This is a genomic window from Streptomyces sp. ISL-99, from assembly GCF_018614005.1.
Lineage (GTDB): Bacteria > Actinomycetota > Actinomycetes > Streptomycetales > Streptomycetaceae > Streptomyces > Streptomyces flavidovirens.
The window spans coordinates 1-54560 of the sequence record NZ_JAGGPC010000004.1 but is presented as its reverse complement, the minus strand read 5'-3'; the positions used below and the strand labels follow the sequence as shown (position 1 = coordinate 54560).

Here is a 54560-nt window from a genome sequence, read left to right as displayed (position 1 = left end):
CATGCGGCGGCGCCTGGCGACGCTGGCGTAGACCGCGACCCCGATGATCCCGACGAGCATCATGATGACCCCGACGAGGGTGAGGTTGACGCTCTCCATCTCCCAGTCGGTGGCGAAGGCGAGTATCGCTCCGCCGGCGATGAGGAGAATGAATCCTCCCAGTCCCATGAGTTCCGCCTCCCTGTCGGCCCGGCAGTTCCGGGCCGGTGTACGTCCTTCGCGTACCCGGCCCTTCAACGGACAAGCCTCCGGACGGGATTCGGGATTCGGGATTCGGGAGTCAGCCTTCCAGGAACGCCGTCATCGCGTTCGCCAGCAGGTACGGGTCGTCCGCCCCGCACAGCTCACGCGCACTGTGCATCGACAGGATCGCGACGCCGATGTCGACGGTCTGGATGCCGTGCCGGGCCGAGGTGATCGGGCCGATCGTCGTGCCGCACGGCATCGAGTTGTTCGACACGAAGACCTGCCACGGCACGCCCGCCTTCTCGCACGCCGCCGCGAACACCGCCTGGCCGCTGCCGTCCGTCGCGTACCGCATGTTGACGTTGACCTTGAGGATCGGTCCGCCGTTGGCGCGCGGGTGGTGCGTCGGGTCGTGGCGCTCGCTGTAGTTGGGGTGCACGGCGTGCCCCGTGTCGGACGACAGGCAGATCGTGCCGGCGAAGGCGCGCGCCTTGTCGTCGTAACTGCCGCCGCGCGCGAAGACCGAGCGCTCCAGTACGTTGCCGAGCAGCGGACCGTCGGCTCCCGTGTCGGACTGCGACCCGTTCTCCTCGTGGTCGAAGCCGGCGAGCACCGGAATGTACGGAAGGGGCCCCTCCGGCCCGTCCGACGCCGCGCTGACGGCCGCCAGCGCCGCGACCCCCGCGTGCACGGAGATCAGGTTGTCCATGCGCGGCCCGGCCACCAGCTCGCGGTCGCGGCCGAGGTAGGACGGCGGGTCGATGCTGTGCGCCATCAGGTCCCAGCCGGCGACCTCACCCTCGGCCAGGCCCTCTTCCTCCTCCAGGAACCGGATCAGGTCCCCTTCGTGTACGTCGCCGAGGCCCCAGATGGGCTGCATGTGCCGCTGCTTGTCGAGCCTGAGGCCCTCGGTGTTGACGGAGCGGTCCAGGTGCACGGCCAGCTGGGGCACGCGCAGCAGTGCCCGGTCGATGTTGACCAGGCGGTGCGATCCGTCGCGCAGCGTCAGCCGGCCCGCGATGCCCAGGTCGCGGTCGAGCCAGGTGTTGAGGAGCGTCCCGCCGTAGATCTCGATGGCGATCTGGCGCCAGCCCTCGGCGCCCATGTCGGGCAGCGGCTTCACATGCAGGTGCGGGGAGTCGGTGTGCCCGCCGATGATCCGGAACGGAGTGCTTGCCTCCGCGCCCTCCGGTACGTACCAGGCAATGATCGCTCCGCCGCGCAGCACGTACTTGCCGCCCGTCGACGCGTCCCACGCATCGGTCTCCGCCACCTGCCGGAACCCGGCCTTGTCCAGTCGCTCGGCGGCGTTCGCCACCGCGTGGTACGGCGACGGGCTGTCCGCCAGGAAGGACATCAGGTCGTCTGTGTGGCCGCGGTCGAAGCGGAGGGGTGCGCGCATGGGGTTCACCATAACGAGGGTTAACCGCCGGTACGCAGCGCCCGCCTCAGCGCCCCAGCGCCCGCCTCAGCGCCCCGGCGCAGCCCCAGCGCCCGCCTCAGAGCCCCGGAGGCCGCTCGAACCGCCGCTGTATCGTCCGGCGCTCCCCGCGGCGCACCTGCGGCAGCATCCGCGGGGCGCCGGGCGGCCGCTGCTGCTGCCGACGGCGGCCCACACAGAACAGGCAGCCCTCGCCGGGCGGCGCGGTCGGGTCGATGGGCGAGCCGGGGTGCTCGGCGCAGCCCGACGCGTTGCGCGGCCGGGACAGCTCGCGCGCCACGATGAAGGCGCGGTGCAGGGTGTCCGCAAGCTCCACGAACTCCTCACCGGGTGAGGAGACGGTGACGGCGAAGGCACGGTCGTTGACCCGCTGGACGTACCCCTTGAGCACGTCCAGCGTGTACGGCGGGTCCGGCACGGGGTAACCGAGGCGGCGCTGCTCGGCCGGGGCGGGGACGCTGCGCTCGCCGCGGCGGCGGCGTTCGTTGCACAGGAGGCAGCGGCCCCAGCCGGTGGGGGCCTCGGGGTCGATGGCGCCGTTCGGGTGCAGCTCGCAGCCGGTGTAGCTCTTGACGGGGGCGAGGTCCGCAGCTGTCTTGAAGGCGACGTACAGCGTGTCGGCGACCGGCTCGTACTCCAGCGGATGGGAGCCGTCGTACAGGTCACTGATCTGGTCGCCCACAGAGCCGAGCTTTCCGCGCAGCTCACTGAGCGCGTACGGCCGGCCGGCCGGGACGGAATAGCCACCCCTGCGGGGTTCCATGGAACTCATGCCCACCAGAGTCGCACGGGCCACTGACAACGGGCCGGGTCCGTCCCCGCAGGGAAGGTCCCGGCCCGATGCCAGAGGGTTTTCCAGTGGTGGACTAGAAGGCCGCCTCGTCCAGCTCCATCAGGGACTGGTCGACGGACTCGGCCAGGGCGCGCTCGACACCGACGCCCGGCAGGACGTTCGCGGCGAAGAACTTCGCCGCCGCGATCTTGCCCGTGTAGAACGGGACGTCCTTCGGGGAGGCGGTCGGCAGCTTCTCGGCGGCCACGGCAGCGCCCCGGAGCAGCAGGTAGCCGACGACGACGTCACCGGAGGCCATCAGCAGGCGGGTGGTGTTCAGGCCGACCTTGTAGATGGACTTGACGTCCTTCTCGGTGCCCGCGAGGTCCGTCAGCATGGCGCCGACGATGGCCTCCAGGTCCACGGCCGCCTTGGCGAGCTGGTCGCGGGCCGCGGCGAGCTCCTCGCCGCCGGTGCCGACCGCGAGGAACTTCTTGATGCCCTCGGCCAGCGAGTTCAGCGCCGCGCCCTGGTTGCGGACGATCTTCCGGAAGAAGAAGTCCTGGCCCTGGATCGCGGTCGTGCCCTCGTACAGGGTGTCGATCTTCGCGTCGCGGATGTACTGCTCGATCGGGTACTCCTGGAGGTACCCGGAGCCGCCGAACGTCTGGAGCGACTGCGCCAGCTGCTCGTACGACTTCTCGGAGCCGTAACCCTTGACGATCGGCAGGAGCAGGTCGTTCATGGCGACGAGCGCGGAGGTGTCCTCGCCCGCGGCCTCCTTGGCGGTGATCTCGTCCTGGACGGACGCGGTGTGCAGGACCAGGGCGCGCATGCCCTCGGCGTACGCCTTCTGCGTCATGAGCGAGCGGCGGACGTCGGGGTGGTGCGTGATGGTGACCTTGGGCGCGGTCTTGTCCATGAAGTTGGCGAGGTCGGGACCCTGGACGCGCTCCTTGGCGTACTCCAGCGCGTTGAGGTAGCCCGTCGACAGCGTCGCGATGGCCTTCGTGCCGACCATCATCCGCGCGAACTCGATGATCATGAACATCTGGCGGATGCCGTCGTGCTTGTCGCCGATCAGCCAGCCCTTGGCGGGGTGCTGGTCACCGAAGGTCATCTCGCACGTGTTGGACGCCTTGAGGCCCATCTTGTGCTCGACGTTCGTGGCGTACACGCCGTTGCGCTCGCCCAGCTCGCCGGTCTCCCAGTCGAAGTGGAACTTCGGGACGAGGAAGAGGGACAGGCCCTTGGTGCCGGGGCCGTGGCCCTCGGGGCGCGCGAGCACGTAGTGAAGGATGTTCTCCGACATGTCGTGCTCACCGGACGTGATGAAGCGCTTCACGCCCTCGATGTGCCAGGAACCGTCGGGCTGCTCGACAGCCTTCGTCCGGCCCGCGCCGACGTCCGAGCCGGCGTCCGGCTCGGTGAGCACCATGGTGGAGCCCCACTGCTTGTCGACGGCGATCTGCGCGATCTTCTTCTGTACGTCGTTGCCCTCCTCGAAGAGGACGCCGGCGAAGGCGGGGCCGGAGGAGTACATCCAGACCGCCGGGTTCGCGCCGAGCAGCAGTTCCGCGTACGCCCAGATCAGGGAGCGGGGGGAGGTGGTGCCGCCGATCTCCTCGGGCAGGCCCAGACGCCAGTACTCGGAGTCCATGAAGGCCTGGTAGCTCTTCTTGAACGCCGCCGGTACGGGAGCGGTGTTCGTCGCGGGGTCGAAGACCGGCGGGTTGCGGTCGGCGTCCTCGAAGGAGGCGGCGAGGTCGTTCTCCGCGAGGCGGGCGATCTCGTCGAGGATGCTCTTGGCGGTCTCGACGTCCATCTCCGCGAATGGGCCGGTGCCGTACAGCTTGTCGCGGCCGAGTACCTCGAAGAGGTTGAACTCGATGTCGCGGAGATTCGACTTGTAGTGCCCCATGGCGACGGCCCTCTCGTACACATACCAGCAAGTAACTACGATGATGCTACCCGCCGGTAATAAGGGCAACCCCAATCACGTCATTTGTGACGCGTCTCTAACCGAGGGCAGCTCGCACCAGACCGTCTTGCTGCCCGGCCCCTGGCTCACGCCCCAGCGCAGCGACACGGCGGCGAGTATCGCGAGGCCCCGGCCGGACTCGTCGCGGTCGGTCGCCTGGCGCAGTACGGGCCACACGCGCGGGTCGGGGTCGGTGACCTCGACGCGGGTGCGGGCGTTGTCGGCGGTGCGGGTGATGTGGACGGTGACGGGGGTTCCCTCGCCGAGGTGCGCGATCACGTTGCTGAGCAGCTCGCTCACGCAGAGCTGGAGGTCGGGGCACGGTTGCCCGCCGAGGTGCTCGCGCACGGCGTGGCGGAGCATCGGGACCGCCTTCGGGGTGGCGAGGAGGCCGGCGGTGAACGGCGTCACCGGTCCGTCGCCTTGCGGAGGACGGCGGTCAGCGCGCGGGCGGTGGCGAGGTTGCAGTTGCCGAGGATGACGAGCGGCGGCGTGCCGAAGTCTCTGCCGAGGGAGGGGAGGGTGATGCCGTGCGCGGTGAGCGCGGCGCGGAGTTCTTCGACGGTGGTCTGGGCTTCGAGGTCCAGGTCCATGGGGGTGCATCCTTCTGTTGCGGGCTGTGACGAACTGGTCACACGCTGACGTGTCGCGGCGTACCGTGGAAGGGTTTCGGCGCCACAGTGCGCGGTGTGGAAGGCGGTCAACGGTGGCGGCACGCAAGGACATCGACGGCTCGGAGAGCGTCGCCTCCTTTTATGGCAAGGAATTGCGCTGGCGCCGGGAGGAAGCCGGGCTGACACTCCAGCAGACGGTGGAGGGCAGCTTCTACGCGGCGACGTACTTGAGCGAGATCGAGCGTGGCACGCGGCGGATGCCGCTGGATCTGGCACGGCACGTGGACGGCGTGCTCAAGACGGACGGCTTTTTCGAGCGGCGCTGCGAGGATGTCCGGAAGGCGAAGCAGGGGGCCCACGCCTCGTACTTCGCACCTATCGCGGAGGCGGAGACCCGGGCGCGCGTGATCGAGCACTGGGCGAACGCACTGATTCCTGGCCTGCTCCAGACGAAGGCGTACGCCGAGGTGGCGAACAACGCCACGCACCCGCTTGACCCGCCGGACGAGGCCGAGGCGAAGGTTCGGGCTCGCTTGGCGCGCGCCAAGCTTTTCGATGGGCCCAGGAGGCCGGAGTACTGGGCGATCCTGCACGAGTCACTGATCCGCCACCCGCTACTGCCACCTGCTGAGATGGCCGAACAACTGGACCACATCGTGGCGTTGGCGAAGCGCCGGTGCCTGGTGCCACAGGTCCTGCCGTGGAACGCGGCGACGCAGCCGCTGATGAAACTGTCGCTGGTGTTCCTGGACTTCGATGACGAACCGGCGGTCGTCTATACGGAGGGCACGTATCACGGGCAGATCGTGGACGATCCGGCCCTCGTGAAGCAGTACCACAAGGCATACGATCGGCTCAGGGCCGCCGCGCTCCCACCGGAGGCGTCCCTCGACATGATCGAACAAGCGGCTGAGGACTACCGAGATGGCATGCAACCAGGACGGGTTGACCGGCGCCCGCTGGCGTAAGAGCAGCTACAGCAGTGGCGGCGGTGAGTGCGTCGAGGTCGCCGACGACCTCCCCGGCGTCGTCCCCGTCCGGGACTCCAAGCTCCCGCACGGCCCCGCCCTCGTCCTCCCCGCCACCGCCTGGGCCCCCTTCGTCGCCGCGCTCAAGACCGGTCGGCTGGACGGCTGAGCGCGGGGGCTCCTTACTCAGTACTCTTACGCGCATGTACGGCTACGACCAGAACCAGGGTGGGCAGCAGCAGTACGCGCCGCCGCAGCCCCCGCCCCAGGGCGGCTACGGCGAGCAGCCGCTCTACCCGGAGCCGTCGCCGCCCTCGCTCGCCGACGGGGTGCGAGCGTTCACGACCGGATCGCTGTCCGCCGAGGACTTCCAGCAGATCTTCGCGACCTCGAAGGTCTACTGCCCGCGCGGTGACAACCCGGGCTTCCTCGCGCTGCACAACACCCAGCAGCCGGTGATCCCGATGTTCACCTCGCTCAAGGAGCTGCGGAAGTACGCCGGCAAGGAGTCGAAGTACTTCGTGATCACGGGCGCGGAGGTCATCGACCTGCTGCCGACCGGGTACGGCTTCGTCCTCGACATGGAGGGCGAGCACCGCATGGTCTTCGACGCGAAGGCCGTGGAGCAGATGGTCGACTTCGCGATGCGCCGGATGTACGGCTGAGCGAGACCGCCATTCCCGTACGCTGGGCCCCCTGGGGGGATGTCGGTGTCATGCCATAGCGTGCTCACGTCAATAGGACGTAACACTCACGGGGGACTCCCGCATGACCTACCCGCCGCAGCAAGGCCCCGGCCCGTACAGCCAGCCCTACCCGCAGGGGCAGCAGCCGCCGCCGCAGGGATACCCGCAGCAGCAGCCGCCGCAGGGATACCCGCCCCAGCCGGGATACGGGTACCCGCAGCAACAGCAGCAGCCGTATCCGCCCCAGCAGCAGCAGTGGGCGGGGCCGCCGCCGGCGCCCACCGGGCCGTCCAGGCGGGGTGGGCTGGGCGCGAAGACGATCCTGAAGATCATCGGCGGCGTGATCGTCGCCATCATGTGCGTGGTGGGCTACATCGCGAGCAAGGACGACGCCGACAAGGCGGAGGCCGGCGACTGCCTCAAGAACAACGGCTCCACGGTGACCCCCGACCTTCAGGTGGTGGAGTGCGGAGGAGTCGACGCCAAGTTCAAGGTGGTCGAGGTCATCCCCGACACGCTGGAGACCTCCAGGTGCGAGGGCAAGTCGGACATCGGCTACCGGGAGCAGACCGGCGGCCGGCGCAGCTCGGGCAAGCAGTTCGTGCTCTGCATCAACGAGATCAAGGAGTAGCAGCCGACGAAGGCGAAGGCGCCCCCTCGAACGGGGGCAGCCTGGTCGCCGCACAGCGGCCGTACCACTCGCGCCCGGGGGGAATTCCTCCCGGGCGTTTGTCGTTGTGGGTGGCAGGAAGTTCTACGTTCAACTAAAGTGACGTACAAGGAGGCCCGTCATGCCCGCAGTAACCGTCGAGAACCCGCTGACCCTGCCGAGGGTTGCCGCACCGGCCGACGCCGTAGCGCGTCCCGTGCTGGCCGTCACGACCGCTCCGGGCGGTTTCGAGGGTGAGGGCTTCCCGGTACGCCGTGCCTTCGCCGGCATCAACTACACGTACCTCGACCCGTTCATCATGATGGACCAGATGGGCGAGGTGGAGTATCAGCCTGGGGAGCCGAAAGGCACCCCCTGGCACCCGCACCGCGGCTTCGAGACGGTCACGTACCTGATCGACGGCACCTTCGTCCACCAGGACAGCAACGGTGGCGGCGGCAGCATCCGCAACGGCGACACCCAGTGGATGACCGCCGGAGCCGGCATCCTCCACATCGAGGCGCCGCCGGAGTCGCTGGTCATGTCCGGCGGCCTCTTCCACGGCCTCCAGCTGTGGGTCAACCTGCCTGCCTCCGACAAGATGATGGCCCCCCGCTACCAGGACATCCGCGGCGGCCAGGTGCAGCTCCTGACGTCCCCCGACGGCGGCGCGCTGCTCCGCGTCATCGCGGGCGAGCTGGACGGACACGAGGGCCCCGGCATCACCCACACCCCGATCACCATGATCCACGCCACGCTGCGCCCCGGTGCGGAGATCACGCTGCCCTGGCGCGCGGACTTCAACGGCCTGGCGTACGTCCTGGCCGGGCGCGGCGCCGTCGGTACGGACCGCCGCCCCGTCCGCAAGGGCCAGACCGCGGTCTTCGGCGACGGCGGATCGCTGACCGTAAGGGCGGACGAGCGCCAGGACTCCAACTCCCCCGACCTGGAGGTCGTCCTCCTCGGCGGGCAGCCGATCCGGGAGCCGATGGCGCACTACGGGCCGTTCGTGATGAACACGCAGGAAGAGCTGAAGCAGGCCTTCGAGGACTTCCAGCGCGGCGCCCTCGGCACCATCCCGGCCGTCCACGGCATGGGCGAGTAAACAAGCCCGTGGCGCCCGCCCGGCTGACGGTCTGTCACCCGGGCGGGTCTCTCCGGCGGGCCGTCCCGCGCCCTCCGTGATCGGCTGGGGCGGTGCAGACGACTGAGCCGCTCCTTCCCGACTTCGCACGCCGGGTCGCCGCCTGGTGTGTCGTCGCGCTGCTCGTCACCGGGGTCGTCGCGGTCGGGGTCTGGCTGTGCGTCACCTTCAAGACCGCCGTCACGCCCGTCCTGCTCGCCATCCTCGGCACCGCGCTGCTCGGGCCGCTGCACCGGCGGCTCATCAAGATGCGGCTGCACCGGTCGCTCGCCGCCCTGCTCACCTGTGTCGCGGTGGTCGCCGTCGTCGGCGGCGCCTCGTACATCGTCGTCAGCGCGCTCATCGAGAACGGCGACCAGATCCTCGACTCTCTCCGGCGTGCCGCCAAGGACCTGACCCAGCACCTCGGGGCGGCCGGCACCTCGCTGGACGACGTGGCCACGAACGCCAAGGAGCTGCTCGGGAAGTTCGGCGGGACGGCGGCGTCCGGGGTGATCACCGGGCTCAGCGTCGTCGGGGAGATGGCCGCGGTCGCCATCCTGGCGCTGCTGCTGATCTTCTTCTTCCTCCGGGACTCGGACAAGGCCGCCGACACCCTCAAGTCGCTCGCGCCCGGCTCGACCGGCGACACCGTCGAGGCGATGGGCCGCCGCGCCTTCGAGGCCGTCGAGGGCTTCATGCGCGGTACGACGTTCATCGCGCTCATCGACGCCATCCTCATCACCATCGGGCTGCTGATCCTGCGGGTGCCCGGCGCGGTCGGCCTCGGCGCGCTGGTGTTCGTCGGCGCGTACATCCCGTACCTCGGCGCGTTCATCTCCGGCGCGGTCGCGGTGCTCGTCGCGCTCGCCGACCGGGGGGTCGTGATCGCGCTGTGGGCGCTCGGGGTCGTACTGGCCGTACAGGTGCTGGAGGGGCACGTCCTCCAGCCGGTGATCCAGAGCCGGACCGTCCAGATGCATCCGGCCGTGGTGATGCTCGCGATCACCGCCGGGGCGTCCGTCGCCGGCATCCTCGGGATGCTCCTCGCCGTGCCGCTGACGGCAGCGGTCTTCGGGGTGATCGGGGAGATGCGCCGGGGGGAGTACGAGCGGCCCTCGCCCGGTGGCGGCGGCGGTGGGGGTGGTGGGGGCGGTGTGACGCGGTAACCCCGGCCGTAGCGCGTCCTGTCACATGGCCTGCGGCGGGACGGCGCCGTCGGGGCCCGGCTCGAAGGTCGCGAGCATCTGTTCGAGGGCTTGCTGGTCGGGACCTACGAAGGGGGCGGTGCCGCGCCGGGGCGTCTCCTCGGGCGTCGAACGTTCGGGTAGGTGCTGGTTCGTTCGCGGGGGTTGCGTTCAACGCCCTGCGGGGAGCGCCCCGGCACGTCCCCTCACCGGCGGCGTGGCAGGTGAGCCGGGGCCGGGCGTGCCCGTCGGCGGTTTCCGCAACGCGGCAGTTTCAGCCCCTCCGGCGTTTGAGGAGCGGGGTCTGGGGCGGAGTCCCAGTGCACCCCTGGCCGACTCCAGCCCGTCCGGCGTTTGAGGACACGCCCGTAGGGCGTCCGGGGTCTGGGGCAGCGCCCCTCGCGCGGCGGAGCCGCAAAATGTCACAGCGGGAAGGGGCGGGTCGGGGAATGCCCCGCGCAGCGGAGAGGCGCCCCGCGCGTCCGGCCCAAGGTCTAAAGGTCGCGCGACTCGGCGTCCTCGTACAGCTCGAACCAGATCGACTTGCCCTCGCCCTTCGGGTCCACCCCCCACGTGTGCGCGAGCATCTCCATCAGGATCAGGCCGCGCCCGCTGGACGCCATCTCCCCCGGGCGCCGCTTGTGCGGCAGCTCGTCGCTGGAGTCCGTCACCTCGACCCTCAGGCGTCGTACGCCCGGTTCGCCCTTCGCCTCGGCGATCAGCAGCGCGTCGCCGTCCGTGTGCACCAGGACGTTGGTGACCATCTCCGAGACCATCAGCACGGCCGCGTCGAGCTGCTCCGCGTCCGACCAGTCGTGCAGCAGGTCCCGCAGCTGCTGCCGGGCGGCGGCGATGCGTTCGGGCTCGGCCTGGGCCACGGTCAGCGCCGTACGCCGGACGGGGGCCAGCGTCACCGTCGTACCGGGCCCGCAGCCGCAGCCGGTGCCCTCGCGGCACAGCAGCAGGACCGCGATGTCGTCCTCGCGGCGGTCCACGAGCGGGCCGGTCGTGTGGTGCGAGGAGGGGCCGTGCACGCCCGAGACGAGGGCGTCGGCGAGCTTCTCCAGGCTGTCGCCGGTGTGCTCCTCCATGATGCTGCGGAGCCTGGCCCAGCCGGTGTCCAGGTCGTGGCCGCCGGTCTCGATCAGGCCGTCCGTACAGATCATGATCGTCTCGCCCGGTTCGAGGACGAGGCGGGTCGTGGGGTAGTCCGTGTCCGGGACGATGCCCAGCGGCAGGCCGCCGGCCGTCGGCCGGACCAGTACTGTGCCGTCGCTGAGGCGCACCGCCGGTTCGGGGTGGCCCGCGCGGGCGATGTCGAGGTGGCCGGTGGCCGGGTCGGCCTCGATGTAGAGGCAGGTGGCGAAGCGGGGGCTGGAGTAGTCGGCGGGGCCGTAGGTGTCAGTGATGCCGTGCAGGAAGCGGGACGCGCGGGAGAGGACCGCGTCCGGGCGGTGGCCCTCGGAGGCGTACGCGCGCAGGGCGATGCGGAGCTGGCCCATCAGGCCGGCCGCCCGTACGTCGTGCCCTTGTACGTCGCCGATGACCAGGGCTATTCGTCCGCTGGGCAGCGGAATCATGTCGTACCAGTCGCCGCCGACCTGGAGCCCGCCGCCGGTCGGCACGTACCGCGCGGCCACCGTCATGCCGGGGATCTCCGGTCCCAGCGTCGGCATCATCGAGCGCTGGAGGCCCAGCGAGAGCTCGCGTTCGTTCTCGGCGACCGAGGCCCGCTCCAGGGCCTGCGCGAGCATCCTGGCGACCGTCGTCAGCACGGAGCGCTCGTCGGGGGTGAAGGCCACGGGGTGCGCGAAGCCGGCCATCCAGGCGCCCATGGTGCGCCCGGCCACCGTCAGCGGCACGAAGGCCCAGGAGCGGCGCTCGGGGTTGCGGGCGAGGGGACGGCCGGCGGGGTAGCGGCGGCTGTACTCCTCCGGGGAGGAGAGATAGATGGCCCGGCCGGTCCGTACGACCTCCGAGGCCGGATGGTCGGTGTCCCGCAGCATGTCCGTGAAGGGCAGATCATCCTCCGGCCCGTACCCGTGGTGCCCCAGGACCGTGATGCGGCCGCCCGACGAGCCGAAGACGGCGAGGCTGTCCGGCGAGAACCCGGGCATGGAGAGCGAGGCGGCCACCCGCAGCACCTCGGCCGTGGAGCGCGCCTTCGCGAGCGCCCGCCCCGCGTCCAGCAGGAACGCCTCGCGGGAGCGGCGCCAGTCGCCGGTGACGGGGGTGTGGGCGGCGTCGCCCGGCCGCGGCTCGGCGACTTCCTGGAGGGTGCCGAAGAGCTGGTAGTCGCTGCCTTCGATCACCGGCTTGGAGCGGCTTCGTACGGTCCTGAGCAGCCGTCCTTCCGTATCCATGATCCGGAGCCGGGCCTCGGCGAGGGTGCCTTCGGCGACCGCGAGGTTCACGACCCCGTTGATCTCGTTCCAGTCGACCGGGTGGAAACGGGAGCGTACGGCGGCCTCGGGGAGCGCCACGGGCTCGGCGGGCAGCCCGAGCAGCCGGGCGGCCTCCGCGTCGAGCGTGACGACCCCGGATGCGTTGTCCCAGCGCCACAGGCCGGTCGCGATGGCGGCCAGGATGTCCTCGGTACGCATTGCTTCATCTTTACAGGTCGCGGCCGGACCGGCTGGGTGAGTCCCCTGCGGACCGGTCCCGTACGGCAAATAAAAAGGCAAATTTAAGGGGACGCGCCGGGCGGTAACCTTGAGTGCTCCGACTACCCCGAATCCCGAAGGCTGGATGAACGACGATGCATCGGTACAGGTCCCACACCTGCGGCGAGCTCCGCGCCTCTGACGTCGACACCGACGTCCGGCTGAGCGGCTGGCTGCACAATCGTCGAGACCTGGGCGGCATCCTCTTCATCGATCTGCGCGATCACTACGGCATCACGCAGCTCGTCGCCCGCCCCGGCACCCCGGCGTACGAGGCCCTCGACAAGCTCAACAAGGAGTCGGTCGTCCGCGTCGACGGCCGGGTCGTCTCGCGCGGCGCCGAGAACGTCAACCCGGACCTGCCGACCGGCGAGATCGAGGTAGAGGTCGCGGAGGTCGAGCTGCTGGGCGCGTCGCAGCAGCTGCCGTTCCAGATCAACACGGACGACGGGGTGGGCGAGGAGCGCCGCCTCGAGTACCGCTTCCTCGACCTGCGCCGCGAGCGCATGCACCGCAACATCATGCTGCGTACGGCCGTCATCTCGGCCATCCGGCACAAGATGACGGCGCTCGGCTTCAACGAGATGGCGACGCCGATCCTGGCGGCGACCTCGCCGGAGGGCGCGAGGGACTTCGTCGTCCCGTCGCGTCTGAACCCCGGCAAGTTCTACGCGCTGCCGCAGGCGCCGCAGCAGTTCAAGCAGCTGCTGATGATCTCGGGCTTCGACCGGTACTTCCAGATCGCGCCGTGCTTCCGCGACGAGGACGCCCGCGCGGACCGCTCGCCGGGCGAGTTCTACCAGCTCGACGTGGAGATGAGCTTCGTCGAGCAGGAGGACGTCTTCCAGCCGATCGAGAAGCTGATGACCGAGCTCTTCGAGGAGTTCGGAGGCGGCCGCCACGTCACGTCGCCGTTCCCGCGGATCCCGTTCCGCGAGGCGATGCTGAAGTACGGCAACGACAAGCCCGACCTGCGGGCCAAGCTGGAGCTCGTCGACATCTCCGACGTCTTCGCCGGCTCGGAGTTCAAGGCCTTCGCGGGCAAGCACGTGCGCGCGCTGCCGGTGCCGGACACGGCGGGTCAGTCCCGCAAGTTCTTCGACGGGCTCGGTGACTACGCCGTCGAGCACGGCGCGAAGGGCCTTGCCTGGGTGCGGGTCGGCGAGGACGGTTCGCTGAGCGGCCCGATCGCGAAGTTCCTCACCGAGGAGAACGTCAAGGTCCTCACCGAGCGCCTGTCGCTGGCCCCCGGCCACGCGGTCTTCTTCGGCGCGGGCGAGTTCGACGAGGTCTCGAAGATCATGTCGGCCGTACGGGTCGAAGCGGCGAAGCGCGCCGGGCACTTCGAAGAGGGCGTCTTCCGCTTCTGCTGGATCGTCGACTTCCCGATGTACGAGAAGGACGAGCTCACCGGGAAGATCGACTTCTCGCACAACCCCTTCTCGATGCCGCAGGGCGGCCTCGATGCCCTGGAGACCCAGGACCCGCTGGACATCCTGGGCTGGCAGTACGACATCGTCTGCAACGGCGTCGAGCTGTCCTCCGGCGCGATCCGGAACCACGAGCCCGAGATCATGTTCAAGGCGTTCGAGATCGCGGGCTACGACAAGGAGACCGTCGAGCGCGAGTTCGCCGGCATGCTCCGCGCCTTCGAGTTCGGCGCCCCGCCGCACGGCGGCATCGCCCCGGGCATCGACCGCATCGTGATGCTGCTGGCCGACGAGCCGAACATCCGCGAGACGATCGCCTTCCCGCTGAACGGCAACGCGCAGGACCTGATGATGGGCGCGCCGACGACGCTGGACGAGGCGCGGCTGCGGGAGCTCAACATTCAGCTCCGGAAGCCGGTTTCGGAGAAGTAGCAGGGTAAAGCCGCCGAGAAGGGGCCCGGAACCGACTGGTTCCGGGCCCCTTCTTTCGGGTTGCGGGCAACCCGATCCGTTCCTCGGCGCGTTGAACGGTCGTGAAGGACCGACGAACATGCCCAGGTGGCACCGGCGGCCGGAGCCGCGACACACCTGCAAGCTCTCTTACGTTCGGCAGCAAGAAGAAGGGGACGAAATGAAGCGCCGGAACCGAACGATGGCTCCGCTGACCGCGCTGCTGACGGCCGCCGCACTCCTGGCAACGGGCTGCGGCACCACGATCACCCCCCGCGCCTCGGACGCCGTCGCGGACCCCGGCGCTCCCGCCCCCGGACCGTCCGGGGGCAAGGCCGGTAAGGCCGGCAAAGCCGCACCGGAACCCCGGAGGTCACCCCGCCCGCTCCTCAGCCTGCCGGGCCTGGGCCCCAAGACGCTCAGCCAGGTCCCGGACGACACCCGCCAGGCGCTGGTCGTCACCGGCGAGGGCCGCGACGAGAACCGGGGCACGGCGGTCCTGTACGAGCGCGAACGCCCCGGCGCGGCCTGGCGGCCGGGCAACCCCTGGCCCACCCACAACGCCGTACGCGGCTGGACCGACAGGCACGTCCAGGGGGACCTGCGCTCCCCTGTCGGCGTCTTCACCCTCACCGACGCGGGCGGCCTGCTCCCCGACCCCGGCACGAAGCTGACGTACGACACGGGCTCCGCCTTCACCGCCCGCGGCACGGGCTCCGAGGGGGAGCCCCTGGCGGGCGCCTTCGACTACGTCATCGCCATCAACTACAACCGCAGGCCCGGCACGACCCCGCTGGACTGGACCCGGCCCCTGGGCGCGTCCAGGGGCGGCGGGATCTGGCTGCATGTCGACCACGACGGGCCGACGCAGGGCTGTGTGTCGTTCGGCCGGCCGGTGATGAAGCAGCTGCTGCGCACGCTGGACCCGGCGAAGAAGCCGGTGGTGGTGATGGGCGACAAGTCGTCGCTGAGCAGGTGAGGGCGGGCGGCCCCGGCCGCCCGCCCCCACCGGTGTCCGGCCCTACGCGTTGGCCGGCTCCGACGAGCCGCCCGCGCCGGGCGCCGGCTCCGCCGGGGTGTCCTGGCCGGGCCCGCGCTGACTCGGGATCACCGACATGAGATTGGCCGTCATGAGGGCGCGACGTTCGTCGGCCTCGGCGCACAGGGCGAGGGCGGCCGCGTTGAAGCGGACCAGGGAGGGCGGGTCGGAGGGGCCGAGGAGGTGCGCCTTCAGCTCCGCGCGGGCCTCCTTGTGGAGGTCCTTCTCCGGGTGGCGTACGGACTCCAGGAGTTCCGGGACGCCGGACGCGTCGGGGGTGAGGACGGTGGCGGCGCGCACGGTCGGGAAGCTCGCCCGGAAGTCCGCCTCCGTCATGCCGCTGGTGTTGGCCACGGCGTACGGCTTCTCGCTGTGCAGGTAGTCCGACACGACGCTCGACACATCGCTGATCAGCAGGTGGGACTGATTGAAGCAGCTGTAGATGCCGAGCTGCGGTGTGACGACGATCTGGTGCTCCCACTCGGGGAACGACGCCCAGTACGCCTCCTCCCAGGCCTCCGTGGCCGCCGCGACGAGCGCCGCGCGGCCCTCTTCGGGCCTGCCCTGGAGCATCATCCGCTCCAGCTCGTCGGCCCCGGCCCGGAAGTCGCTGCTGGTGAGCCGGTCGAGTTCGGCCCTGCGGCGGGCGGCTTCGGCCACCGCCTCCAGGTCGGGGCGGGGACCGGAGCGCCTGGCGGCGGCCTCGGTGATCATCGCCCGGATGCGCCGGTCCGCCGCGCCGGCGGCCGGGTCGACGGAGCCGGTCATCGGGTGCGGCTTGTAGAGCAGCCGTACGCCCTCGTCGTCCAGGAGCGCGCGGACGAGGTTCTCGCCGGCCAGGACGACCGAGGTGTTGCCGGGGTTGCCGTCCCAGCCCTCCCAGGTCGGTGCGTACAGCACCGTCGTGTACGTGCTCTCGGGCGCGCCCGTCCAGGGCTGGATCGGGGCAAGCTGCGGGCGGCCCACCTCCACCACGTCCTTGTCGTCGACGCCTATCTCGGCGAGCCGGTAGCGCTCACGGGCCGCCGGGCCCGCCACCCACACCTCGTCGTACGCCTTGGCGTACGGGTTGCAGCTGGACAGCTTGTCGCTCTCGCCGTGGTTGGTGAAGGCGTGCTTGATGGAGGGGATGCGCAGCACCTGCGAGGTCTTACCGGAGTTCGCCGGGTGCAGCATCATCGCCAGCGTCGAGTTCTCCAGGGCGAACAGGTGCGAGACCCGTGGGATGCAGAGGATCGGCACGTCCGTGGCCTGGATCTTCTGCACCATGAAGCGTTCGCGCAGCACGATCAGCGGCTTGCCGTCCAGTGCGGAGAGGGTGGAGAGCCACATGTTCGCCTGGTACGCCGACGAGGTGCCGCCGGAGAAGTACATCGCCACGGTCGGCCGGTACTCCGCGAGCCAGGTGTCCAGCCACTCCAGGGTCTGCTCGGTGTTCGCGGGGCGCTTGCCCGGCAGCAGCCACGTGGCCAGGTGGACGGTTCCGGCCGCCATCAGCACGAGGGAGACACCGATGCCGGCGGCGCCGCCGTGCAGGTCCCCGGTCACGGCGGTGACGAGCAGTCCCGTCGTGGCGGGCACCGAGAACGTCAGCAGCCGGTGACCCGGGCGGCGGGCCAGGAGGCGCGGCGGAGCGGCGCAGGGCCGCAGCGCCGAGGCGTCGATGTTGCGGGTGACGACGGGCAGTGTGCGGGTGCGCCGGACCAGCACCGCGACCGCCTGGCAGACGAAGTGCAGGGCGTAGACGAAGAGCAGCGCGACGGTCAGGGGAGCCTGCTCGCGCAGCGGATCGATGCCGTCGATGCGCAGCAGGCCGAGCAGGATCAGCATGTCGCGCAGCAGCTGCCGGACGGTGACGTCGAAGCGGATTCTGCTGAGCATCGAGAGCAGCGCGGGCTGCCGGTGCCGCAGGTACAGATCGAGGGCGAGGCCGGCGGCGGCAGCGGTGACGAACACCGGCACCTGGGCCAGCAGAGCGCCGAGCAGCTGCGCGCAGAACGCGGCTGCCATCGCGAGCAGCGCGGCGAGCTGCTTGACGCGGCGGGGGGACGATCCGGCGGAGGGCATGGTGAGTGGACTCCTGGCGGGGAGAGGTGATCGGCCGGGGAAGCCGTTCCGGGGAGCCGGCGTCGGCCGTCCGCGTGGGGGTGGGCGGCAGCGGCGGTGGGGGGCCGGCGGGTGACCGTATGCCGTGCTCGGGCGTCGTCACAACGCGCCGGGGACAGCCATCACCGCAGACACGGCAGATGCCAGTGGCATGGGAACCGCATCCGGGCGCCCTGCCCACCCTGTCCGCGCGCATGTGCGGACAACGCGGCGGGGCCGGTCCGGGAGAGTGTCCCAGACCGGCCCCGCTGCGCGGAAGCTCCGGTTCCGATTACATCTTCTTCGGGTCCTCAAGGCGGGGGAACAGCACCGCGCCCTTCGTCACCGTCACGCCCTGCGGGAGCCGGCCCCAGTCGGCCGCCTCCTGGAGCGGCTGGTCCGCGAGGGCGCCCAGTACGGGCTCCGCGCCGAGGGAGTCCCACAGCTTCTGGGACGTCTCCGGCATGACCGGGTTCAGCAGGACCGCGACCCCGCGCAGGGACTCGGCGGCGGTGTAGAGGATCGTCGCGAGACGAGCCCGGCCCTCCTCCGAAGTGTCCTTGGCGACCTTCCAGGGCTCCTGCTCCGTGATGTAGCCGTTGACCTGCTTCACGAAGTCGAAGATCGCCAGGATGCCGCCCTGGAAGTCCAGCTCCTCGCCGATCTTCCGGTCCGCCTCGGCGACCGCCTTGCTCAGGCCGTCCTGGACGGCCTTCTCGGCGTCACCCGGGGCCGTGGCCGCCGGCAGGGCGCCCTCGAAGTACTTGCCGACCATGGCCGCGACGCGCGAGGCCAGGTTGCCGTAGTCGTTGGCCAGCTCGGAGGTGTAGCGGGCGGTGAAGTCCTCCCACGAGAAGGAGCCGTCGCTGCCGAACGCGATCGCCCGCAGGAAGTACCAGCGGTAGGCGTCCACACCGAAGTGGGAGGTCAGGTCCTGCGGCTTGATGCCGGTCAGGTTCGACTTCGACATCTTCTCGCCGCCGACCATCAGCCAGCCGTTGGCCGCGACCCTGCCGGGCACCGGCAGGCCCTGCGCCATCAGCATGGCCGGCCAGATCACCGCGTGGAAGCGCAGGATGTCCTTGCCGACCAGGTGCACGTTGGCCGGGAACGTCTCGTCGAACTTCGCCTGGTTCGCGCCGTAGCCGACGGCCGTCGCGTAGTTGAGGAGCGCGTCCACCCACACGTAGATGACGTGCTTGTCGTCCCACGGGATCGGGATGCCCCAGTCGAAGGTGGAACGGGAGATCGACAGGTCCTGCAGGCCCTGCCTGACGAAGCTCAGGACCTCGTTGCGGGCGGACTCGGGCTGGATGAAGCCGGGGTTCTGCTCGTAGAAGTCGAGCAGCTTCGGGCCGTACTCGCTCAGCTTGAAGAAGTAGTTCTCCTCCTTGAGGATCTCCACCGGCTTCTTGTGGACGGGGCACAGCTTGGTGCCGTCCTCGGCCTCGATGAGGTCGCCGGGGAGCTTGTACTCCTCGCAGCCCACGCAGTACGGGCCTTCGTACCCGCCCTTGTAGATCTCGCCCTTGTCGTACAGGTCCTGCACGAACTCCTGCACACGGTCCGTGTGCCGCTTCTCCGTCGTACGGATGAAGTCGTCGTTCGCGATGTTCAGGTGCTCCCAGAGGGGCCGCCAGGCCTCCTCCACGAGCTTGTCGCACCACTCCTGGGGCGAGACCCCGTTCGCCTCGGCAGTGCGCATGATCTTCTGACCGTGCTCGTCCGTGCCGGTGAGGTACCACACCTTCTCGCCGCGCTGACGGTGCCAGCGCGTGAGCACGTCCCCTGCAACGGTCGTGTAGGCGTGGCCCAGGTGAGGAGCGTCGTTGACGTAGTAAATGGGGGTCGATACGTAGAAGGCCTTCACGCCTTCGTTCGTCCCCTGCTTCTCGGATCCAGTGGCCGCCATGGGCGAAATCCTAACGGTCCATGGATGATCCACTCACACGCTTAACCGGGGGGTGAGACGGCGAAGGCGGTGCCGGTCCCGGGGGACCGGCACCGCCTTCGCCGTGGCGCGCGCTGCTTACGCCTTGAGGCCGGTGACCAGCTGCGCGTACAGCTCGGCGTCCGCGACCTCGCGCGGGGCGGGGCCGGCGTGGAAGAACGCGGCGTTCGGGACGTCGAGCTTCCGCAGGAAGTCGAAGCCCTTGGCGTCGTGCTCGCCGAACGCGACGAACTGCCAGAACAGCGGCTTGCCGGCGGCGTCGGCCAGGGCCTGCTTGGCCGGTCCCTTGGCGTCCGGGGGCCCGTCCGTCTGGAACACGACCAGAGCGGGGCGGCCGCTGCCGGACTTCTCGTGGTGCGCGACGACCTCTTCGACGGCGCGGTGGTAGCTCGTACGCCCCATGTGCCCGATGGCGGCGTGCGCCTTGTCCACGAGCCCTTCGTACGCGTCGAGGCTGACGTCGACGGTGCCGTCGATGTCGGTCGAGAAGAAGACGACGTGTACGGCGGCGTTCTCGTCGAGGTGGGCGGCGAGGGCGAGCGTCCGGTCGGCGAGGTGCTGGGCGCTGCCGTCCTTGTAGAACGGCCGCATGGACCCCGACCGGTCGAGGATCAGGTACACGTCCGCCCGCGTCCCGTGCAGTCGCTCGGCACCGAGTGCGGCACCGGCGGCCGCGTAGTGCGCGACGAGCGAGGGCGCGCGCGACTCGACGTCCCCGAGCGAAACGGCGGCCTCCGGCTTGGGCTGAGCGTCACCGGCCTCGGGCTCGGCCTGTACGTGAGCCTCGGCCTCGGCCTCGGTCTCCGCGACCGGCTCGGCCTGTACGTCGGCGTCGGGGGCGGGGTCGGCCGCGACCTCGGCGGTCGGCTCGGCGGTGGGCTCGGCCTCCGGCTCGGCGGACGCTTCCGGAACGGCGACTGCCGCAACGGTGAGCTGCGGCTCAGCCTCGGCCTCGGCCTCGGTCTCCACGACCGGCTCGGCCTTGGCGGCCTCGGACGTGACCGTCTCCGGCTCGATGCCGGTCGTGGCCGGGGTGGCGGTCGGCTCGGGCTGAGCCTCGGTCGCGACGGCGACCGGCTCGTTCGTGGCCTCGGGCCCGGCTTCGGCCGTGACCTCGGCGGTCGGCTCCGCCTCCGCCTCCGGCTCGGCCTCGGCCTGCGGCTCGGTGTCCGCCGGGGCCGGAGATGCAACCTCTGTGGCTGCTTCCTCGCCTGCGGCGGCGACCGGCTCGGCCGTGACCTCGGCGGTCGGCTCCGCCTCTGTCTCGGTGGCCGCCGTGGCGGGCTCGGCCTCCGGGGTGGCGTCGGCGGTCGCGGTGGATTCCGCGACTGGCTCGGCCTCGGCCTCGGCCTGCGGCTCGGTGGCGATCGGCTCGGGCTTGGTCTCCGCCTCGGCGGCGACCGGCTCGTTCGTGGCCTCGGGCTCGGTCTCGGCCGCGACCTCGGTGGTGGGCTCCGCCTCCGCCTCGGCGGCGGCCGGGGCGTTCGTGGCCTCGGCCGTGCTGGCTTCCGCCGGGGCCGGGGCCGTGGCTGCCTCAGGCTTCGGCTCGGCAGCCGTTGCCGGGGTGTTGGATTCCCCCGTTGGCTGGGACGGGACCGGGGCCGAGGGCTTCGGGGTGGACGGGGTGGACTGGGCCGGGACGTTCGGTCCCGGCGAGGGGGTCTTCGTACGGGACGCGGACGGATTGTCGAAGGCCGCCGCCACCAGGTCCGACGCGATACCCGGCGTCGACTTCCTGGCCGGCTGCTCCGCCGTGGCCGACGCCTCGTCCTCATTGGCCGGGGCCTGGGCCGGGGCCGGTACCGACGCCACCGTCTCCCTGGCCTCGGCGGTCGCGGATTCCGGTTCCGGCACGGTGGCCGGGTCCGGCTTACGTTCGGCCTGGGACGGAACGGAAGCTGCCGCCGAGGTCTCCCGTGCCGGCGGCTGCTCGTTGCTCTCCGCTCGATCGCGTCCGAACACCTTGCGCAGCAAGCTCCGAATGCCCATGGGCGAGGCCTTTCGCATGAGTTGGGTGCGATGCACGCCCGCACCCGGCGGATGATCCCTGGCCAGGGCGGACACGTAAGGTTAGCGGCCCCGCCCGCCGATCTTCGGGAGGGTCAGCCGTGCCGTTCCACTTCCAGGCGCGCGCGGCTCGCATCGGCGAACACCGATGCCAAACGCGCCCCCTCCGGCCGGCCCGGCGCGAACAGACCGGCCGCGTCGGCGCGTACCACCAAAGTCTCATGCGCATCGATCACTTCCGAGACGCCACGCGTCTCGATCGTGTCCCACCAGGCGTCGAGATTCCGCCCGAACCACTCCGGCAGCCCGCACGGCCCGGCCACCGCGTCCCAGAAGTCGTCGAGTGAGTCGAGCGGCAGGCCTCGCAGGTCCACGGTGAGGTCCACGGTGAGGTCGTCGCTGAGGTCGTCGCTGAGGTCGTCCGTGAGGTCATCGGCGTCGTCGTCGCGCATGAGGCCGGAGCCTAGCCGTCAAGTCAACTTTCGCCCGGCCGTCCCGCATTCACCTCACGTTCACCCGAAGGCCGCCGGACCGCGCACGTACGCCCCTAACGTCACGGCCGGAGACATTCCGACCACCGTGTCGGCGCAGGGCGCGCCGCACCACAGCCCGTACAGCCACAGCCCATATGGAGGGGTCCGTGCGCAATCTGCTGCCGCTGCTCAACTCGCCGCACTCGGGTGGGCGCTCCGCGCTGACCTGCCGCTACCGGTGCGGAGACGCCTGTTTCCAGGACGTCCCGAACACCAGCGACAACGAGTACGCCGGCGACGTCATAGCCGGCGCTCTGTCGAGACGATCGATGATGCGCGCCGCCGCCGTGGTGACTGTCGCAGCAGCCGCCGGGACCTCCGCCCTCGCCGGCCCCGGTGCCAACCGGGCCGTGGCCGCCGACAGCACGCGTAAGCCTCCGGCCGGCAGGACGGACGGCGCCCGCGGGCTCCGCTTCGCGGCCGTCGCGCCCAACACCACCGACGCCGTCACCGTCCCGGACGGTTACGCCCAGAACGTCGTCATCCGGTGGGGTGAGCCCATCCTCCGCGGCGCCCCCGCCTTCGACCCGGACAAGCAGTCCGGCAAGGCGCAGGCCGGCCAGTTCGGCTACAACAACGACTTCCTCTCCCTGCTCCCGCTGCCCGGCGAGCACGGCCGCCAGGTACTCGTGGCCAACCACGAGTACACGGACGAGATCCTGATGTTCAAGGGGTACGACCCGGCCAAGCCCACCCGCGAGCAGGTCGAGACCGCCTGGGCCGCGCACGGCCTGTCCGTCGTCGTCGTCCAGGAGGAGCGCAAGTCCGGCAAGCTCACGCCGGTCACCCGCCACCACCTGAACCGCCGCCTCCACACGACCTCCGAGTTCCGGCTGACCGGCCCCGCCGCCGGCGGCGACCTCCTGAAGACGTCCGCCGACCCGACCGGCACGAAGGTCCTCGGTACGCTCAACAACTGCGCCGGAGGCACCACCCCCTGGGGCACCACGCTCCACGGCGAGGAGAACTTCAACCAGTACTTCGCCAACGGCTCCAGCGCCACCGACAAGCGTTACGGCATCTCCACCGGCGCCACCGAGCGCAAGTGGGAGCTCTTCGACAAGCGCTTCGACGTCAAGCAGGAGCCGAACGAGTCCCACCGCCAGGGCTGGGTCGTCGAGCTCGACCCGTACGACCCCGACTCCACGCCCCGCAAGCACACCGCGCTCGGCCGCTTCAAGCACGAGGCCGCCCAGCCCCGCCTGACCGCCGACGGCCGCCCCGTCGTCTACATGGGCGACGACGAGCGCTTCGACTACTTCTACAAGTTCGTGTCGTCGAAGCGGATGAAGAAGGGCACCTCGCGGGCCGCCCGCGAGCACAACCTCACCCTCCTCGACGAGGGCACGCTGTACGTCGCCAAGCTCACCGGCGACAGCCCAGCCGCCGAGATCGACGGCACGGGCAAGCTCCCCAACGACGGCGAGTTCGACGGCAGCGGCGTCTGGATCCCGCTCGCCACCGGTAAGACCTCGCACGTCCCCGGCATGACCGCCGAAGAGGTGTACGTCTTCACCCGCGTGGCAGGGGACAAGGTCGGGGCGACCAAGATGGACCGCCCGGAGGACGTCGAGCCGAGCCCCCGCACCGGCCGCGTGTACGTCGCGCTCACGAACAACACCGACCGCGGCAAGGCCGGCAAGGCGGGTGCCGACGAGGCCAACCCGCGCAACCTCAACAAGCACGGCCAGGTGCTCGAACTCGCCGAGCACTGGGACGACCCCGCCTCGGACGGCTTCGCCTGGCGGCTCTTCCTGGTCGCGGGCGACCCGGACGACCCGGCGACGTACTTCGCGGGCTTCCCGAAGGACAGAGTCAGCCCGATCTCGTGCCCGGACAACGTGGCCTTCGACCCGCACGGCAACCTGTGGCTCTCCACGGACGGCAACCAGCTCGGCTCCCACGACGGCCTGTTCGGCGTGGCGACGCGCGGGGAGCGGCGCGGTGAGCTGAAGCAGTTCCTGACCGTGCCGAAGGGTGCGGAGACCTGCGGGCCGGTCATCCAGGACCGCCGCGTTCTCGTCTCGGTCCAGCACCCGGGCGAGGTCGACGGCGCGAGCGTCGAGAAGCCGGCGTCGGCGTGGCCGGACGGCCCCGGCAAGCTCGTCCGCCCGTCGGTGGTGGCGGTCTACCGCAAGGACGGCCGCGACATCGGCGTGTAGGCCGGGCGGGGGCGGGCGTCGCCGGAGGGGCTGGACAGTGCCGCGTTGCGGCAACCATCCAGCCCGTCCGGCGTTTGAGGACACGACCGCAGGGCGTCCGCGGGTCTGGGGGCTTGCCCCCAGTTCGGGAAGGGACGGGGTGGGGAACAAGCCCCGCGCAGCGGCATGCCCACGCGCGCCCCGCGCAGCCGCACGCACTCCCCCTACCCCACCTGCCCCCGCCACCTCACGTACTGCTCCCGCGCATCCCCCGTGTACGACCACGGCACCAGCGCCGCCCGCCCGCCGAGCAGAGCGAACACCTCGCGGGCCTCCCCCGGCAGGCCCGCGTAACACGCCGCATGCGCGAGATAGTTCAGCTCGCCGACCTCCTCCGGCGCCACCGGCCCCGGCGTCCGCCCGCCCAGCCACCGCTCCCTCGTCCGGCGTACCTCCGTCACCGCCAGCTCGTGGTGCCAGTGCTGGTCGAAGCCGCGCACCGGCCGGCCCTTCGCCGCCGCCGCGATGTACCGGTACTCCTCCACCCGCGCGATCTGCACCAGCACCGGCAGCGGCGACCCCTCGGGAGCCGCGCCCGCCGCGTCGCGGGCGAAGTCGTACATCCGGCCGTGCGTGCCGTGCCAGCGCGCCGAGTGGTAGCGCAGCAGCTGCACATGGCCCTCGATGTTGTACGGGTCGCGGCGCCGCAGCTCCTCCCACCACTCGCGCAGCTCCGCCCGGCCGACCCCGTCGCCGTACAGCCGCGCGACCGTCAGCAGCGACACCCACGGCATCGGATCGGCGGGCCGGGCGTCGGCGGCGCTCAGACAGGCCATCACAGCCACGTCGATACGAGTGCGGTCGACCTCGGTGCCGCGTCCCGCCTCGATGGCCTGGTTGAAGACGCGTACGACCTCGGTGGCGGCCCGCAGCACGGCGGCGTCCGGGTTGTCCGGTTCGGCCGCCCGCCACGCCTCGACCACGGAGCTCGCCGCCGCCGCGTACGAGAGCAGGCGCAGCCGGTGGGTGCGCAGGGGCCAGTTGTCGCCGGTCGCGTGCAGCAGATCGCGTACGCCCTGCCAGCGGCCGATGACGATGTCCTGCCGGGCCGCGGTCAGCGGCCGGTCGCCGAAGTCCGGGTCGAAGTCGGGTGCGGAACCGGCACGGGGACCGGAGCCGGAGCCGGAGCCGGAAGAGAAGCGGCGGCGGAGTGCGGCCATCGGGACACCTCCTGCTCGGAGAGAAGAGACGGTCAGAAGTCGGTGGGGAGGCCGGCGTCCGCGTAATCGCCGCGTTCCGCACCGGAGTTGACGTGCACCGCCTCGATCTCGATGGCGCGGGTGGCGTCGAGCCGCGCGGGGCTGTAGTACGTGCTGCCCTGCCGCCAGTACCAGAGCATCGGGACGACGCCGACCGCCAGGGCGCCGAGGCCGATCGCGATCGCCGCCGCGCTGAGCTCGGTGAGGGAGGCCGCGAAGACGCAGAACATGAACAGCGAGCCGAGCAGCGGCCAGGCCCCGCCGAGGAGGAAGTCCTTCGGTGAGGCGAGCAGCGTCTTGCGGTAGGCGACGACGGCGGCGAGCCCCGCGAGCCCGTAATACAGCGTGGTCTGGAGGCCGATCGCCGCGAGCGCGTCGGACATGATCTCCTCGGTCGAGCCGAGCGCGTTCGAGGCGACGAAAAGAACGAGCGCGACCGTCCCCACAACCGCGACGGCGACCCACGGGGTGTTCCACCGGCGGTGTACGAGGCCGAGCGCGGCCGGCATCGTACGGTCGCGGCCCATCGCGAAGAGCGAGCGCGTGACCTGGATCAGGGTGGTTTCGAGGGTGGCGATGGTGGAGAGCACCACGGCCAGGACCATCAGCTTGCCGCCGATGCCCGGCCAGATCGCGTCGCCGAGGACCGCGAGCACGTTGGTGTCGTGGGCCGAGATCTGCTCGGTCGTCAGGATGATGTTGATGGCGATCGTGAAGACGACGAAGAGAACAAAGACGACGCCTACGCCCACGAGCGAGGCGAGCCCGGCGGTGCGGCGGCTGTTGCGGGTCTCCTCGCTGAGGTTGCTGGTGACGTCCCAGCCCCAGTAGTAGAAGGCGGCGATCAGGGTGCCGGCGGCGAAGCCGGTGAGGCCGTCGAAGTGGCTGAAGCCGAGCCACGACCATTCGAAGGCGGCTGCTGAACCCCGGTGGAAGAGGGCGCCGACCAGGAAGAGGACGAGGATCAGGAGCTCGACACCGGACACCAGCAACTGGGCGCGGGCGGAGAGGCGGGCGCCGCCGAGTACGACGGCGAGCATCAGCAGGAACCAGCCGGCGCCGGCCGTGGTGGCGAGCGCGGTGTTGGACGCGAGGTCCGGGTCGAACAGGGAAAGGGTCATCTGACCTGCGGGAAGCGATCCGGCGACCATGAAGATGGTGGCGGCGACGACGAGCGCCCAGCCGCTGATGAAGCCGAGGAACGGGTGCAGGGTCCGGCCCACCCACGAGTAGGTGGCGCCCGCGTTCACGTCGATGCGGCCGAGGCGGCCGAAGGCCAGGACGATGCCGAGCATGGGTATCGCGCAGTACAGCAGCGCGGCCGGACTGGCGAGGCCGACGGCTCCGACGAGCACGGCGGTGGTGGCGGCGAGGGAGTAGGCGGGGGCGCTGCCCGCGACGGCCATCACGATCGTTTCGAAGGTGCCGAGGGCGTTGGGCTGGAGCCCTCTGCCGGAGTTGCGGATCATGCTGTTCTCAACTTCCGGAGGTGTGCCGGGCACAACGGGAATCCTCTGTCCTCGTTGTACGGCACGACATTTGGCGACAAGTCAGAGATGTGGGCCCGGAGCGGAGGAGCCCCCTCCGGGCGGGAGATGGTGCGCATAGTAGTGCGGTCGGCGGGGAAGCGGGCACGGAGCTTCCGGCGGTCGTACCCTCGGTGGCATGGCTTCGGACGACGTGAATACCGGGACCGTACGTATCGACGTCTGGATCTGGTCCGTACGGCTCACCAAGACCCGCGCCCAGGCGGCGGCGGCCTGCAAGGCGGGCCACGTCCGCGTCGGCGGCGAGCGGGTCAAGCCGGCGCACGCGCTGAAGGCGGGCGACGAGGTGCGGCTGTTCCACGCCGGGCGGGAGCGGATCGTCGTCGTCTCGCGGATCATCCGCAAGCGCGTGGGCGCCCCCGCGGCGGCCGAGTGCTACGTCGACAACAGCCCGCCGCCTCCGCCCCGCGAGTTCGTCGCACCGGTCGCGGTGCGGGACCGGGGTGCGGGGCGCCCGACGAAGCGCGACCGGCGCGAGATGGAACGGCTTCAGGGGCCGAAGCCGGCGGCCGGCTGACGGCTGGCAGAGTGAGGCACATGTCGTCGACTTCTCCGCGCCGTCCGTGCCCGGTCTGTGGCCGTGAGGTCGCGGTCGTCGCGGGCCGTTTCGTACGCCACGATCCGCGCACGCGGGCCGCCGCGGCGGAACTGACGCTGTGCGCGGGATCGAAACGCCCCGCGCCACCCGCTGCGACGCAGCGCACCCTGGACGGCTACGAACTACCCCCGTTCCCCGGCCAGCTCCCGCTGTTCTAGTCGGTGCGGGCGCGATCCGCTGCGCGGGCCTTTCCCCGCCCCGCCCCTTCCCGCTGTGACACTTTGCGGCTCCGCCGCGTGAGGGACTCCGCCCCAGACCCCGCTCCTCAAACGCCGGAGGGGCTGGAGTGGCGGGGGTGGGCGACCAGTCGGGGCACGGCCCCAGACCCCGCTTCTCAAACGCCGGAGGGGCTGGAGTTGCCGCGATTGCGGCAACCGCCGGCGGGCACGCCCGGCCCCGGCTCACCTGCCACGTCACCGGTGAGGGGACGTGCCGGGGCGCTCCCCGCAGGGCGTTGAACGCAACCCCCGCGAACGAACCCACACCTACCCGAACGTTCGACGCCCGAGGAGACGCCCCGGCGCGGCACCGACCCCGAAGCCCAGGGCCTCTGGCCCCGGCCACTACCCCCGCGGCCGCGCCGGTGAAGCTACCGCCCTTGCCGCCGCTACCTCCTGGCGCAGGGGGGCCAGGACTGATTCGTCGTCGCGGGGGAGGTCCGTTCTTACCTCTACCAGGGTGTCGCTCGTCCGGAGGCCGGCCGCCAGTTCGCGCAGCTCCTGTGCCACGTCGGCCACTTCCGCCTCGTCCGGCGGCTGCGCCCCGTGGTTGATCCGGACCCGCGCCGCCGTCGTCGCGTCCACGATCCGCTCGGTCGCGACCACCAGCGGCCACCACGCCGCCGCCCGGGGCCCGGTCGGCGGGGGCTCGGTCAGCGCCCGCTGGAATTCGGAGCGTACGACGGACAGGTCCCGGTAGAGCCGGCGCCGCAGCCGCTGCCGCTGGCGTTCGCCCAGCGGGTCCGGGGGACCGAACGCGCACTCCACGTAGCCCGCCGTGTCCGCCACCGTGTCCGCGAGCCGCGCCCCCACCCGCGTGTTCCAGCTCTCCGGCCACAGCAGATACCCGGCCAGCAGCGCGATCGCGCATCCGATGAGGCTGTCGTACAGACGCGGCAGGACCAGCCCGAACCCCTGGTGGTTCAGAATGTCCGACAGCAGCAGGATGACCGGCGTGATGGCCGCCGTCTGGAACGCGTACCCCTTCGCCGTGAACGCGGGGATGAGCGCCGCGAGCACCAGCATCACCGGTACGTCCCACCACCCCCGCTCCAGCTCCGCCAGAACCGCCGCCGCGACCACCAGCCCCAGCGCCGTCCCGAACGCCCGCTGCACGGCCCGCGAGAACACCGACCCGAAGTCCGGCTTCAGTACGAACACCACTGTCAGCGCCACCCAGTACGAGCGCGGCACGGCGATCAGCGAGACCAGCGCCTGCGCCAGGCCGATGCACAGGGCGAGCCGCAGCCCGTAGCGCCAGGACGCCTTGGACAGCAGCACGTTCCGGGTGGCGCGGCGGACCCGTGCGCCGAGCGCCGCCGGACGGCCGAGCCGGTCGTCGAGGGTGCCGGCGTCGGGGTCCGCGCTCAGTACGACGGCGGCCGCGTGCCGCAGCGCGTGGTCGACGGCGCGCCCGGACTGCGACGTCGGCTCGGGCAGGTGCAGTTCCAGCTCGGAAACGCCGCCCGTGCGGCTCTGCGCGACCGCGTCGGCCAGCTCCCGTACGGCGGCCGGGATCTCGGGCGGCAGCGGCCGTCCCCGCAGATGCGCGGCGGGCGCCGACTCGACGAGCGGTACGACGACGTTGAGCTGCGCGAGCAGCCGTACGAGCGGACTCCGCCGCCCGTGGTCGCGGGCCCGCCGGGCCAGGACCAGGTCGTACGCCGTGTTCAGGGCCTGGGTGACGGCCTGACGGCTCGCGTCGTACGTCTGCGTGTCCCGCCCCGCCGCCTCCAGCAGCCCGGCAACCGCCCGGTACGTGTCCGCGACCGCGTCCCGCTCCGGCACCCCGCCCCGCAGCGGCCAGGCGATCAGCGTCAGTACGAGGACGAAAAGGCCGCCCAGGGTCAGCAGCAGGGGCGCCGTCCACCAGGGGTCCGGCATCGGCAGCCCCGCTCCGACGACCGCCTGGAGCAGGAGCAGCAGCCCGGACACGGACGCGACCGCGCCGATCGTCGAGATCATCCCGGACACGAGGGCGACGAACGTCAGGACTCCGACGGCGAGCCACCCGTGCCCGTACGCGAGCGTTCCCAGCGTGACGCCGATCGCGCCGAAGAGCTGCGGTACGGCGATGTTGAGCAGGCGCATCCGGTACGCGTCGGCGGTGTCGCCGATGACGCCGGCGAGCGCGCCCATCGACACGAGCGCGCCGTACGTCGGCTCGTCGACGGCGAATCCGACGGCGAGCGGAGCGGACATCGCGATCCCGGCCCGCACGACGGCGGCCCACGGCACGGGCGCCGACTGGGGCCGCAGCCCCTGTGTCAGCCACTCGGGCGGCGTCAGCCGACCCCCTGCTCTCTGCTCAGCCATGCCCTAAACAGATCGAAACTGATCTCCTTATGCAAGTCTCCGCCTGATCCGAAACTTCTCCACAGGCTGTGGACAAGATGCGGGACTCAGAGATGCGGGACTCAGAGATGCGGGACTCAAGATGCGGGGCTCAGCTCTTGTAGTTCTCCACCTCGTCCGCCGGCCGCACCCGCGCCTCGCCCGGGTCCTCGCCGAACTCCGACTTCGCGCGCCGCTGGCGCAGCAGGTCCCAGCACTGGTCCAGCTGCACCTCCACCGCCTTCAGCCGGGCGCGCTCGGCGTCGTCGAGTCCCAGCTGCCGGGTGGAACGCTCGCGCAGTTCGCGCTCCTCACCGACCAGACTGTTGATGTTGTCGAGAATCTTCTGGTTGGCGTCTTTCCTGTCGTCCATGTTCTCCATGGCGGACTCGCCTCCGTCGGATCGTTCGGGTCCACCTCTCACCCACCCCAGCACACCTGGGGCCGCTGTGCAGCTCAGCGGCACGGCGATCAGTGGTCCTGTCCCGCGAGGTGGGCGCGGAGCGCGGCGTTGAAGGCCTCAGGACGCTCCAGGTTGGGCAGATGGGCCGCCGACTCGATGACGGCGAGCGTCGAGCCGGGGATCGCTGCATGCATCGCCTCGGCGTCCGCCACGGGCGTGTACGTGTCGTCACGCCCCACGACGACCAGGGTGGGGACGCGCACGCGGGTCAACAGGTCGCGGTAGTCGGGCCGCTCGGCCCGCCCGCGCAGGGCGGCCGCCGCGCCCTCGGGGGAGGTGGCGGTCATCATGCGGTGGACGCGGTCCGCCGCCTCGGTGTTGTACGGGGCGACCATCTTGTCCAGCACCTCGTCGGCGTACCCCTTCATGCCCTCGGCGAGGAGGCGGTCGGCGGCGGCGTTGCGCGACCGCTTTCCGTCCTCCGTCTCGGCGGCGGGGAAGGTGTCGGCGAGGACCAGGCCGGTGACGCGCCCGGGAAAGAGGCGGTAGTACTCCATCACGATCTGGCCGCCCATGGAGAGCCCGCCGAGTACGGCGCGCTCGACGCCGAGGTGGTCGAGGAGGGCCGCGATGTCCGCGGCGAAGGTGGAGAGCGGGGTGAGGCCCGCGACGACCTCACTCTCGCCGTAACCGCGCAGGTCGGGGGCGATCACGCGGTGGGTGGCGGCGAAGGCGTCGATCTGGGGGGCCCACATGGTGCGGTCGAAGGGGTGGCCGTGGACGAGGACGAGAGGAGAGCCGCTGCCCTCATCGGTGTAGCCGACGGTGATGCCGCCGGCTGCTGCAAGCTGTGCGGTTGCCATGTCGAGGAGGCTAGGCGCGGTCAACTGCTCGGTGCAATAGGATCTTTGCTCTCGGTGCAATGTGCTGGATATGGACGGCAAGCGGGGACTGGGGAGTGGTGGCCGTGGCGCAGGACTTCCGGCGGGTGGCCGATCAGGTGGCCGCCGAGATCGCCGCGGGCCGGCTGCGGCCCGGCGACCGGCTGCCCACGCAGCGCGCCTTCGCCCGCAGCCGCCGGATCGCGAATTCCACCGCGATCCGGGTGTACGGCGAACTGGTGCGGCGGGGCCTCGCGGTCGGCGAGGTGGGCCGCGGCACGTTCGTACGGGCCGCGCCGCCGTCACCCGGACACGCGCTCGCGGAGGAGCCGGCGGCAACGGGGAGCCCCGCCGCCCGCCCCACGGTCAACCTGGAGCTCAACTACCCCGTGGCGGAAGGCCAGTCGCAGCTCATGGCGCAGTCGCTCGCCGGCCTCCTGCGCCCCGACGTACTCGAAGCGGCCACCCGCCCGGCCGCCGCCGACGGCACCCCCCAGGCACGGGAGGCGGCGGCGTCCCTGTTGGCCAGGGGCGGCTGGCGGCCGGACGCCGGACAGTTGCTCTTCGCGGGCAACGGCCGGCAGGCCATCGCCGCGGCCATTGCCTCGTTCGTACGCCCGGGGGGTCGGCTCGGCGTCGAGGCGCTGACGTATCCGCTGGTCAAGGCGGTCGCGGAGCGGCTCGGGGTGAGTCTGGTCGCGATCGCGGCGGACGGTGACGGCCTGTGCCCCGAGGCGCTGTACGCCGCGCACCGGAGCGCGCCGCTCAGCGCGGTGTACGTACAGCCGACCCTGCACAATCCGACGTCGGTGACGATGAGCGAGGAACGAAGGGCCGAACTGGCCCAAGCCTGCGCGCACTTGGACATCGGCGCGGTCGAGGACACCACCTGGGCCTTCCTCGCCGCCGAAGCCCCCGCTCCCCTGGCCGCCCACGCACCCGCCCGCACGGTCCTCGTCGACAGCCTCTCCAAGCGCCTGGCCCCCGGCCTGACGACCGGCTTCCTGGTCGCCCCCACCGACCACACCGGCCTGCTGGCGGACGCCCTGCGCTCCGGCGCCTGGACCGCCGCCCGCTTCAACCTGGAGGCCGCCACCCGCTGGATCACGGACGGCACGGTGGCCACCGTCACCGCCGCCAAGCGCGCGGACACCGCGGCCCGCCACCGCCTCGTACAGCGCCACCTCGGCGGCTTCCGCATCCGCACGGACCTCCGCGCGTACTACTGCTGGTGGGAGCTGCCCGCTTCCTGGCGTACGGACACCTTCGTCGCGGCGGCCGCGGCACGCGGCATCGCGATCACCCCCGGCCAGGCCTTCGCCGTACCGCCGCACACCGCTGCGGACGCGGTGCGGATCGGCCTGGCGTCGCCGCCGCGCGACGTCCTGTCGTACGCGCTGGAAACACTCGCGGAGCTGGCGGCACAGGGCCCGCCCGGCGGCCCGTAGATCCACTTGCCGACCACCTCCCACGGGTGTGACCTGGTAGCGAGGGCGGTGTGTGTGCGCTGCGGAAGGAGTGCTGCGATGGCTGGACATGCGGCGATCCCGGGCCGGTCACGCAGGCCGGTCAGGTCGTCAGAACCGGAATCAACCGAACCGACCGGATCCGGCGCCGGCTCCGGCGTACGACGCCACCGGGGCATCGTGCCGGTGGTACTCGGCGTGGTGTACGGAATCTACGCGTCCTTCCTCGCCCGCGACGCCGGCCCGATCACCGGCTGGAACGTCGGTTTCGGTGTGCTGTGCGCCGTGGTCGTGGCGGCCCTGTGCTTCCTCCTCGGACGCACCGGGGGCGCGCTGATCCCCCTGGTCCGCGCCGCCGCCTACGGAGCGCTTTTCGGCGTCGCGCTCGGCTTTCTCCACAGCCTGGCCGGCAACAGCATCCTCGACTCCGTGATCGTCGGAGGGGCGGCCGGGGCCGGGCTGGGGGCGGCGGCGTTCTACGTCTTCTACACGCGGGAGTGAGCCGTAGGACAAAAGGACGATTACTTCCGGGCCCCGGGGCGGTCAACACTGGGTAAGACGATCCGACGACCCCTCGGAGGGGCGGAAGACATGAGTGGACACCCCGGCCCGGAGCTCGCCATCGAGACAGCGGGCCTGGTCAAAGTGTTCGGTGAGAACCGGGCCGTCGACGGCATAGACCTGGCCGTGCCGGCCGGCACCGTGTACGGCGTACTGGGGCCCAACGGCGCCGGCAAGACCACCGCCGTGAAGATGCTCGCGACGCTGCTGCGCCCCGACGGCGGCGAGGCCCACGTGTTCGGCAAGGACGTGGTGCGGGAAGCCGACGCGGTACGCGGCAGAGTCAGCCTCACCGGCCAGTACGCGTCGGTCGACGAGGACCTGACCGGTACGGAGAACCTCGTGCTCCTCGGCCGCCTCCTCGGCCACTCCAAGCCCGCCGCACGCGCCAGGTCGGCCCAGCTCCTGGAGGCCTTCGGACTCGCCGAGGCGGCCGACCGGCAGATCAAGAACTACTCGGGCGGCATGCGGCGCCGTATCGACATCGCCGCCAGCATCCTCAACACCCCCGACCTGCTCTTCCTCGACGAACCGACGACCGGCCTCGACCCGCGCAGCCGCAACCAGGTCTGGGACATCGTCCGGGCGGTGGTGGCCCAGGGCACGACGGTGCTGCTGACCACGCAGTACCTGGACGAGGCCGACCACCTGGCGTCCCGTATCGCCGTGATCGACCACGGCAAGGTCATCGCCGAGGGAACGAAGGGCGAGCTCAAGGCGTCGGTCGGCTCCGGCTCCGTACACCTGCGCCTGCGCGATCCCGCACAGCGCACGCAGGCCGAGCAAGTCCTGCGGCGGGCGCTGAACGCCGCCGTACAGCTCGATCCGGACCCCGTCGCCCTGACGGCGACAGTCAACGGGCACGCGAGCGACCTCGGCGCGGCGGAACAGGCGGCGCGGGCGCTGTCGGAGCTCGCTTCGTCGGGCATCACGGTCGACAACTTCGCCCTGGGGCAGCCCAGCCTGGACGAGGTCTTCCTGGCGCTGACCGACCGGAGCAAGAAGAGCGACAAGACGAACGACCCGACGACAGGAGTGCGGGCATGAGCACCGTCGCGACCAAGGACAAGGGCCAGGGCCCCGACGAACTCACTTTCCGGGCTCCGAAGGCGCAGGAGCTCGCCGCACTGCTCGTGAGCAAGGACCGCCCGCCGCGCCCGAGCGCGCTCTCCGCGTCCCTGACCTTCGGCTGGCGCGCCATGCTCAAGATCAAGCATGTGCCGGAGCAGCTCTTCGACGTCACGGCTTTCCCGATCATGATGGTGCTGATGTACGCGTACCTCTTCGGCGGGGCGCTGGCCGGGTCGGTCGCGGAGTACATCCAGTTCCTGCTGCCCGGCATCCTCACCATGAGCATCGTGATGATCACGATGTACACGGGTGTCGCCGTCAACACCGACATCGCCAAAGGTGTCTTCGACCGCTTCCGTACCCTGCCGATCTGGCGCCCGGCGCCGATGGTCGGCTACCTGCTCGGTGACGTGATCCGCTATCTGATCGCGTCCGTCGTGATGCTGGCGGTCGGCCTGCTCATCGGCTACCGCCCGCACGGCGGCGCACTGGGCGTCGTCGCGGGCGTCGCGCTGCTGATGATTTTCTCGTTCGCGTTCTCGTGGATCTGGACGATGTTCGGCCTGCTGCTGCGCACCGAGAAGTCGGTGATGGGCGTCAGCATGATGGTGATCTTCCCGCTGACGTTCCTGAGCAATGTCTTCGTCGACCCGAGGACGATGCCGGGCTGGCTCCAGGCGTTCGTCAACAACAGTCCGGTGACCCATGTGGCGACGGCGGTGCGGGAACTGATGGCGGGCAACTGGCCGGCCGCCGACATCGGCTGGACGCTGGGCTGGTCGGCGGTGCTGCTGGCCGTCTTCGGCACGGTGACGATGCGGCTCTACAACCGCAAGTGACGGCCTTCTTTACTCCACCTTTGCCATCCGGGAACCCGGTCGCTTCGTTGGACGTTCACCTGACAGATCGCGAAGGCAATCGACAGCCGTACAAGCCGAGGTGGCACCAATGGTGATGTGGGACCGGATCAAGGACCAGGCCAAGAGCTTCCAGCAGTCCCAGAGCGCGCGGGGCACGGGCGGGGGGCACGGGCAGAGCGGGACCCACGGCTCGGGCTCGGGCTCGGCTTCCGGCGGGTCCAAGGCCCAGCTCGTCGGGCTGTTCAAGACCCAGCTCGCGTCGGTCAAGTCCGAGCTCAAGAGCGGCGCCTACCGGGACGCCAGCATGGCGATGTGCGCACTGGTGGCGGCGGCCGACGGGCAGGTGGAGCCGGCGGAGCGGCAGCGCGTGGAGGAGCTGATCGTCTCCAACGAGGTCCTGCAGAACTTCCCGGCGGACCAGCTCCGCCAGCGCTTCAACCAGCATGTGGATCAGCTCCTGGCCAACTTCGACCTGGGCAAGGCCGAGGCGCTGAAGGTGATCGGCAAGGCCGCCAAGAAGCCCGCGGAGGCCCGCGCGGTCATCCAGACCGGCATCGTGGTCGCCGGCGCGGACGGGCACTTCGAGCCGTCCGAGCAGTACGCCATCCGCGAGGCCTGCGCCGCTCTCGGTGTGCCGCCCACGGAGTTCGGCATCTGAGCGGTACGCGCCACCGGCCAGGTTGCCGGTTGGCTCCCCTCAGCCGTGCGGGACGACGACGATCTGGTGCGCGTCCTCGTAGACGACGCGCCCCGGATCGGCCGACCGCACGAGCTGCCACTCGACGCCGGCGTCGTACCAGTCGTTGTTCGTAGTGCCGCCAGTTGTTGATCTTGAAGCCCTGAAAGGTGAGGGAGTTGGCTGTCCGGCGGAGCAGCGGATAAGTTCCGCGGAACGAACAGATGCCGGGGAACCGTGCCCACAGGAGCCGGACGACGGCACATGGCATGAGGGGGAGGCGCCCGCCTGATGAGCAGCTCGCCAACGCCTGCGCCCGAGCCGGGCGGTGCCGACCGCGCACCGCTGCCCCGCTCCAGTACAGAGAACCCTGCACACCACGTGCAGACACGCCAGGCAACCACACCGCCCTTGCCGCCCCCGACGTACGCGCGCGACCTGCCGGGCTGGCAGCACATCGGTACCGCGCTCCGCCGGACCCCCGCCTCGGTGTGGAACGACAACGTGACCGACTTCGCCGCCGCCCTCACGTATTACGCGGTGCTCGCGCTCTTCCCGACGTTCCTCGTCACGGTCTCACTGTTGGGAATCGTCGGCGCCTCGACCACCGACAACCTGATCAGTAACATGATCGCTCTCGTGCCGACCGAGTCCCGCCCCGCCATGCAGAGCACGTTGCGGGGCATGGCGGAGCAGCACACAGCCGCTTGGACGCTGGCCGTCTTCGGCACGATCGGCGCCCTGTGGTCCGCCTCCAGCTATCTGGGGGTCTTCCGCCGAGCCCTGCACGTCATGCACGGCGTTGAGGACCTGCGCCCGGCGTGGAGGACGGGACCACGGCTGGTGATGACCGCCGTGGTGCTGCTGATGCTTCTGGTTTCCAGCGCCCTGGTGCTCATCCTGTCCGGCGAAGCGGCCCACACCGTCGGCCGGCTCGTAGGCATGCGCAGCATGGCCGGCACCGCATGGAACGCGCTGAAATGGCCGCTCCTGCTGTGCCTGGTCGCCATCTTGGTGCTGGTGCTGTTCCGCTCGGGCCCGGCCGGGACACGCGGGGTGCGGCAGAGGCTTGTGGGAGACGCTCTGGCCGTGGCCCTGTGGCTCGCCGCCTCCGCCAGCTTCGCCCTCTACGTCTCGCACGTCGGCACTTACAACCGGCTGTACGGGTCGCTCGCCGGGATCATCGTCTTCCTGGTGTGGCTGTGGCTGTCCAACCTGGCTCTCCTCACCGGCGCCCAGTTCAACGCCGAACTGGCCAAACTCCGCCGTCAGTGACCAGCAGGGCATAGGCAAAGCGACGACCAGTACGCCAGGCACCGTAGCCAGTGCCACTGACAACCGCTGCCCATCCCGTCACGCCGCATGCCACAGAAGACCCGCATCGGCACTTGTGAGGTTGGAAAAGGCTGAGAGCATGACACACTCAACTGGTCTGCCGGTGACCAGTGCCCCCCCCGGTCGTTGAGGAGACTGACGACGCGCTGCTACGCCGCATGCTCTGCCTGCGTGCACGCTGACATCTTCGGACCGGGACGGACCCCCGCGCAGCGCCTGCCGCTTCACGTCGCGGATATCGGAACGTCCAAGCAAACCAATGTGGCTAGGAGCTTGTAATGGCGCGGACGATCCTGCGTGATAAGACCGCGACGGAACCCGAAGACCGGGTTTCCGGAAAATCCCCCATGTCCGTGCTCGGCCGGGTACTGGCCATGCTGCTGGCCTTCGCAGCGATGGTGGGATTCGCGGTGGTGCTGGCCCGGCTGACGCTGGAACCGTCGGCGGCATCCGTACCGTTGACGCACAGTAATCTGCGCCCTGGTGACTCCATCCGGGCCTATCTCGCCCAGCCCGCGTCCCTTGACACGGTCAAGCAGCTCGGCGGCAATATCGTGATGGGCGTGCCGTTCGGTGTCCTGCTGCCGGTGCTGGTGCCCCGAACGCGAGGGCTGGTCCGGGTAGCGGTGGTCACTGCTCTCGTGATGCTCCTCGTGGAACTCGTCCAAGGCGCCCTTATCATCGGGCGTACCTTCGACATCGATGACGTTCTGCTCAACACCACAGGTGCTCTTCTGGGTTACCTGCTGATCGGCCTCCGGTTGGGCCGTGCAGTGCATCCCCGGCGCCGCCCCTGGTGGCACCGATTCACCAAACGCCCGGTGACTGCTGAGGATCCGGCATAACTGAGCCTTCTCAGCCGCGACCAGCTCGCCGAAGCAATCACCGTGATCCGTTTCCCCAGGGGCATCCTGATAGGGCTGAAGGAACCGGACGACAGAGCAGAGTGAGAAGGACAGACCATGATCCATGCGGCCGATATCCGTGAGTGGCGCAACCACATCGTCGTCGACCCCAAGGGCCGCAAGATCGGCGTGCTCGAAGCCATCTACGTGGACACCACCACCGACGAACCGGCCATGGCCACGGTCCGTATCGGACTTCCCACCCGTCATCAGCTGGCTTTCGTGCCCCTCGACGAGGCGATCCTGGGACCGGACTACGTCAAGGTCTCCTACGACAAGGCGCTGGTGAAGAAGGCGCCCACGCTCGGCATGGACGACATCCTGCCCGCCGAGGCCGAGGAAGCGATCTTCCAGCACTACGACCTGACCTACCAGCCGGGCGCGGGCGGCGAGAGGCAACTCGCGCGCCGCTGACCGCCCCGCGCTCATCCCGAAGGAAGGGTTCGTGCCATGGCTCTGTTCCTGTTTCTCGTTCTGGTCGCCGTCGTGCTGGGAATCGTCGGCGTGGTGGTGGAGGGGCTGTTCTACCTGCTGATCATCGGCATCGTGGTCCTCGTGGCCGCTGTGGCCTTCATCGCGGTGCGCTGGTCCCGGCGCTCCGGCCGCCGCCCCATCCGATAACGCCGGACAGCCCAGGATCCCAACTGCCACGGCCCCTGATTCCCGCCCGACGTCAGGGGTCGTCGGCGTGTGCCTGGGCGACAGCCTCCGGTCGATCACGTCCACAGTGGACATCAGCTTGTGGCCGGGGCCGGGACGAGGGGCGGGTACTTCGCGAGGTGGGTCTGCCAGGCCGCTTCCTGGCGGCAGTGGCCGCACTGCGTCTCGTCGGCCAGGGGGCGGAAGACGTGTTCGGGGCCGGGCCCCTCGCAGGTGATGAGCGGCCTCGGCAGGCGGTCCGTCCGCGGGGGTCCGTCGGGCGTCCGGGGTACGAGGGCCCGCTCCTGCGGCATCTTCACCGTCAGGCGGTGCCGCAGGAACCCGACGGCGGACCGGACACCGTTCGGCGGCAGCGCGCTGGTCAGCGCGTAACGCAGGTCGGCTGGGCTGATGCCTCTGCGCAGCCAGTCGGCCGCGATCGTGGAGAGCGTACGGGCCTCGCTCTCCCCCAGGTGCAGTTCGCGGCGCGACTGCCGCAGAGACAGCAAGACGTCCTCGGCGGCGGCCCGTTCCGGATCGTCCTGCGGAGGCTCGGGGGGTGGGTTGGGAGCGTTCTTCTCTCTGTTGTTATCCCCTGAAGGGGAGTCACCGACCACCTGAGGTGCCGGTTCACCGACCGTCCGCATGTGCGTACTCGGTACGCCGCCGTCGCGGACGGCCGCCGCCTCCTCGGTGGTGAGGTGGACGTTGGCGAGGAGCTGATCCGTCACCCACCGGCCGCGCTCGTTCTGGTGCCGCCACTCGTGCAAGAACCCACAAGCGGTGAGGAGTTGCTTGACCTTCTGGTACGCCCGGCCCTTGATCCCGAGCCGCTCCGCGTGCGCGCTCAGCGGCCTCTCGGCCGCGCCCTCGGGGAGCCCCTGTACGTACAGAAGCAGGATCTTCGCGTCGCTGTTGAGACGCGGGTGCTGCACGACGTCGTGCGAAGCCTTGGTGTAGCGCCGAAGGGGCGCGATAGCATGCCGAAGCATCCTCGGGACTCCTTGATCAGTCCTCGATGGTGAAGGTCCTCGGATTGGTGTTGGTAGCACCGCCGGGGACCGCCCCGCGTCCGGACGGACACGAAGCGTGATGATGCGGTCACCGTACAGCACCGCGCCCAACTCCCGCATATGCCCAGCGAAATGCCCCCACCGGAGGGTGAGGGCACTGCGCTGCGGTGCTGTACGTGCGTCAGGCGCGGGCGTACGAGACGAACGTGGCCCAGGAGTCGGGGGCGACGGCCAACTGCGGGCCGTCGGCGACCTTGGAGTCGCGGACGTGGATGGTGGTGGGGTGCGCGGCGACCTCTACGCATTCGCCGCCCTCGCCGCTGCTGTAGCTCGACTTACGCCAGTCGTAAGCGACTTCGAGGCAGTTGCCGCCTTCGCCGCCGCTGTAGCTGGACTTGAACCAGGTGAGCTCGTCGGTGTTCATCGGTCTCCCAGCATCTTCTCGATCAGGGCCAGCGACTCCCGGGACGTAAGAGCCTCCGCCCGGATCATCGCATAGCGATCCGCGAGTTCGCGGACCTCCCGGGCGTCGGTGAACAAGTGCGGGTGGCCCTGGGCTTCTGTGTATCCGACCTGCTGCTCCCCCTTGGTGGTCAAGAGGCTGAACGCCGTGTCCATGTTGGGGTGTTCCTCGCGGTCCGTAGGCATCACCTGAAGCTCCACGGCCCGCAGGCGACCGAACCGCAACAGTTGTCGCAACTGCCCTTCGTGCACCGCCCGCCCGCCGATGGGACGGCACAGCACCGCCTCCTCGAAGACGAAACTGAACGTCGGCGAAGGCCACTGCTCGAAGACCTGCTGCCTCGACAGCCGGTCCGCGACCCGCTTCTCCACGGTCTCTTCGCTCAGCAGCGGCCGCCGCTGGGTGAAGATCGCCCTCGCGTACTCCTCGATCTGAAGCAGGCCGTGCACGACCTGGTTGCCGTAGTGGAGGAGTTGGACCGCCTCCGCCTCCAGTTTCGCGTAGTTCCGGTACCAATCAGGGTGTCGCGTTCGAGCCTTTTTCTGCGCCTCCCGTACGTCCGGAATCGCCGCCCGCAGCACTCCGCCCGCCTTCAGCGCGTCGTCCGCGCGGTCCAGGAATTCGGGCTGCGGGGTCCGTACGCCGCGTTCCATCGCGGAGATGAGGTCGAGCCCGCAGTGGGTCGCCGTGGCGAGTTCCTTCTGGCTCATGGCGAGGTTCTCGCGCAGTACCCGGATCTGTTTGCCGATCGCGCGGAACAAGTGCGCGGTGCCGTCCGCCTCCGAGGGCAGCTCGGGGCGTGATTCCTGGTTCGCGGATTCCGTCATGCCGTACCGCTCTCTCGGTCACGGCCGACGTGCCGTACATCGTGCCGTGCGTACTCGTACAGTTACCCAGCGTCCAACGGTCACTCCTGGTCAGGGTACGGCGGGGCCGACACGCTCTGTCACATGAATGCCGAAATCGCTTCCGTCACCGCCGAGTTCGTCCAGCGCTTCAGTTCCACCCGTCGCGGGGCCCGGCTCGCGCGCGTCCTCGCCGTACAGCAGCTCGACGCCTGGGGCGTGCCCTTCGGGACCGCCCCTTCCGACGCCGTCGCCCACGTCGTCGCCGAGCTGGCCGCGAACGCGGTGACGCACGGGCACGTCCCCGGCCGGGATTTCGAGGTGCGTCTCCTGCTGCGGGGAGGACGGGTCCGTGTCGAAGTGGCGGACACGCGCGGTGAGCGGTGGCCGCGTGCTCGCCCCGGCGGGGACGGCGAGGGCGGGCGCGGGCTGCTCGTGGTGGAGGCGCTGGCGGAGGCGTGGGGTGTGACGGAACGTAACGTCGGCAAGGTCGTGTGGGCGGACCTCACCGTCACAGCGGTCAGTCGGCCACGGCCTCGATGAGGGAGAACGGTGCTGCCTCCGTGAGCGGGGTGACCGATGTGAGGGACAGGCCCGCGCGGTGGCACACGTCCTCGAAGTCCTTGCGGGTGCGCTCTCTGCCGCCCACGTTCACCAGCATGTTGAGGTCGCTCAGATAGGTGATTCCGCCGTCGGTGACGTCGGCTTCGGTGTTGGTGTCGACGACTTCGGGAAGCACGGGCTCCACGATCAGGATGAGACCGCCGGGCGGCAGCACCTCGCGGCAGTGGCTGAGGATCGTGACCGCCTGGTCGTCCGTCCAGTCGTGCAGGATGCTCTTCATCAGGTAGAGATCCGAGCCCTTGGGGACGGAACGGAAGAAGTCCCCGGCGACCAGAGAGCAGCGCCCCTCCAGCCCGTGCCGCTCCAGCGTCTTCGGCGCCTCGGCCAGGCCCTGAGCCGTGTCGAAGACCACGCCGGTGACGCCCGGATGCGCGTCGAGTACACCGGCCAGGAGGGTTCCGTCGCCCCCACCGACGTCCGTGACCGTGGTGAACCGGCCGAAGTCAAAGGTGCGCGGCAGCGCGGCGGCGGTCTCCGAGACGGCTTGGCTCATCGCCGCGTTGAACTCCGCGGACAGTTCGGGGTGCTGGGCGAGGTGGCTGAAGAAGTCCGTGCCGAAGACGGCGTCGAACGCGATGTCGCCGGTGCGGACACTGCCGTCCAGGTGCTCCCAGGCGCGTACGATCGCCGGTTCGGTGAACATCCGCACGAACGACGTGAGGGAGTCGGGGTGGCAGGGGTCGAGGAGTGCGCCCGCGGGGGTCACCGAGAAGGAATCGGGGGCGTGTTCCTTCAGCAGGCCGAGGCCGGCCAGGGCGCGCAGCAGCCGCGTCATGGGCTGGGGTTCGGCTCCGGCGTCGACGGCCACCTCGGCGGCCCGGCGTGGCGTATCGCCGACCAGCTCCACCACCCTCAGCCGGACCGCTGCGCGCAGGGTTTGCGCGGCCATGCTCCCGAACGCGAGACGGACGATCAGATCGCGGTCGGCCATGCCTGCTGCTGGGACATCGGTGTTCGCCACAGGTGCTTTCCTTCCTTCGTGTGGTGGTACGTGCGTGAAACGGCGTAGGCACGGGCTAGCCGGCGGACGAAGTCCTACGGGCCAGGGCGCCCGGCGTGCACCCGGCGAGGGCCTGTACGTCGCGATGGAGGTGGGCCTGGTCGGCGTATCCGCACGCCAGGGCGACGTTGCTGGCGCTCTCCCCCGCGCAGAGTGCCCGGGCAGCGTGGTGGAAGCGGACCAGCATGGCGGCACGCTTGGGGGTGAGGCCGATCTGGGCACTGAACCTGGACCACAGCCGCTTGCGGCTCCATCCGCAGGACGCGGCGAGGTCACCGACCCGTATCCGGCCTCGACGGGCCACGATGGTGTCCCAGGCAGCGGTGACCTCGGGCGACATCGGCGGTGCCCCCGCAGCCCGCTTCGTGAGGAACTCATCCGTCAGCGCGAGGCGTTCCTGCCACGTCCTGGCGTCGGTCATCTGCTCGCGGAGGCGTCGTTCGTGCCGCCCCCACAGGTCCTCAAGAGCGGTGACGGAACCGTCCAGTTCGCGCGGGGAGACGCCCAGCACCGCATAGGCGGCCCGAGGCGACAAGCACACTTCGACGCACTCGACGCGCTCGCTGCGGATGCGGGCCGGACCGGGCGACAACGAGGCGACGAGGCTCCTCGTGGGCTGGTGCCCCGTGGCACTCTCCACCGTGAACGGGTCGCCCCCTAGCCCGATGACGACGATCACGGCGGGCTGGGGGAGCACCTGCATATCCAGCCCGGCGGCGACGCGGTCACGGAATCCGGCCATCCGGACGCCGTCGAGGGACGTGCCGCGGAGGGGGCGGGCGACCTCCCAGCCGTTCTCGGCATCGCGATCCATGGGTGCGGCCCCCACTTCGTGTGTGCGCATGCCTCTACCGTCGCCGACTTCGGTGGCCCTGTCTTGGACGAAAGTTCCGTAACCCGCTCACCCCCCGGGGGGCCCTACCCCCTCACCCCCGTCGCCGCATCCAGCGTCTCGTCAGTGGCCGGTAGGCCGGACGCCCGCGTCACGGGCGTCCCGCCTGCCCCCTTCCCTCGTCGCAGGCGCGAAACCAGTGGCTCGGTCCACCGCGCCGCCAGGGGGCCCAGGAGGACCAGGATCAGTACGTACGCCGCGGCGATCGGGCCGATCCGGGGCTCCGTCGCCACCGTCAGGCCCGCGATCACGACCGAGAACTCCCCGCGGGCCACCAGCGCCCCGCCCGCCCGCAACCGGCCGCGCCGGCCGATGCCGGCCCGCCGCGCGGCGTACCAGCCGGTGGCGATCTTCGTGAACGCCGTCACGACCGCCAGCAGCAGCGCGGGCAGCAGCACCGGCGGAATGTCCGCCGGATCGGTCGACAGGCCGAAGAAGACGAAGAAGACGGCCGCGAAGAGGTCCCGCAGCGGCGTCAGCAGCCTGCGCGCGCCCTCCGCCACCTCCCCCGACAGCGCGATGCCGACCAGGAACGCCCCGACCGCCGCCGAGACCTGCAGCTGCTGCGCCACCCCGGCCACCAGCACCGTCAGCCCCAGCACGACCAGCAGCAGCATCTCCGGGTCGTCCGACGACACCGCCCGGCTGATCAGGCGTCCGTGCCGCAGCACGACGTACAGGACGAGGCCGACCGTACCCAGCGCGATCAGCAGCGCCACACTGCCGCCCGCCAGGCCGACGCCCGCGAGCAGCGCCGTCAGCAGCGGCAGGTAGACCGCCATCGACAGGTCTTCCATCACCAGTACGCCGAGCACGACCGGCGTCTCGCGGTTACCCAGGCGCCCGAGATCCGTGAGTACCTTGGCGATGACACCCGACGACGAAATCCAGGTGACACCGGCCAGCGCGACCGCCGCCACCGGCCCCCACCCGAGGATGAGCGCGGCGACCGCGCCGGGTGTCGCGTTGAGGACGAAGTCGACCGCTCCCGACGGGTATTGCGTCCTGAGGCTGTTGACCAGCTCGGACGCGCTGTACTCCAGGCCCAGCAGGAGCAGCAGCAGGATGACGCCGATGTCGGCGCCGACGGCCACGAAGTCCTCGCTCGCGTCGAGCGGCAGCAGCCCTCCATGGCCGAACGCGAGCCCTGCCAGCAGATAGAGCGGAATGGGGGAGAGACCGACCCGGCCCGCCAGTCTGCCCACGAGGCCGAGGGCGAGGATGAGCGAGCCGAGTTCGATCAGCAGAGCGGTGGTGTTGTGCACGGCTCAGCCCCCCGCGATGATCTCGACGAGCGCGTCGACGCCCTCACGGGTGCCGACGACGACCAGCGTGTCCCCGATGGACAGGCGGAAGTCCGGTCCCGGTGACGGCGTCGCGGCGGTCCGCTGGAGTACGGCCACGATGGAGGCGCCCGTACGCGAACGGGCCCGGGTGTCGCCGAGCGTCCGTCCGGCGTACGGCGACTTGCTGGTCACGTGGATGTGCTCGGTGACGAGGTCGATCCCGTCCGTGCGTACGGCGTCGATGGGCGCCGCGTCGATCAGGTGGGCGAGGGCCGTCGCTTCCTCGGACGACAGGGGTACGGAGAGCAGACAGGCGTCGGGGTCGTCGCGATCGTAGAAGCCGATGAAGCGCCGGCCGTCCTTGTGTACGACCACCGAGATGTGCTGGCCGCCTTCGGTGGCGAAGTCGTACTGCGTACCGACTCCCGGCAAGGTGGTCCGGCGCGTGCCCATGGTCTGCCTCCCGGTCTCCCTGCCGCCTCCCGGTCTCCCCGCCGATCTGCTGCCCGGCCGCGGCACGTGCGGACTTCCAGGCACAGCGGCCGAAAGTGACGACTGGGCGACCGGCGACTTTGCCTTGCCATTACCCTACTCCGGACCTGCGTGGGGCTCCTGTTGGACGTACGCGCAGCTCAGGCACATGGCGAAGGCGGCGGCGTCCCGCATTCCGGGAGCGCCGCCGCCGATGCCGCGCAGCAGCTGTCAGGGGCGGTGAGTGACCGTCGGGTCCTCTCCGCTCCCGTGGTCGGCGTCACCGGCGTGGTCCGGGTCGCCGGCCTCACGGCCCGCGCCGGACTGCTGCGGCTCGTGCCGCCCGGGGGACGTGGCGGCGACGTGCGGTTCGGACGAGCGGGCGACTTCGGCGCGCACCATGGCGTTCAGGGCGGCGTACGGGTCGATGGGCATGATGAACGTCCTTACGGTCGGGGGTGGTCCGGCGCTGGAGCGGCGACGGCGGCCCTGGTCGGCCGGCCGCGCGCGGCCCTCTCAGCAGCGCAGAACCACGCACCGCCGCACCGCGAGCCGCGACGGCGGCGCATCGACCGGCACTCCCGGCGGCCGGGCCGGGCACAGGTGCCGCCGCCGTGTCCCTGTACGCCGGTACGACGCCACCGCCCCCGCCGCCCGGCCTCTGCCGCCGTTACGCACGCGCCCCCGCCGGGCGCCCCGGGCGCTGTGTCCGGCCCCGCGCACTTCACTGTCGGCGGCGTCCGACGGCTGCCCCTCGGCCCCGGAACCGCTACTGCTGCCACTACCGGTTCCGGAAGGAAGTGTCTCGGCAGCCAGTGACACCGGCAGCCGGGCCTGTCCGAACCCGCCCTCCCCCAGTACCGCCGCGACAACCGCGGTGAGCACCAGCACCAGCATCAGCAGCACCGTCACCGCACGGCCGCGCACCGCACCGCCGCGCGCCGCGCGCGGGACATGGCACATGGCAGACATGTGCCTCTCGTCCCACGGGCGGGCCGGTTCGTAGCCGTACGACGGCCAAGTCCCCTCCTCCGGTCTAGCGCCGTAAGACTTTCGTCACGCGAATGCCGAGGTCGGAGCCGTCTTCCGGGCGTTGAATGGGGGGCATGAGGCGCACACTCGGCAAGCCCGTGGTCATCGGAGTACTGCTCGTCGGCATGGTTGTGGCCGGCGTGGGCCTGTACTGGTTCCAGCCGTGGAAGCTGTGGGTGGACGACACGGTGCGGGACGAACTCCCGGTCGCGGCCCCCGCCACCACCGAACCCGACGCCACCCCCGACTCCGAACCCGACGCCCCCTCCACCCTGCCCGCCCCGTCCACCCCGCCCGCCCTCCGCACCCTGGCCGCCGGCACCCTGATCAGCCACGAGCACAGCACCACCGGCACGGCGAAGATCATCCGGCTCCCCGACGGCACCCGCACCCTCCGTCTGGAGAACCTCGACACCAGCAACGGCCCCGACCTGCGCGTCTGGCTCACCGACGCCCCGGTGAAGGAAGGCAAGGCGGGCTGGCACGTCTTCGACGACGGGAAGTACGTCAGCCTGGGCAAGCTCAAGGGCAACAAGGGCGACCAGAACTACGTGCTGCCCGCCGACCTGGACCTGAAGGGACTGACGAGCGTCAGCATCTGGTGCGACCGATTCGACGTGTCATTCGGCGCCGCCGAACTCGCCGCCGTCCCGGCATGACCGTCCGTCTCAGCCCGGCAGCCACATGGCGAACGCCACGACACTGCCCCGCGCACCGTCCGCCCCACCCGTGATCACCAGCCGGTCCGTGATGAGCCGGGTGAGCCACAGCCCCCGCCCGCAATGGCTGCCGGCCAGGCCCGGCGCCAGCTCCGGGATCACCGAGGAGGCGAAGCCGGGCCCCGAGTCGCTGATCGCGCATTCGAGCGCGCGCGGGGAGCCGGCGCAACGGTGCAGCAGCAGTCGGCCGCCCCCGCCACCGTGCTCCACCGCGTTCGTCGCCACCGCGTTCGCCGCGAGGACGAAGTCACCCCGCCGGGGCTCCGCCAGCCCCGCCCAGGCGGCGTACTGGTCGACCAGTACGCGCAGCCGGGGCATGTCCTCCCGGCTGAAATCGAGCTCCAGCAGCCGCTCCTGCGGCCCGCCCCCGTTGTCGAGGTGCACCCCGTCCCTCACCATGCCCGGACCGCCTCCGTCAGTGTGGGGCGGACGTCTGCCCGTTCATGCATCGCTTCTGGGGGTCCCTTCTCGCCTCCGCAACCCTAGGGATAGCGGACGAAGTTGAGTACCCGTACCCGAAGTCGCGCAACGACACCCGAACGGAGCGCACCACTACCAGCACGCTCCCCGGGTACCAAACCGTGTGACAGGGGCGGGGGCCCGTCCTAGGATCGCCGCACGGCATCGCGTGTCGGTCACCGGCCGGGTGAGGCATGGAGGTGCCCGTGAGTTTGCCTTACGGAGGCATTCCACAGTGTCAGTGCAGCTGAATCACACCATCGTTCACGCCCGGGACAAGCGGGAGTCCGCCGAGTTCTTCACCCACATCATGGGCCTGGAGATCTCGGCCGAATGGGGCCCGTTCATCGCCGTCGAGCTGAGCAACGGCGTCACCCTCGACTTCGCGACCATCCCCGCGGAGTCGATCGCCGTCCAGCACTACGCCTTCCTCGTCACGGAGGAAGAGTTCGACGGGATCTTCCAGCGCGTCCAGGACGCCGGAATCACGTACTACGCCGACCCGCACGGCAAGCAGCCGGGCGAGATCAACCGCAATGACGGCGGCCGCGGCATGTACTTCATGGATCCGTCGGGCCACGGCCTGGAAGCGATCACCCGCCCGTACGGCAGCGGCGGCGAACAACAGTAACGGGAACAGCATTAACGGGATGAAAGGCGGGCAGGCAGCACCGCTTCCTGCCCGCCGCCCGCGTACACCCTCTGCTTCGGCGGCCTCATGCTCCTCGGCGGCCGACTCGCCGACGCCCTCGGTGCCCGCCGCACCCTCGTCGCCGGCCTGACCGTCTTCACCGCCGCCTCCCTGGTCACCGGCCTGGCCGAAACCGCGCCCATCCTCCTCACCGGACGCACGGCCCAAGGCGTGGGCGCGGCCCTGCTGTCCCCGGCCGCACTCGCCATCCCCGCGAACTCCGCCGGGTGCCAACGGAATTCCGTACGCGCGCGCTAACCCTCATCAGCACGGGCGAACGTTGTAAGGGGCCGTCCGAGTGGGCGCGTATAAAGGTTGCCGGACGAACTCGGAGGAGCGACGAGTGCCCAGTGCGACAGATGCCGTCAGCACACTGATGGTGCAGAAATTCGGAGTAGACCCAGCGGCCGTCCGTCCCGAGATCCCACTCTACGAATTGCGCATGGATTCACTCGCCCTGGAGGAATTCCGCATCCTCATCGAGGAGCAGCTGGAAATCGACCTTGAGGACGCCGCGCTGACCTCCCGGAACACCGTGGGTGAGCTGGCCGAACTCGTCGAACTCGTACACAGCAGGACACTCGGATGAGCAGGCCGGTGAACCCGCCCTTCACGGCGGCGGTGACAGGACTCGGCCTGGTCACCGCGGCGGGGGCCGGGACCGACAGCGTGTGGCGAAACGTCACGCGAGGTGTGGTCGCGGCCTCCTCCGTGGGCCCGCGCGAGGAACTCCGGGACCTTCCCTGCGACTTCATGTACGCCATCGGACCGGACCTCCTCGACACCGCGCAGCTCCTCGGCGTGGCGACCCAGCGGCTGATGGACCGGTTCGCGCAGCTCGCCGTACTGGCCGCGCGCGAAGCCGTCGCGGACGCCGGCCTCGATCCGGCGGTCTGGGACAGCGGCCGGGTCGCGGTCGTCATCGGTTCCGCCCATGGAGGCCTCCCCTTCTACGACGAGCAGCACACCGCGCTGACCACCAAGGGCCCGCGCCGGGTCTCCCCCAAGCTCGCCCCGCTGACCGTCGTCAACAGCGCGGCCAGCAGCGTCTGCATGGACCTCGGGGTCCGTGGGCCGAGCATGGCGGTCTCCACCGCCTGCTCGTCGGGGACCGTGGCGATCGGAACCGCGCACCAGATGCTGCGTACCGGCGCCTGCGACATCGCCATCGCCGGCGGCGCCGAGTCGGTCTGCTCGCGGTTGCTGATCGCCAGCGCCTGCCAGATGAAGGCGGTGTCCACCCGCCGCGACGATCCCGCCGCGGCCTGCCGCCCGTTCGACGCGGACCGTGACGGGTTCGTTGTCGGCGAAGGCTCCGGGCTCCTCGTCATGGAACGCCCCGAGCACGCCAAGGCGCGCGGCGCCCGGATCCGGGCCGGCATCGCCGGATACGGCGCGTCCAGCGACTCGTACTCGGCCGTCGCCCCCGACCCCGAGGGCAAGGGCATCGAAAACGCGCTGCGTACCGCGCTGACGGACGCGGGGGTCACCCCGTCGGACATCGGCCACGTCAACGCGCACGGCACGTCGACGGTGTTCAACGACCTCATCGAGGCGACCATGCTGCACCGGCTGCTGGGCGCGGACCCGCTGGTCACCTCGACCAAGGCCATGACCGGCCACACCCTGGGAGCCGCCGGGGGTATCGAGACCGCCCTGACCGTGCTCGCGCTGGAGCACCAGCTCGTACCGCCGACAGCCAACCTGGAGTCGCTCGACCCGCGCGTCCCCGTCGAGGTGGTCGCCAAGGCGAGCCGTCCCGCGACGTTCGACTGCGCGGTCAAGACATCGCTCGGCTTCGGCGGCCACAACGCCGCGCTGGTCCTCACCCGCAGCTAGTCGAGAAGGAGAAGGGGAAGGAGAAGGAGCATGGCCGAGGGAACCGTCCGCTCGCTGTCGGTGAACGGGGTTCGCTACTCCTACCGCCTGCTGGAGCGGACCGGCCCCGTCACCGGCCCGGTCACCGAACCCGTCGTCGTCCTCGGCGGCGCCCTGCAGGGGATGCTCGGCTGGCCCCAGATGGAAGGGCGGCTGGGCCCGGTGGCGAGCGTCGTGACCGCCGACCTGCCGGGCATGGGCACTGCGGCGCCGCTGCCGCCCGGACCCAGCGCGGACATGCTGTGCGCCGCCGTCACCCGGATCATCGACGATCTCGACGTACCCCGCGTCAACCTCTTCGGTTTCTCCTACGGCGCCGCACCCGCCTTCCGCTGTGCCCAGCGCAATCCGGGGCGCATCGCGCGCCTCCTCCTCGGCGGGGTCCCTGCGCACATCACGGACGCCCAGCGGGCCCACTGGCAGCGGGCCACGGACCGGCTCGCCGCCGGGGACACGGACGGGTTCGCCACCCTGGTGACGGAAGCGCTGATGTGTCTCGACCCGGAGCGTTACGTCGCCCGCAGGGACCTCGCGTACCGGTACGTCAAGCGGTCCATGCTCCACGCCGTCACGCACTCGCCGCACGCCGCGGATTCCGTGTACCGCTCCCTCGGCGACCGGCCGGACTTCTCGGGTGGTCTGTCCGGAGTACCGGCGCTGGTGTTCACCGGGGAACACGACACGGTGACATCGGCCGAACGTCAGCGGGCCTTCGCCGCCACGATCCGGGGGAGCCGGTTCACCACCGTCCGGGACACCGATCACTGGGTCGTACTCGAAAAGGCCGAAGAGGTCGCGGACTTGGCGCTGCGCTTCTTCACGGACCGTCCGCTGGAGCCTGGCGGCTACCTGACTTCGGGTCCGCAGCAGGAGCGCGTGTCCGGCCGCAGTAAGGCCTGAGCAGCCTCCCGCCTGACGGCTCCTGTTTACCCAGCGTGCGTGAAAAGTTGCGGAGCGTTGCCGCGGGTTGCACGGTGGCGTTGTCCCCACTCTCCAACGACCTCACGTAAGGACACTCGCATGCGCATCTCCCGAACAGCTGGCCTCGTTGTCTCCTGCGCGGTGTGCGGGGCGCTGGCGTTCGGCTCGGCCGGGGCCGCAGTGGCGGCCCCGATACCGGCTCCGCCCACCTCGAACAGCTCCGTCGTCGCAGACCCGCTTCCCAACGCCGAGAAGCTCGCCGCCCCGGTGAAGCTGCTCGGTCAGATGGCCGGTGTGCTGACTCCCACCACCAACATGCTCAACGCCGTCATCGCGGGGGGTGGAAAGCTGTCTCGGGAGGAGGCCACCAAGCACGCGAAGGCGATGGAGGAGGCCCTGAAGACCTTCCCGAAGGCATCCCCGGCATCCCCGGCAACTCCGCTCGCCCCGCCGGAACACGCGGCCCCCGTCTCACCCGACACCCCGGCCGCCGGGGCGCCGGCGCCCGGCATGCCCGCGCGGTGGTCCGACGCTGCCGCGGCCGACCCGGCCATGGACCTCCAGGTGAAGGCGGTCGCCGACCTGCGGGCCAGTGTCGACGTATTGCTCAAGGCGGCGGTGAAGGGGGAGGCGAAGGCCGTGACACCGGCCGTCGAGGCCACGCTCAAGGCCACCACCAACCTGGTCGCCGGCATCGTCATGGGCGGCGGCCTCCCGAAGCCCGACCTCGCGGGGATGCCCGCGCAGCCCAAGGTTCCGGGGTCGTCCGCGGACGGCTGATGGCTGATGGTTCCACGAGTGCCCGGTTCTTCCCCGCGGGAAGGCCGGGCATTCGGGCGTTCGGGTGACAGTGGAAAGCCAAATTCTTTTATTGAGTTTCCTCGGCACGGGCGGGTCGTTACCGATGTCGACGGCGACTTGCGCAGGTGACTGACAGTCCCGTGCAGGTGTCGCTGCCGGAAAGGTTCTCGATGAAATATATGAAAAGCGCCACCTTTGTCGCCGGCTCGCTCATCGCCGTCGGTTTCGCCTCCCCGGCACTTGCGGAGGCCACATCGGAGGGAAAGGCCGGCTATGCCAGGGGCGCCTTCTCCGGGAAAAAAGTACAGGATCCGATGAACGTCTGCGGCGACACCGTCAACGTCATCGGCCTCCTCAACCCCGCCGTCGACAACGTCTGTGTCAACAAGTAGTTCCCAGGCCGAAGCCCAGGTAATCGGCTCGTCCGCAAGCATGAAAGACAGGGAATGGCAAAGCGACAGGTTTTGAGTAAAGGCGTGTTCGCTGCGGCGGCTGCCTCCGGAATGCTCGCCATGGCCGGCGGCTACGCTCACGCGCATACGGCCTCCTATGACGAGACCACTAACGCGTCGGGCAGCCTGTCCGGCCACAACGCCCAGAGCCCCGTACAGGTTCCGGTGAACGTGTGCGGCAACACCGTCGACGTCGTCGGCGCCTTCAACCCCGCTGTGGGCAATGACTGCGCCAACATCGCGTCGAGCTCGGTGCCCGAGACGGACCACTCCGATATGGGCTATCCCGGCATGGGCGACCCCGGTAAGGGCTACCCCGGCATGGCCGAGTCCGGTATCGGTGACTCCGGCATGGGCGACTCCGGTAAGGACTACCCGGGCATGGCGGAGTCCGGTATCGGCGACTCCGGCATGGGCGGGTCCGGTGGCGCCGGGTCGGGAGATGGGCACCAGGGTGAGGAGCCGTGCGACGAGGAGGAGAAGCCGCCGGTCGGTAAGCCGCCCGTCGACAAGCCGCCCGCCGGTAAGCCCCCCGTCGACGTACCGCCCAGTGGTGGGCCTTCGGAGGCGCCCCGGGGCAAGCCCCCTGTCGAGGTGCTGCCGGCCACGGACGGCCCTTCGTCCACGGTTCCGGTCGTTGCCGACAGGCCGGCCACGGACGAGGGCGCGGTGCTGGCCGAGACGGGTGCGGGCGAGGTCGGGATCGCCGGCGCATTGGGTGCCCTGCTGATCGGTGGCGGTGCGCTGGTGTTCCGTCGTACCAGGGCCAGGGCCAGGGCCGCCCAAGTCTGAGCCGCAGGAACAGCAAGCCGACGCGTTGATGGAGCGATTTCCACGCGATCCCGTGGAGATCGCTCCATCTTCGTGACCGGCTGCTTTTTGGTTCCAGGCATCCGGGTGAATCGGCAAGAGGCGCTGCAAGGCTGAGTTTCTCTCCGTCCAGGCACTCGTTGTTCCCGGTGTAAGTGACATGGGCCAGCAGCGGTCGAAATGTCACGGGTTCGCTGTTCGCTGATTTACGTCGCGTGAAGAGGGATTACTGAGATGAAGTACATGAAGGCCGCTTCCGCTATTGCCGTTTCGATGATCGCTGCTGGCGCTGCGGCGGGAGCGGCGTCTCCGGCCATGGCCGCCGACCACCACCCGTGGAACTCCCCTGCGCACGGTCTGACCCACTCCCTGAACAACCAGCCTCTCGACGGCGGCCGTGTCGTCGAAGGCATCCCGCGCACGGCGGTCGGCGCCGCTCAGGAACTCCAGAACGCCAAGAACGGCGTGCCGAAGAAGCTGCTGAAAGACGTCGCGGGCTCCGCCACGAAGGGCGCGGTGGCCGACGGTCTGCCGATCGGCGGCTGAGGCAACGCCCGTGCTTCTCCGCGGTGCGGAAAGGCCGGGCGTACGTCATTCGGCGGTGCGGTCGCACGGGGCCTTGCGGATGGACTCCGCGAGGCCCCTTTGCGTGTGGCGAAGTGACGGAGTGGCGAACTGACGGGGGGCGAACTGACGGGCCGGCCGGGCGTGGTTACGCGTCTCGGCCGCCGAGGCGCAGGTGCTCGATGTGGTACACGGCCTCGTCGAGGAGCTGGGCGGGACGTCCGGGTGGGGAGCCCGTTGGCGTTGCTGGGCGGCGGTGTGACGTCGGCGGTGGGTGAGGTGGGTGCTGTGTAGTGCTGTGCGTGAGGTGGAGGGGGCTGGGCGTACCGCTGTCGTCGCTCACCGGTTCCGCGCCGGTGCTGCTGACCGGGGACAACGAACGTGCCGCCGAGCAGCTCGCCGGTGGGGTTGGCATTACGGAGGTACGGGCCGGGCTGTTGCCGCAGGACAAGGTCGCCGCCGTACGGGAGTGGGAGGCGGCGGGGGAGAAGGTGCTGGTGGTCGGTGACGGGGTCAACGACGCGCCCGCGCTGGCCGCCGCGCACAGTGGCATCGCCATGGGGAGGGCCGGGTCGGATCTGGCCCTGGAGACGGCTGACGCGGTGGTGGTGCGCGACGAGTTGGCGACGGTGCCGGCGGTTGTGGCGCTTTCGCGGCGGGCGCGGCGGTTGGTTGTGCAGAACCTTGTTGTCGCGTCGGTTTGTATCGGGGTGCTGGTGATCTGGGATCTGGCGGGCCATTTGCCGCTGCCGTTGGGGGTGGCGGGGCATGAGGGGTCGACGGTGCTGGTGGGGCTGAACGGCTTGCGGTTGCTGCGGGAGGGGGCTTGGCGGGGGGCGGTGCGGGACGCGTAGCGGGGTCGGGGTGTGGGGAGGCCCTGGGCTTCGGGGTCGGTGCCGTGCCGGGGCGTCTCCTCGGGCGTCGAACGTTCGGGTAGGTGTTGGTTCGTTCGCGGGGCTTGCGTTCAACGCCCTGCGGGG

56 protein-coding genes and 2 pseudogenes (1 of these 58 running past the window's edge) are annotated in these 54560 nt (G+C 70.5%); 32 read left to right on the top strand and 26 right to left on the bottom strand.

Going from position 1 to position 54560, the window contains the following annotated elements:
* The 6 genes from J7E91_RS02260 to J7E91_RS02235 all read right to left on the bottom strand — a co-directional run.
* Nucleotides 1-168, bottom strand: the 5' portion of a protein-coding gene (locus J7E91_RS02260; protein WP_214898645.1) for a DUF6458 family protein. The gene continues 60 nt to the left of window position 1, outside the view; the window shows 168 of its 228 coding nt (coding positions 1-168); its start codon is at nt 166-168; the stop codon falls past the left edge of the window.
* A 112-nt stretch (nt 169-280) separates the two neighbouring features.
* Nucleotides 281-1588 carry a M18 family aminopeptidase gene (locus J7E91_RS02255; protein WP_214898643.1) on the bottom strand — a complete coding sequence of 436 codons (1308 nt, stop codon included), beginning with the start codon at nt 1586-1588 and terminating at the stop codon, nt 281-283.
* Between the two features lie 97 nt (nt 1589-1685).
* Entirely contained in the window at nt 1686-2399 is a 714-nt protein-coding gene (locus J7E91_RS02250; RefSeq protein ID WP_214898642.1) for a hypothetical protein, read from the bottom strand.
* A gap of 94 nt (nt 2400-2493) precedes the next feature.
* Complete coding sequence (locus J7E91_RS02245; protein WP_214898787.1) at nt 2494-4320, bottom strand: acyl-CoA dehydrogenase; 1827 nt, start codon at nt 4318-4320, stop codon at nt 2494-2496.
* Nucleotides 4321-4395: 75 nt separating this feature from the next.
* Entirely contained in the window at nt 4396-4743 is a 348-nt protein-coding gene (locus tag J7E91_RS02240) for an ATP-binding protein (RefSeq protein WP_214898785.1), read from the bottom strand.
* Nucleotides 4744-4787: 44 nt separating this feature from the next.
* Nucleotides 4788-4973, bottom strand: coding sequence for a hypothetical protein (locus tag J7E91_RS02235; protein WP_214898640.1), 186 nt, complete (start codon nt 4971-4973; stop codon nt 4788-4790).
* Between the two features lie 113 nt (nt 4974-5086).
* On the opposite strand from J7E91_RS02235, the gene J7E91_RS02230 reads away from it, so the two are divergent.
* The 6 genes from J7E91_RS02230 to J7E91_RS02205 all read left to right on the top strand — a co-directional run bounded on the left by J7E91_RS02230 (nt 5087) and on the right by J7E91_RS02205 (nt 9589).
* Nucleotides 5087-5962 (top strand): helix-turn-helix transcriptional regulator, encoded by an 876-nt coding sequence (locus J7E91_RS02230; RefSeq protein ID WP_214898638.1) that lies wholly within the window; start codon nt 5087-5089, stop codon nt 5960-5962.
* Nucleotides 5919-6131, top strand: coding sequence for a DUF397 domain-containing protein (locus J7E91_RS02225; protein WP_214898636.1), 213 nt, complete (start codon nt 5919-5921; stop codon nt 6129-6131). Before J7E91_RS02230 ends, J7E91_RS02225 begins: the two co-directional genes overlap by 44 nt.
* A gap of 34 nt (nt 6132-6165) precedes the next feature.
* Nucleotides 6166-6627 carry an SseB family protein gene (locus tag J7E91_RS02220; protein WP_214898634.1) on the top strand — a complete coding sequence of 154 codons (462 nt, stop codon included), beginning with the start codon at nt 6166-6168 and terminating at the stop codon, nt 6625-6627.
* A gap of 103 nt (nt 6628-6730) precedes the next feature.
* On the top strand, nt 6731-7279 hold the full coding sequence (locus J7E91_RS02215; protein ID WP_214898632.1) for a hypothetical protein: 549 nt from the start codon (nt 6731-6733) through the stop codon (nt 7277-7279).
* A gap of 160 nt (nt 7280-7439) precedes the next feature.
* Entirely contained in the window at nt 7440-8402 is a 963-nt protein-coding gene (locus J7E91_RS02210; protein WP_214898630.1) for a pirin family protein, read from the top strand.
* A 92-nt stretch (nt 8403-8494) separates the two neighbouring features.
* Entirely contained in the window at nt 8495-9589 is a 1095-nt protein-coding gene (locus J7E91_RS02205) for an AI-2E family transporter (RefSeq protein ID WP_214898629.1), read from the top strand.
* A 512-nt stretch (nt 9590-10101) separates the two neighbouring features.
* Here the strand turns inward: J7E91_RS02205 and J7E91_RS02200 are convergent.
* Complete coding sequence (locus tag J7E91_RS02200; protein WP_214898628.1) at nt 10102-12210, bottom strand: SpoIIE family protein phosphatase; 2109 nt, start codon at nt 12208-12210, stop codon at nt 10102-10104.
* A gap of 155 nt (nt 12211-12365) precedes the next feature.
* On the opposite strand from J7E91_RS02200, the gene aspS reads away from it, so the two are divergent.
* Both aspS and J7E91_RS02190 read left to right on the top strand, forming a co-directional pair.
* A complete protein-coding gene (gene aspS, locus J7E91_RS02195; RefSeq protein WP_214898627.1) occupies nt 12366-14132 on the top strand; it encodes an aspartate--tRNA ligase in 1767 nt (588 codons plus the stop codon).
* Nucleotides 14133-14331: 199 nt separating this feature from the next.
* Entirely contained in the window at nt 14332-15129 is a 798-nt protein-coding gene (locus J7E91_RS02190; RefSeq protein ID WP_251015059.1) for a hypothetical protein, read from the top strand.
* Nucleotides 15130-15171: 42 nt separating this feature from the next.
* Here J7E91_RS02190 and J7E91_RS02185 read toward each other — a convergent pair whose 3' ends face one another.
* The 4 genes from J7E91_RS02185 to J7E91_RS02170 all read right to left on the bottom strand — a co-directional run bounded on the left by J7E91_RS02185 (nt 15172) and on the right by J7E91_RS02170 (nt 21684).
* Nucleotides 15172-17256 (bottom strand): hypothetical protein, encoded by a 2085-nt coding sequence (locus J7E91_RS02185; RefSeq protein WP_214898626.1) that lies wholly within the window; start codon nt 17254-17256, stop codon nt 15172-15174.
* A gap of 310 nt (nt 17257-17566) precedes the next feature.
* A complete protein-coding gene (metG, locus tag J7E91_RS02180; protein ID WP_214898625.1) occupies nt 17567-19186 on the bottom strand; it encodes a methionine--tRNA ligase in 1620 nt (539 codons plus the stop codon).
* Between the two features lie 117 nt (nt 19187-19303).
* Nucleotides 19304-21214: a VWA domain-containing protein gene (locus J7E91_RS02175; RefSeq protein WP_214898623.1), complete on the bottom strand. Its 1911-nt coding sequence runs from the start codon at nt 21212-21214 to the stop codon at nt 19304-19306.
* Nucleotides 21215-21327: 113 nt separating this feature from the next.
* Nucleotides 21328-21684, bottom strand: a complete 357-nt coding sequence (locus J7E91_RS02170) for a barstar family protein (RefSeq protein ID WP_214898621.1) — start codon at nt 21682-21684, stop codon at nt 21328-21330.
* Between the two features lie 188 nt (nt 21685-21872).
* Here J7E91_RS02170 and J7E91_RS02165 point away from each other — a divergent pair, with 188 nt between their 5' ends.
* Nucleotides 21873-23927, top strand: a complete 2055-nt coding sequence (locus J7E91_RS02165; protein WP_214898619.1) for a PhoX family phosphatase — start codon at nt 21873-21875, stop codon at nt 23925-23927.
* Between the two features lie 203 nt (nt 23928-24130).
* Here J7E91_RS02165 and J7E91_RS02160 read toward each other — a convergent pair whose 3' ends face one another.
* Nucleotides 24131-25126 carry a hypothetical protein gene (locus tag J7E91_RS02160; protein ID WP_251015058.1) on the bottom strand — a complete coding sequence of 332 codons (996 nt, stop codon included), beginning with the start codon at nt 25124-25126 and terminating at the stop codon, nt 24131-24133.
* 32 nt (nt 25127-25158) lie between these two features.
* On the bottom strand, nt 25159-26634 hold the full coding sequence (locus J7E91_RS02155) for an APC family permease (protein ID WP_214898617.1): 1476 nt from the start codon (nt 26632-26634) through the stop codon (nt 25159-25161).
* A 196-nt stretch (nt 26635-26830) separates the two neighbouring features.
* On the opposite strand from J7E91_RS02155, the gene J7E91_RS02150 reads away from it, so the two are divergent.
* Together J7E91_RS02150 and J7E91_RS02145 are read left to right on the top strand one after the other, a co-directional pair.
* Complete coding sequence (locus J7E91_RS02150; RefSeq protein ID WP_214898615.1) at nt 26831-27229, top strand: RNA-binding S4 domain-containing protein; 399 nt, start codon at nt 26831-26833, stop codon at nt 27227-27229.
* 20 nt (nt 27230-27249) lie between these two features.
* Nucleotides 27250-27468, top strand: a complete 219-nt coding sequence (locus J7E91_RS02145; protein WP_214898613.1) for a hypothetical protein — start codon at nt 27250-27252, stop codon at nt 27466-27468.
* 405 nt (nt 27469-27873) lie between these two features.
* Here J7E91_RS02145 and J7E91_RS02140 read toward each other — a convergent pair whose 3' ends face one another.
* The 3 genes from J7E91_RS02140 to J7E91_RS02130 all read right to left on the bottom strand — a co-directional run bounded on the left by J7E91_RS02140 (nt 27874) and on the right by J7E91_RS02130 (nt 31128).
* Nucleotides 27874-29844, bottom strand: a complete 1971-nt coding sequence (locus tag J7E91_RS02140; protein ID WP_214898611.1) for an FUSC family protein — start codon at nt 29842-29844, stop codon at nt 27874-27876.
* Between the two features lie 130 nt (nt 29845-29974).
* Nucleotides 29975-30235 (bottom strand): DUF2630 family protein, encoded by a 261-nt coding sequence (locus J7E91_RS02135; RefSeq protein ID WP_214898609.1) that lies wholly within the window; start codon nt 30233-30235, stop codon nt 29975-29977.
* A gap of 98 nt (nt 30236-30333) precedes the next feature.
* Nucleotides 30334-31128, bottom strand: a complete 795-nt coding sequence (locus J7E91_RS02130) for an alpha/beta fold hydrolase (RefSeq protein WP_214898607.1) — start codon at nt 31126-31128, stop codon at nt 30334-30336.
* Between the two features lie 59 nt (nt 31129-31187).
* On the opposite strand from J7E91_RS02130, the gene J7E91_RS02125 reads away from it, so the two are divergent.
* The 9 genes from J7E91_RS02125 to J7E91_RS02085 all read left to right on the top strand — a co-directional run bounded on the left by J7E91_RS02125 (nt 31188) and on the right by J7E91_RS02085 (nt 38641).
* Complete coding sequence (locus tag J7E91_RS02125) at nt 31188-32594, top strand: PLP-dependent aminotransferase family protein (protein WP_214898605.1); 1407 nt, start codon at nt 31188-31190, stop codon at nt 32592-32594.
* A gap of 78 nt (nt 32595-32672) precedes the next feature.
* On the top strand, nt 32673-33113 hold the full coding sequence (locus J7E91_RS02120) for a hypothetical protein (RefSeq protein WP_214898603.1): 441 nt from the start codon (nt 32673-32675) through the stop codon (nt 33111-33113).
* A gap of 90 nt (nt 33114-33203) precedes the next feature.
* On the top strand, nt 33204-34220 hold the full coding sequence (locus tag J7E91_RS02115; protein WP_214898601.1) for an ATP-binding cassette domain-containing protein: 1017 nt from the start codon (nt 33204-33206) through the stop codon (nt 34218-34220).
* Entirely contained in the window at nt 34217-35083 is an 867-nt protein-coding gene (locus J7E91_RS02110; protein ID WP_214898600.1) for an ABC transporter permease, read from the top strand. The genes J7E91_RS02115 and J7E91_RS02110 overlap by 4 nt, the downstream gene beginning before the upstream one ends.
* A 109-nt stretch (nt 35084-35192) precedes the next feature.
* Complete coding sequence (locus J7E91_RS02105) at nt 35193-35762, top strand: tellurite resistance TerB family protein (protein ID WP_214898599.1); 570 nt, start codon at nt 35193-35195, stop codon at nt 35760-35762.
* A 309-nt stretch (nt 35763-36071) separates the two neighbouring features.
* A complete protein-coding gene (locus J7E91_RS02100) occupies nt 36072-37055 on the top strand; it encodes a YihY/virulence factor BrkB family protein (RefSeq protein WP_214898598.1) in 984 nt (327 codons plus the stop codon).
* A 407-nt stretch (nt 37056-37462) separates the two neighbouring features.
* On the top strand, nt 37463-37960 hold the full coding sequence (locus J7E91_RS02095; protein WP_308375968.1) for a VanZ family protein: 498 nt from the start codon (nt 37463-37465) through the stop codon (nt 37958-37960).
* Nucleotides 37961-38077: 117 nt separating this feature from the next.
* Nucleotides 38078-38434 (top strand): PRC-barrel domain-containing protein, encoded by a 357-nt coding sequence (locus J7E91_RS02090; RefSeq protein ID WP_214898596.1) that lies wholly within the window; start codon nt 38078-38080, stop codon nt 38432-38434.
* A gap of 36 nt (nt 38435-38470) precedes the next feature.
* Complete coding sequence (locus J7E91_RS02085; protein WP_214898595.1) at nt 38471-38641, top strand: hypothetical protein; 171 nt, start codon at nt 38471-38473, stop codon at nt 38639-38641.
* Between the two features lie 113 nt (nt 38642-38754).
* Here the strand turns inward: J7E91_RS02085 and J7E91_RS02080 are convergent, their stop codons facing one another.
* The 3 genes from J7E91_RS02080 to J7E91_RS02070 form a co-directional block, all read right to left on the bottom strand.
* Complete coding sequence (locus tag J7E91_RS02080; RefSeq protein ID WP_214898594.1) at nt 38755-39651, bottom strand: hypothetical protein; 897 nt, start codon at nt 39649-39651, stop codon at nt 38755-38757.
* Between the two features lie 202 nt (nt 39652-39853).
* Nucleotides 39854-40096: a DUF397 domain-containing protein gene (locus J7E91_RS02075; RefSeq protein ID WP_214898591.1), complete on the bottom strand. Its 243-nt coding sequence runs from the start codon at nt 40094-40096 to the stop codon at nt 39854-39856.
* A complete protein-coding gene (locus tag J7E91_RS02070) occupies nt 40093-40962 on the bottom strand; it encodes a helix-turn-helix transcriptional regulator (protein ID WP_214898589.1) in 870 nt (289 codons plus the stop codon). Before J7E91_RS02070 ends, J7E91_RS02075 begins: the two co-directional genes overlap by 4 nt.
* A gap of 123 nt (nt 40963-41085) precedes the next feature.
* On the opposite strand from J7E91_RS02070, the gene J7E91_RS02065 reads away from it, so the two are divergent.
* Complete coding sequence (locus J7E91_RS02065) at nt 41086-41523, top strand: ATP-binding protein (protein WP_214898588.1); 438 nt, start codon at nt 41086-41088, stop codon at nt 41521-41523.
* Here J7E91_RS02065 and J7E91_RS02060 read toward each other — a convergent pair.
* The 6 genes from J7E91_RS02060 to J7E91_RS02035 all read right to left on the bottom strand — a co-directional run bounded on the left by J7E91_RS02060 (nt 41501) and on the right by J7E91_RS02035 (nt 46225).
* On the bottom strand, nt 41501-42565 hold the full coding sequence (locus J7E91_RS02060) for a methyltransferase (protein WP_214898586.1): 1065 nt from the start codon (nt 42563-42565) through the stop codon (nt 41501-41503). The genes J7E91_RS02065 and J7E91_RS02060 overlap by 23 nt on opposite strands.
* A gap of 55 nt (nt 42566-42620) precedes the next feature.
* Nucleotides 42621-43448: an AraC family transcriptional regulator gene (locus J7E91_RS02055; protein ID WP_251015057.1), complete on the bottom strand. Its 828-nt coding sequence runs from the start codon at nt 43446-43448 to the stop codon at nt 42621-42623.
* Between the two features lie 74 nt (nt 43449-43522).
* Complete coding sequence (locus tag J7E91_RS02050; protein ID WP_214898584.1) at nt 43523-44761, bottom strand: cation:proton antiporter; 1239 nt, start codon at nt 44759-44761, stop codon at nt 43523-43525.
* A 3-nt stretch (nt 44762-44764) separates the two neighbouring features.
* Complete coding sequence (locus tag J7E91_RS02045) at nt 44765-45235, bottom strand: cation:proton antiporter regulatory subunit (RefSeq protein ID WP_214898583.1); 471 nt, start codon at nt 45233-45235, stop codon at nt 44765-44767.
* A 249-nt stretch (nt 45236-45484) separates the two neighbouring features.
* Nucleotides 45485-45688, bottom strand: coding sequence for a hypothetical protein (locus J7E91_RS02040; protein ID WP_214898582.1), 204 nt, complete (start codon nt 45686-45688; stop codon nt 45485-45487).
* An 81-nt stretch (nt 45689-45769) separates the two neighbouring features.
* Complete coding sequence (locus J7E91_RS02035; RefSeq protein ID WP_214898581.1) at nt 45770-46225, bottom strand: hypothetical protein; 456 nt, start codon at nt 46223-46225, stop codon at nt 45770-45772.
* Nucleotides 46226-46350: 125 nt separating this feature from the next.
* Between J7E91_RS02035 and J7E91_RS02030 the strand changes: the two genes are divergently transcribed.
* Nucleotides 46351-46944: a DM13 domain-containing protein gene (locus J7E91_RS02030; protein WP_214898580.1), complete on the top strand. Its 594-nt coding sequence runs from the start codon at nt 46351-46353 to the stop codon at nt 46942-46944.
* A 9-nt stretch (nt 46945-46953) separates the two neighbouring features.
* Here J7E91_RS02030 and J7E91_RS02025 read toward each other — a convergent pair whose 3' ends face one another.
* Nucleotides 46954-47403 (bottom strand): ATP-binding protein, encoded by a 450-nt coding sequence (locus tag J7E91_RS02025; RefSeq protein WP_214898579.1) that lies wholly within the window; start codon nt 47401-47403, stop codon nt 46954-46956.
* 295 nt (nt 47404-47698) lie between these two features.
* Between J7E91_RS02025 and J7E91_RS02020 the strand changes: the two genes are divergently transcribed.
* The 10 genes and pseudogenes from J7E91_RS02020 to J7E91_RS01975 form a co-directional block, all read left to right on the top strand.
* Nucleotides 47699-48094, top strand: coding sequence for a VOC family protein (locus J7E91_RS02020; protein WP_214898578.1), 396 nt, complete (start codon nt 47699-47701; stop codon nt 48092-48094).
* 60 nt (nt 48095-48154) lie between these two features.
* A pseudogene (locus tag J7E91_RS02015) lies at nt 48155-48364 on the top strand (MFS transporter); the annotation flags it as partial.
* A gap of 133 nt (nt 48365-48497) precedes the next feature.
* Complete coding sequence (locus J7E91_RS02010; RefSeq protein ID WP_308375936.1) at nt 48498-48743, top strand: acyl carrier protein; 246 nt, start codon at nt 48498-48500, stop codon at nt 48741-48743.
* Nucleotides 48740-49993, top strand: coding sequence for a beta-ketoacyl synthase (locus J7E91_RS02005; protein ID WP_214898577.1), 1254 nt, complete (start codon nt 48740-48742; stop codon nt 49991-49993). The genes J7E91_RS02010 and J7E91_RS02005 overlap by 4 nt, the downstream gene beginning before the upstream one ends.
* Before the next feature lie 30 nt (nt 49994-50023).
* Nucleotides 50024-50932: an alpha/beta fold hydrolase gene (locus J7E91_RS02000; protein WP_214898576.1), complete on the top strand. Its 909-nt coding sequence runs from the start codon at nt 50024-50026 to the stop codon at nt 50930-50932.
* 120 nt (nt 50933-51052) lie between these two features.
* Nucleotides 51053-51733, top strand: coding sequence for a hypothetical protein (locus J7E91_RS01995; RefSeq protein WP_214898574.1), 681 nt, complete (start codon nt 51053-51055; stop codon nt 51731-51733).
* Between the two features lie 191 nt (nt 51734-51924).
* A complete protein-coding gene (locus tag J7E91_RS01990; protein WP_214898775.1) occupies nt 51925-52146 on the top strand; it encodes a chaplin in 222 nt (73 codons plus the stop codon).
* Between the two features lie 84 nt (nt 52147-52230).
* Nucleotides 52231-52998: a chaplin gene (locus J7E91_RS01985; RefSeq protein ID WP_214898572.1), complete on the top strand. Its 768-nt coding sequence runs from the start codon at nt 52231-52233 to the stop codon at nt 52996-52998.
* A 252-nt stretch (nt 52999-53250) separates the two neighbouring features.
* Entirely contained in the window at nt 53251-53562 is a 312-nt protein-coding gene (locus tag J7E91_RS01980; protein ID WP_214898570.1) for a hypothetical protein, read from the top strand.
* Nucleotides 53563-53909: 347 nt separating this feature from the next.
* Nucleotides 53910-54434, top strand: a pseudogene (locus J7E91_RS01975) (HAD-IC family P-type ATPase); the annotation flags it as partial.
* Nucleotides 54435-54560: the final 126 nt, after the last annotated feature.

What these genes read in the sequence shown, in the direction of transcription:
- J7E91_RS02145 (WP_214898613.1), top strand. Translation starts at nt 27,250, where the DNA reads ATGTCGTCGACTTCTCCGCGCCGTCCGTGCCCGGTCTGTGGCCGTGAG.
- J7E91_RS02150 (WP_214898615.1), top strand. Translation starts at nt 26,831, where the DNA reads ATGGCTTCGGACGACGTGAATACCGGGACCGTACGTATCGACGTCTGG.
- J7E91_RS01990 (WP_214898775.1), top strand. Translation starts at nt 51,925, where the DNA reads ATGAAATATATGAAAAGCGCCACCTTTGTCGCCGGCTCGCTCATCGCC.
- J7E91_RS02250 (WP_214898642.1), bottom strand. Translation starts at nt 2,399, where the DNA reads ATGAGTTCCATGGAACCCCGCAGGGGTGGCTATTCCGTCCCGGCCGGC.
- J7E91_RS02100 (WP_214898598.1), top strand. Translation starts at nt 36,072, where the DNA reads ATGAGCAGCTCGCCAACGCCTGCGCCCGAGCCGGGCGGTGCCGACCGC.
- aspS (WP_214898627.1), top strand. Translation starts at nt 12,366, where the DNA reads ATGCATCGGTACAGGTCCCACACCTGCGGCGAGCTCCGCGCCTCTGAC.
- J7E91_RS02220 (WP_214898634.1), top strand. Translation starts at nt 6,166, where the DNA reads ATGTACGGCTACGACCAGAACCAGGGTGGGCAGCAGCAGTACGCGCCG.
- J7E91_RS02200 (WP_214898628.1), bottom strand. Translation starts at nt 12,210, where the DNA reads ATGCGTACCGAGGACATCCTGGCCGCCATCGCGACCGGCCTGTGGCGC.
- J7E91_RS02070 (WP_214898589.1), bottom strand. Translation starts at nt 40,962, where the DNA reads ATGACGGAATCCGCGAACCAGGAATCACGCCCCGAGCTGCCCTCGGAG.
- J7E91_RS02040 (WP_214898582.1), bottom strand. Translation starts at nt 45,688, where the DNA reads ATGCCCATCGACCCGTACGCCGCCCTGAACGCCATGGTGCGCGCCGAA.
- J7E91_RS01980 (WP_214898570.1), top strand. Translation starts at nt 53,251, where the DNA reads ATGAAGTACATGAAGGCCGCTTCCGCTATTGCCGTTTCGATGATCGCT.
- J7E91_RS02215 (WP_214898632.1), top strand. Translation starts at nt 6,731, where the DNA reads ATGACCTACCCGCCGCAGCAAGGCCCCGGCCCGTACAGCCAGCCCTAC.
- J7E91_RS02255 (WP_214898643.1), bottom strand. Translation starts at nt 1,588, where the DNA reads ATGCGCGCACCCCTCCGCTTCGACCGCGGCCACACAGACGACCTGATG.
- J7E91_RS02210 (WP_214898630.1), top strand. Translation starts at nt 7,440, where the DNA reads ATGCCCGCAGTAACCGTCGAGAACCCGCTGACCCTGCCGAGGGTTGCC.
- J7E91_RS02140 (WP_214898611.1), bottom strand. Translation starts at nt 29,844, where the DNA reads ATGGCTGAGCAGAGAGCAGGGGGTCGGCTGACGCCGCCCGAGTGGCTG.
- J7E91_RS02030 (WP_214898580.1), top strand. Translation starts at nt 46,351, where the DNA reads ATGGGGGGCATGAGGCGCACACTCGGCAAGCCCGTGGTCATCGGAGTA.
- J7E91_RS02005 (WP_214898577.1), top strand. Translation starts at nt 48,740, where the DNA reads ATGAGCAGGCCGGTGAACCCGCCCTTCACGGCGGCGGTGACAGGACTC.
- J7E91_RS02115 (WP_214898601.1), top strand. Translation starts at nt 33,204, where the DNA reads ATGAGTGGACACCCCGGCCCGGAGCTCGCCATCGAGACAGCGGGCCTG.
- J7E91_RS02190 (WP_251015059.1), top strand. Translation starts at nt 14,332, where the DNA reads ATGAAGCGCCGGAACCGAACGATGGCTCCGCTGACCGCGCTGCTGACG.
- J7E91_RS02185 (WP_214898626.1), bottom strand. Translation starts at nt 17,256, where the DNA reads ATGCCCTCCGCCGGATCGTCCCCCCGCCGCGTCAAGCAGCTCGCCGCG.
- J7E91_RS02235 (WP_214898640.1), bottom strand. Translation starts at nt 4,973, where the DNA reads ATGGACCTGGACCTCGAAGCCCAGACCACCGTCGAAGAACTCCGCGCC.
- J7E91_RS02075 (WP_214898591.1), bottom strand. Translation starts at nt 40,096, where the DNA reads ATGAACACCGACGAGCTCACCTGGTTCAAGTCCAGCTACAGCGGCGGC.
- J7E91_RS02120 (WP_214898603.1), top strand. Translation starts at nt 32,673, where the DNA reads ATGGCTGGACATGCGGCGATCCCGGGCCGGTCACGCAGGCCGGTCAGG.
- J7E91_RS02090 (WP_214898596.1), top strand. Translation starts at nt 38,078, where the DNA reads ATGATCCATGCGGCCGATATCCGTGAGTGGCGCAACCACATCGTCGTC.
- J7E91_RS02155 (WP_214898617.1), bottom strand. Translation starts at nt 26,634, where the DNA reads ATGATCCGCAACTCCGGCAGAGGGCTCCAGCCCAACGCCCTCGGCACC.
- J7E91_RS02085 (WP_214898595.1), top strand. Translation starts at nt 38,471, where the DNA reads ATGGCTCTGTTCCTGTTTCTCGTTCTGGTCGCCGTCGTGCTGGGAATC.
- J7E91_RS02055 (WP_251015057.1), bottom strand. Translation starts at nt 43,448, where the DNA reads ATGCGCACACACGAAGTGGGGGCCGCACCCATGGATCGCGATGCCGAG.
- J7E91_RS02000 (WP_214898576.1), top strand. Translation starts at nt 50,024, where the DNA reads ATGGCCGAGGGAACCGTCCGCTCGCTGTCGGTGAACGGGGTTCGCTAC.
- J7E91_RS02080 (WP_214898594.1), bottom strand. Translation starts at nt 39,651, where the DNA reads ATGCTTCGGCATGCTATCGCGCCCCTTCGGCGCTACACCAAGGCTTCG.
- J7E91_RS02035 (WP_214898581.1), bottom strand. Translation starts at nt 46,225, where the DNA reads ATGTCTGCCATGTGCCATGTCCCGCGCGCGGCGCGCGGCGGTGCGGTG.
- J7E91_RS02125 (WP_214898605.1), top strand. Translation starts at nt 31,188, where the DNA reads ATGTGCTGGATATGGACGGCAAGCGGGGACTGGGGAGTGGTGGCCGTG.
- J7E91_RS02170 (WP_214898621.1), bottom strand. Translation starts at nt 21,684, where the DNA reads ATGCGCGACGACGACGCCGATGACCTCACGGACGACCTCAGCGACGAC.
- J7E91_RS02135 (WP_214898609.1), bottom strand. Translation starts at nt 30,235, where the DNA reads ATGGACGACAGGAAAGACGCCAACCAGAAGATTCTCGACAACATCAAC.
- J7E91_RS02160 (WP_251015058.1), bottom strand. Translation starts at nt 25,126, where the DNA reads ATGGCCGCACTCCGCCGCCGCTTCTCTTCCGGCTCCGGCTCCGGCTCC.
- J7E91_RS02240 (WP_214898785.1), bottom strand. Translation starts at nt 4,743, where the DNA reads ATGCTCCGCCACGCCGTGCGCGAGCACCTCGGCGGGCAACCGTGCCCC.
- J7E91_RS02045 (WP_214898583.1), bottom strand. Translation starts at nt 45,235, where the DNA reads ATGGGCACGCGCCGGACCACCTTGCCGGGAGTCGGTACGCAGTACGAC.
- J7E91_RS02065 (WP_214898588.1), top strand. Translation starts at nt 41,086, where the DNA reads ATGAATGCCGAAATCGCTTCCGTCACCGCCGAGTTCGTCCAGCGCTTC.
- J7E91_RS01995 (WP_214898574.1), top strand. Translation starts at nt 51,053, where the DNA reads ATGCGCATCTCCCGAACAGCTGGCCTCGTTGTCTCCTGCGCGGTGTGC.
- J7E91_RS02025 (WP_214898579.1), bottom strand. Translation starts at nt 47,403, where the DNA reads ATGGTGAGGGACGGGGTGCACCTCGACAACGGGGGCGGGCCGCAGGAG.
- J7E91_RS02225 (WP_214898636.1), top strand. Translation starts at nt 5,919, where the DNA reads ATGGCATGCAACCAGGACGGGTTGACCGGCGCCCGCTGGCGTAAGAGC.
- J7E91_RS02130 (WP_214898607.1), bottom strand. Translation starts at nt 31,128, where the DNA reads ATGGCAACCGCACAGCTTGCAGCAGCCGGCGGCATCACCGTCGGCTAC.
- J7E91_RS02245 (WP_214898787.1), bottom strand. Translation starts at nt 4,320, where the DNA reads ATGGGGCACTACAAGTCGAATCTCCGCGACATCGAGTTCAACCTCTTC.
- J7E91_RS02175 (WP_214898623.1), bottom strand. Translation starts at nt 21,214, where the DNA reads ATGGGCATTCGGAGCTTGCTGCGCAAGGTGTTCGGACGCGATCGAGCG.
- J7E91_RS02095 (WP_308375968.1), top strand. Translation starts at nt 37,463, where the DNA reads ATGTCCGTGCTCGGCCGGGTACTGGCCATGCTGCTGGCCTTCGCAGCG.
- metG (WP_214898625.1), bottom strand. Translation starts at nt 19,186, where the DNA reads ATGGCGGCCACTGGATCCGAGAAGCAGGGGACGAACGAAGGCGTGAAG.
- J7E91_RS02105 (WP_214898599.1), top strand. Translation starts at nt 35,193, where the DNA reads ATGGTGATGTGGGACCGGATCAAGGACCAGGCCAAGAGCTTCCAGCAG.
- J7E91_RS02110 (WP_214898600.1), top strand. Translation starts at nt 34,217, where the DNA reads ATGAGCACCGTCGCGACCAAGGACAAGGGCCAGGGCCCCGACGAACTC.